The sequence below is a fragment of the Novosphingobium lentum NBRC 107847 genome (genome assembly GCF_001590965.1).
Lineage (GTDB): Bacteria > Pseudomonadota > Alphaproteobacteria > Sphingomonadales > Sphingomonadaceae > Novosphingobium > Novosphingobium lentum.
The window spans coordinates 57,230-114,276 of record NZ_BCTW01000015.1 but is presented as its reverse complement, the minus strand read 5'-3'; the positions used below and the strand labels follow the sequence as shown (position 1 = coordinate 114,276).

Annotated in this window: 54 protein-coding genes (2 of these 54 running past the window's edge); 22 read left to right on the top strand and 32 right to left on the bottom strand. The window is 66.5% G+C overall.

All coding sequences use genetic code 11. The annotated features are described in order from the left end of the window. Positions 1-343, top strand: the 3' portion of a protein-coding gene (locus tag NL2_RS14345) for an MBL fold metallo-hydrolase (protein WP_169799517.1). Its footprint begins 611 nt before the window's first position; the window shows 343 of its 954 coding nt (coding positions 612-954); its start codon lies off the left edge, out of view; the stop codon is at positions 341-343. A gap of 152 nt (positions 344-495) precedes the next feature. Further along, positions 496-1,716 carry a 5-aminolevulinate synthase gene (gene hemA, locus NL2_RS14340; protein ID WP_068076375.1) on the top strand — a complete coding sequence of 407 codons (1,221 nt, stop codon included), beginning with the start codon at positions 496-498 and terminating at the stop codon, positions 1,714-1,716. A 93-nt stretch (positions 1,717-1,809) separates the two neighbouring features. Here the strand turns inward: hemA and NL2_RS14335 are convergent, their stop codons facing one another. From NL2_RS14335 to NL2_RS14320, 4 genes are all read right to left on the bottom strand, one after another. Continuing rightward, positions 1,810-3,027, bottom strand: a complete 1,218-nt coding sequence (locus NL2_RS14335) for a type III PLP-dependent enzyme (RefSeq protein ID WP_068076374.1) — start codon at positions 3,025-3,027, stop codon at positions 1,810-1,812. Between the two features lie 175 nt (positions 3,028-3,202). Beyond that, the gene (locus NL2_RS14330; RefSeq protein WP_068076397.1) at positions 3,203-4,435 is read right to left on the bottom strand and encodes a serine hydrolase domain-containing protein; all 1,233 of its coding nucleotides are present in this window, start codon (positions 4,433-4,435) and stop codon (positions 3,203-3,205) included. A gap of 36 nt (positions 4,436-4,471) precedes the next feature. After that, a complete protein-coding gene (locus NL2_RS14325; protein ID WP_068076373.1) occupies positions 4,472-5,674 on the bottom strand; it encodes a carboxynorspermidine decarboxylase in 1,203 nt (400 codons plus the stop codon). Positions 5,675-5,801: 127 nt separating this feature from the next. Beyond that, on the bottom strand, positions 5,802-7,007 hold the full coding sequence (locus NL2_RS14320) for a saccharopine dehydrogenase family protein (protein WP_068076372.1): 1,206 nt from the start codon (positions 7,005-7,007) through the stop codon (positions 5,802-5,804). Positions 7,008-7,188: 181 nt separating this feature from the next. On the opposite strand from NL2_RS14320, the gene NL2_RS14315 reads away from it, so the two are divergent. The 5 genes from NL2_RS14315 to NL2_RS14295 all read left to right on the top strand — a co-directional run bounded on the left by NL2_RS14315 (position 7,189) and on the right by NL2_RS14295 (position 11,109). Further along, entirely contained in the window at positions 7,189-8,112 is a 924-nt protein-coding gene (locus NL2_RS14315; RefSeq protein WP_245647698.1) for a threonine ammonia-lyase, read from the top strand. A 125-nt stretch (positions 8,113-8,237) separates the two neighbouring features. Next, entirely contained in the window at positions 8,238-9,467 is a 1,230-nt protein-coding gene (locus NL2_RS14310; protein WP_068076370.1) for a BtaA family protein, read from the top strand. Then, complete coding sequence (locus NL2_RS14305) at positions 9,464-10,117, top strand: class I SAM-dependent methyltransferase (RefSeq protein ID WP_068076369.1); 654 nt, start codon at positions 9,464-9,466, stop codon at positions 10,115-10,117. The genes NL2_RS14310 and NL2_RS14305 overlap by 4 nt, the downstream gene beginning before the upstream one ends. 97 nt (positions 10,118-10,214) lie before the next feature. Then, positions 10,215-10,667 (top strand): MAPEG family protein, encoded by a 453-nt coding sequence (locus NL2_RS14300; RefSeq protein ID WP_068076368.1) that lies wholly within the window; start codon positions 10,215-10,217, stop codon positions 10,665-10,667. Between the two features lie 13 nt (positions 10,668-10,680). Then, on the top strand, positions 10,681-11,109 hold the full coding sequence (locus NL2_RS14295; RefSeq protein WP_068076367.1) for an MAPEG family protein: 429 nt from the start codon (positions 10,681-10,683) through the stop codon (positions 11,107-11,109). A 144-nt stretch (positions 11,110-11,253) separates the two neighbouring features. Here NL2_RS14295 and NL2_RS14290 read toward each other — a convergent pair whose 3' ends face one another. The 7 genes from NL2_RS14290 to NL2_RS14260 form a co-directional block, all read right to left on the bottom strand. Next, positions 11,254-12,471: a class I SAM-dependent RNA methyltransferase gene (locus NL2_RS14290; protein WP_068076366.1), complete on the bottom strand. Its 1,218-nt coding sequence runs from the start codon at positions 12,469-12,471 to the stop codon at positions 11,254-11,256. Further along, the gene (locus NL2_RS14285; RefSeq protein ID WP_068076365.1) at positions 12,468-13,898 is read right to left on the bottom strand and encodes a bifunctional ADP-dependent NAD(P)H-hydrate dehydratase/NAD(P)H-hydrate epimerase; all 1,431 of its coding nucleotides are present in this window, start codon (positions 13,896-13,898) and stop codon (positions 12,468-12,470) included. The genes NL2_RS14290 and NL2_RS14285 overlap by 4 nt, the downstream gene beginning before the upstream one ends. Next, on the bottom strand, positions 13,882-14,250 hold the full coding sequence (locus tag NL2_RS14280) for a hypothetical protein (protein ID WP_245647696.1): 369 nt from the start codon (positions 14,248-14,250) through the stop codon (positions 13,882-13,884). The genes NL2_RS14285 and NL2_RS14280 overlap by 17 nt, the downstream gene beginning before the upstream one ends. 7 nt (positions 14,251-14,257) lie before the next feature. Continuing rightward, the gene (gene ilvD / locus NL2_RS14275) at positions 14,258-16,111 is read right to left on the bottom strand and encodes a dihydroxy-acid dehydratase (RefSeq protein ID WP_068076364.1); all 1,854 of its coding nucleotides are present in this window, start codon (positions 16,109-16,111) and stop codon (positions 14,258-14,260) included. 158 nt (positions 16,112-16,269) lie between these two features. Further along, a complete protein-coding gene (locus NL2_RS14270) occupies positions 16,270-17,001 on the bottom strand; it encodes an N-formylglutamate amidohydrolase (protein ID WP_068076363.1) in 732 nt (243 codons plus the stop codon). A gap of 28 nt (positions 17,002-17,029) precedes the next feature. Next, positions 17,030-17,839, bottom strand: coding sequence for a 4-(cytidine 5'-diphospho)-2-C-methyl-D-erythritol kinase (locus NL2_RS14265; RefSeq protein WP_068076362.1), 810 nt, complete (start codon positions 17,837-17,839; stop codon positions 17,030-17,032). 28 nt (positions 17,840-17,867) lie between these two features. Continuing rightward, positions 17,868-19,514, bottom strand: a complete 1,647-nt coding sequence (locus tag NL2_RS14260; protein WP_068076361.1) for an electron transfer flavoprotein-ubiquinone oxidoreductase — start codon at positions 19,512-19,514, stop codon at positions 17,868-17,870. Positions 19,515-19,632: 118 nt separating this feature from the next. Here NL2_RS14260 and NL2_RS14255 point away from each other — a divergent pair, with 118 nt between their 5' ends. The 4 genes from NL2_RS14255 (at position 19,633) to NL2_RS14240 (ending at position 23,915) form a co-directional block, all read left to right on the top strand. Next, positions 19,633-20,439: a uracil-DNA glycosylase family protein gene (locus NL2_RS14255; protein WP_169799516.1), complete on the top strand. Its 807-nt coding sequence runs from the start codon at positions 19,633-19,635 to the stop codon at positions 20,437-20,439. Next, a complete protein-coding gene (locus NL2_RS14250; RefSeq protein ID WP_068076359.1) occupies positions 20,436-22,205 on the top strand; it encodes a lytic transglycosylase domain-containing protein in 1,770 nt (589 codons plus the stop codon). The genes NL2_RS14255 and NL2_RS14250 overlap by 4 nt, the downstream gene beginning before the upstream one ends. Further along, positions 22,195-22,722, top strand: coding sequence for a molybdenum cofactor biosynthesis protein B (gene moaB, locus NL2_RS14245; protein ID WP_068076358.1), 528 nt, complete (start codon positions 22,195-22,197; stop codon positions 22,720-22,722). The genes NL2_RS14250 and moaB overlap by 11 nt, the downstream gene beginning before the upstream one ends. A 107-nt stretch (positions 22,723-22,829) precedes the next feature. After that, a complete protein-coding gene (locus tag NL2_RS14240; RefSeq protein ID WP_068076357.1) occupies positions 22,830-23,915 on the top strand; it encodes a PA0069 family radical SAM protein in 1,086 nt (361 codons plus the stop codon). Between the two features lie 15 nt (positions 23,916-23,930). Here the strand turns inward: NL2_RS14240 and NL2_RS14235 are convergent, their stop codons facing one another. The 9 genes from NL2_RS14235 to NL2_RS14195 form a co-directional block, all read right to left on the bottom strand. After that, positions 23,931-24,359, bottom strand: a complete 429-nt coding sequence (locus NL2_RS14235; protein WP_174522619.1) for a DUF1330 domain-containing protein — start codon at positions 24,357-24,359, stop codon at positions 23,931-23,933. Positions 24,360-24,363: 4 nt separating this feature from the next. Beyond that, positions 24,364-25,974 carry a long-chain fatty acid--CoA ligase gene (locus tag NL2_RS14230; protein WP_068076356.1) on the bottom strand — a complete coding sequence of 537 codons (1,611 nt, stop codon included), beginning with the start codon at positions 25,972-25,974 and terminating at the stop codon, positions 24,364-24,366. A gap of 18 nt (positions 25,975-25,992) precedes the next feature. Continuing rightward, positions 25,993-29,514, bottom strand: coding sequence for a DNA polymerase III subunit alpha (gene dnaE, locus NL2_RS14225; protein WP_068076355.1), 3,522 nt, complete (start codon positions 29,512-29,514; stop codon positions 25,993-25,995). A gap of 218 nt (positions 29,515-29,732) precedes the next feature. Beyond that, complete coding sequence (locus tag NL2_RS14220) at positions 29,733-30,221, bottom strand: glutathione peroxidase (protein ID WP_084356099.1); 489 nt, start codon at positions 30,219-30,221, stop codon at positions 29,733-29,735. Then, positions 30,218-30,463, bottom strand: a complete 246-nt coding sequence (locus NL2_RS14215) for a hypothetical protein (protein WP_245647695.1) — start codon at positions 30,461-30,463, stop codon at positions 30,218-30,220. Before NL2_RS14215 ends, NL2_RS14220 begins: the two co-directional genes overlap by 4 nt. Before the next feature lie 73 nt (positions 30,464-30,536). Further along, positions 30,537-30,821 (bottom strand): hypothetical protein, encoded by a 285-nt coding sequence (locus NL2_RS14210; protein WP_068076353.1) that lies wholly within the window; start codon positions 30,819-30,821, stop codon positions 30,537-30,539. Between the two features lie 66 nt (positions 30,822-30,887). Next, the gene (locus NL2_RS14205; RefSeq protein WP_068076352.1) at positions 30,888-31,583 is read right to left on the bottom strand and encodes an ABC transporter ATP-binding protein; all 696 of its coding nucleotides are present in this window, start codon (positions 31,581-31,583) and stop codon (positions 30,888-30,890) included. Beyond that, complete coding sequence (locus tag NL2_RS14200) at positions 31,576-32,817, bottom strand: lipoprotein-releasing ABC transporter permease subunit (protein WP_068076351.1); 1,242 nt, start codon at positions 32,815-32,817, stop codon at positions 31,576-31,578. Before NL2_RS14200 ends, NL2_RS14205 begins: the two co-directional genes overlap by 8 nt. A 138-nt stretch (positions 32,818-32,955) precedes the next feature. Beyond that, entirely contained in the window at positions 32,956-33,720 is a 765-nt protein-coding gene (locus NL2_RS14195; RefSeq protein ID WP_068076350.1) for a hypothetical protein, read from the bottom strand. 332 nt (positions 33,721-34,052) lie between these two features. Between NL2_RS14195 and purF the strand changes: the two genes are divergently transcribed. From purF to NL2_RS14180, 3 genes are all read left to right on the top strand, one after another. Next, complete coding sequence (gene purF, locus NL2_RS14190; RefSeq protein ID WP_068076349.1) at positions 34,053-35,534, top strand: amidophosphoribosyltransferase; 1,482 nt, start codon at positions 34,053-34,055, stop codon at positions 35,532-35,534. Continuing rightward, positions 35,534-36,262, top strand: coding sequence for an SDR family NAD(P)-dependent oxidoreductase (locus tag NL2_RS14185; protein WP_068076348.1), 729 nt, complete (start codon positions 35,534-35,536; stop codon positions 36,260-36,262). Before purF ends, NL2_RS14185 begins: the two co-directional genes overlap by 1 nt. An 87-nt stretch (positions 36,263-36,349) precedes the next feature. Continuing rightward, positions 36,350-36,700 carry a pilus assembly protein PilZ gene (locus tag NL2_RS14180; RefSeq protein WP_068076347.1) on the top strand — a complete coding sequence of 117 codons (351 nt, stop codon included), beginning with the start codon at positions 36,350-36,352 and terminating at the stop codon, positions 36,698-36,700. A gap of 4 nt (positions 36,701-36,704) precedes the next feature. On the opposite strand, the gene NL2_RS14175 is transcribed toward NL2_RS14180, so the two are convergent. Continuing rightward, positions 36,705-37,976 (bottom strand): SAM-dependent methyltransferase, encoded by a 1,272-nt coding sequence (locus tag NL2_RS14175; RefSeq protein WP_068076346.1) that lies wholly within the window; start codon positions 37,974-37,976, stop codon positions 36,705-36,707. A gap of 61 nt (positions 37,977-38,037) precedes the next feature. Beyond that, a complete protein-coding gene (locus tag NL2_RS14170; RefSeq protein ID WP_068076345.1) occupies positions 38,038-39,426 on the bottom strand; it encodes a cryptochrome/photolyase family protein in 1,389 nt (462 codons plus the stop codon). A 75-nt stretch (positions 39,427-39,501) separates the two neighbouring features. On the opposite strand from NL2_RS14170, the gene NL2_RS14165 reads away from it, so the two are divergent. Then, complete coding sequence (locus NL2_RS14165; protein ID WP_068076344.1) at positions 39,502-40,218, top strand: phosphatase PAP2 family protein; 717 nt, start codon at positions 39,502-39,504, stop codon at positions 40,216-40,218. A gap of 69 nt (positions 40,219-40,287) precedes the next feature. On the opposite strand, the gene NL2_RS14160 is transcribed toward NL2_RS14165, so the two are convergent. Together NL2_RS14160 and NL2_RS14155 are read right to left on the bottom strand one after the other, a co-directional pair. Further along, positions 40,288-41,328 carry a 2-oxoacid:ferredoxin oxidoreductase subunit beta gene (locus tag NL2_RS14160; RefSeq protein ID WP_068076343.1) on the bottom strand — a complete coding sequence of 347 codons (1,041 nt, stop codon included), beginning with the start codon at positions 41,326-41,328 and terminating at the stop codon, positions 40,288-40,290. Beyond that, complete coding sequence (locus NL2_RS14155; RefSeq protein ID WP_068076342.1) at positions 41,325-43,283, bottom strand: 2-oxoacid:acceptor oxidoreductase subunit alpha; 1,959 nt, start codon at positions 43,281-43,283, stop codon at positions 41,325-41,327. The genes NL2_RS14160 and NL2_RS14155 overlap by 4 nt, the downstream gene beginning before the upstream one ends. A gap of 249 nt (positions 43,284-43,532) precedes the next feature. Here NL2_RS14155 and NL2_RS14150 point away from each other — a divergent pair, with 249 nt between their 5' ends. After that, a complete protein-coding gene (locus NL2_RS14150; protein WP_068076341.1) occupies positions 43,533-44,492 on the top strand; it encodes an alpha/beta hydrolase in 960 nt (319 codons plus the stop codon). After that, a complete protein-coding gene (locus tag NL2_RS14145) occupies positions 44,489-44,974 on the top strand; it encodes an RNA pyrophosphohydrolase (RefSeq protein WP_068076340.1) in 486 nt (161 codons plus the stop codon). The genes NL2_RS14150 and NL2_RS14145 overlap by 4 nt, the downstream gene beginning before the upstream one ends. A 160-nt stretch (positions 44,975-45,134) precedes the next feature. Here NL2_RS14145 and NL2_RS14140 read toward each other — a convergent pair whose 3' ends face one another. From NL2_RS14140 to NL2_RS14120, 5 genes are all read right to left on the bottom strand, one after another. Then, positions 45,135-45,641: a tetratricopeptide repeat protein gene (locus NL2_RS14140; protein ID WP_245647694.1), complete on the bottom strand. Its 507-nt coding sequence runs from the start codon at positions 45,639-45,641 to the stop codon at positions 45,135-45,137. Between the two features lie 62 nt (positions 45,642-45,703). Next, on the bottom strand, positions 45,704-46,885 hold the full coding sequence (locus NL2_RS14135; RefSeq protein WP_068076338.1) for an RsmB/NOP family class I SAM-dependent RNA methyltransferase: 1,182 nt from the start codon (positions 46,883-46,885) through the stop codon (positions 45,704-45,706). A 3-nt stretch (positions 46,886-46,888) separates the two neighbouring features. Continuing rightward, positions 46,889-48,391, bottom strand: coding sequence for an IMP dehydrogenase (gene guaB / locus NL2_RS14130; RefSeq protein ID WP_068076337.1), 1,503 nt, complete (start codon positions 48,389-48,391; stop codon positions 46,889-46,891). Between the two features lie 88 nt (positions 48,392-48,479). After that, a complete protein-coding gene (locus tag NL2_RS14125) occupies positions 48,480-50,003 on the bottom strand; it encodes a M28 family metallopeptidase (protein WP_068076336.1) in 1,524 nt (507 codons plus the stop codon). Positions 50,004-50,159: 156 nt separating this feature from the next. Next, entirely contained in the window at positions 50,160-50,945 is a 786-nt protein-coding gene (locus NL2_RS14120; RefSeq protein WP_068076335.1) for a 3-hydroxybutyrate dehydrogenase, read from the bottom strand. An 88-nt stretch (positions 50,946-51,033) separates the two neighbouring features. On the opposite strand from NL2_RS14120, the gene ypfJ reads away from it, so the two are divergent. The 5 genes from ypfJ to NL2_RS14095 all read left to right on the top strand — a co-directional run bounded on the left by ypfJ (position 51,034) and on the right by NL2_RS14095 (position 55,453). After that, positions 51,034-51,894, top strand: coding sequence for a KPN_02809 family neutral zinc metallopeptidase (ypfJ, locus tag NL2_RS14115; protein ID WP_068076393.1), 861 nt, complete (start codon positions 51,034-51,036; stop codon positions 51,892-51,894). Positions 51,895-51,980: 86 nt separating this feature from the next. Next, positions 51,981-52,595 (top strand): hypothetical protein, encoded by a 615-nt coding sequence (locus NL2_RS14110; protein WP_157083178.1) that lies wholly within the window; start codon positions 51,981-51,983, stop codon positions 52,593-52,595. 156 nt (positions 52,596-52,751) lie between these two features. Beyond that, positions 52,752-53,900 carry an alpha-hydroxy acid oxidase gene (locus NL2_RS14105; protein ID WP_068076333.1) on the top strand — a complete coding sequence of 383 codons (1,149 nt, stop codon included), beginning with the start codon at positions 52,752-52,754 and terminating at the stop codon, positions 53,898-53,900. A gap of 47 nt (positions 53,901-53,947) precedes the next feature. After that, on the top strand, positions 53,948-54,415 hold the full coding sequence (locus tag NL2_RS14100; RefSeq protein WP_068076332.1) for a hypothetical protein: 468 nt from the start codon (positions 53,948-53,950) through the stop codon (positions 54,413-54,415). 66 nt (positions 54,416-54,481) lie between these two features. After that, positions 54,482-55,453, top strand: coding sequence for a transporter (locus tag NL2_RS14095; RefSeq protein ID WP_068076331.1), 972 nt, complete (start codon positions 54,482-54,484; stop codon positions 55,451-55,453). Between the two features lie 4 nt (positions 55,454-55,457). On the opposite strand, the gene NL2_RS14090 is transcribed toward NL2_RS14095, so the two are convergent. The 3 genes from NL2_RS14090 to sdhA all read right to left on the bottom strand — a co-directional run. Further along, on the bottom strand, positions 55,458-55,970 hold the full coding sequence (locus tag NL2_RS14090; protein ID WP_068076330.1) for a TlpA family protein disulfide reductase: 513 nt from the start codon (positions 55,968-55,970) through the stop codon (positions 55,458-55,460). Between the two features lie 274 nt (positions 55,971-56,244). Next, on the bottom strand, positions 56,245-56,766 hold the full coding sequence (locus NL2_RS20840; RefSeq protein ID WP_084356098.1) for a hypothetical protein: 522 nt from the start codon (positions 56,764-56,766) through the stop codon (positions 56,245-56,247). Continuing rightward, a protein-coding gene (sdhA, locus tag NL2_RS14085; protein ID WP_068076329.1) for a succinate dehydrogenase flavoprotein subunit crosses the window boundary here: on the bottom strand, positions 56,767-57,047 show its 3' end. It continues 1,543 nt past the right edge of the window; the window shows 281 of its 1,824 coding nt (coding positions 1,544-1,824); its start codon lies off the right edge, out of view; its stop codon occupies positions 56,767-56,769.

The following is a 57,047-nucleotide window of genomic DNA, read 5'->3' as shown; positions in this document are numbered from 1 at the left end:
GGCGGTGGCGCCGGGCATCGTCCTGATCCGATCGCCCAGCCACACCCCGGGATCGCAGATGATCTTCGTGCAACTGCAGAACGGCCACGAGTTCGTGTTTCCCGGCGATATCGCGGCGATGCAGCGCAACGTCACCTGGCTGCGCCCCCGGTCGCGGCTGCTGGCCGACTGGCTGGCGCCAGAAGACCGCGGGCAGGCGATCGCGTGGCTCCACGCGCTGGCCGAACTGAAGCAGCAGCAGCCCGATCTCACCATCGTCTACGCGCGCGATTTCACGTGGCTGAACGGCCCCCGCGCCCGCGCATTGCTGCACGAGGGCTTCACCCCGGACGCGGCCCCCTAACCGCGCCTATTTCGGCAAAACCAAAACAGCATCTTATCCACCAAATGGCGCTGGCCAAGCCCGCTTGCGGACGGTAAAAGCCTGCCCATTCGCCGGATGTCCGCGGGGTCGGGCTTGGTGACAGGGAATCGGCCGGGCCAGAGGAGCGGGGCTTGAACTACGAACAGATTTTCGACCAGGCGATCGAACGGCTGCATTCCGAAGGCCGCTATCGCGTGTTCATCGATATCCTGCGCAACAAGGGCGCCTATCCCAACGCGCGCTGCTTTGCCGGGCACAACGGGCCCAAGCCGATCACCGTGTGGTGTTCGAACGATTACCTCGCCATGGGCCAGCACCCCAAGGTCATCGCCGCGATGGAAGAAGCGCTGCACGATGTCGGCGCCGGTTCGGGCGGCACGCGCAACATCGGCGGCAACACGCATTACCATGTTCAGCTGGAAAGCGAGCTGGCCGACCTGCACGGCAAGGACGGCGCGCTGCTGTTCACTTCGGGCTATGTCTCGAACGATGCCACGCTGTCCACGCTGGCCAAGATCCTGCCCGGCTGCATCATCTTTTCGGATGAGCTGAACCACGCCAGCATGATCGCCGGCATCCGCAATTCGGGCGCGGAAAAGAAGGTGTTTCGCCACAACGATGTCGAGCATCTCGAACAGCTGCTGGCCGAAACCGATCCGGCGGTGCCCAAGCTGATCGCGTTCGAATCGGTTTATTCGATGGACGGCGATGTCGCCCCGATCCACGCGATCTGCGACCTGGCCGACAAGTACAACGCGCTGACCTATATCGACGAAGTGCACGCGGTGGGCATGTACGGCCCACGCGGCGGCGGCATTTCCGAGCGTGAGGACGCCGCCAGCCGCATCACCATCATCGAAGGCACGCTGGGCAAGGCGTTCGGCGTGATGGGCGGCTACATCGCGGCCGACACGCGGATCATCGACGTGATCCGCAGCTACGCCCCCGGGTTCATCTTCACGACCTCGCTGTCGCCGGTGCTGGTCGCGGGCGTGCTTGCCTCGGTACGCCACCTCAAGTCATCGAGCGCGGAACGCGAAGGCCAGCAGGAAGCCGCAGCCTCGCTCAAGCAGATGTTCCGCGATGCCGGGCTGCCGGTGATGGATTCGACCACGCACATCGTGCCGCTGATGGTGGGCGATCCGGTGCGGACCAAGAAGATCGCCGACATCCTGCTCGCCGAATACGGCGTCTATGTGCAGCCGATCAACTATCCCACCGTGCCGCGCGGCACCGAGCGTCTGCGCTTCACCCCCGGCCCGGCGCACACCGCAGACATGCGCCGCGAACTGACCAGCGCGCTGATCGAGATCTGGCAGCGCATGGAACTGGACTTGCGCAAGGCGGCGTAAGTTTCCCGTCGCCGATCCAGGCCAAATTTCTCCACCAACAAAAAAGCCCCCGCTCGCGCAGGGGCTTTTTCGTTTCAGTCCTCTCCGAAAGTCTTAGCGCAGGCTGACCACGTTGTCCGACACGCGCGGGTCGCGCCGGTCGCCGCGATACTGGCTGGCCATCGGCTCATCGTTGGCGACGTGCACGTCGGTCGAGCCGAAGCCGTTGAACGCGGTCTTCATCGCCGCGCCATAGGCACCGAGCATGCCGATCTCGATGTAGTCGCCCGCCTTGATGACGGCCGGCAGTTCGAACGGCCCGTCCATGTGGTCCATGTCGTCGCACGTCGGCCCATAGAAGCTGAACGGTTCGAGCGCGCCGGTGATGTCCACCATCGTATCGTCACGCAGCAGCTTGACCGGGAAACGCCAGCCGACATGCGCCGCATCGAACAACGCGCCATAGGCACCGTCGTTGATGAACAGTTCGGTGCCGCGCCGCTTGTCCACGCGCACGATCATCGAATTGTATTCGGCACACAGCGCACGGCCCGGCTCGCACCACAGTTCGGCCGAGTACGAGACCGGCAGCGATTCGTAGGTGCGGTCGATGATGGCGAAGTAATCCTCGAGCGGCGGCGGCTCCATCCCCGGATAGATCGACGGGAAGCCCCCACCGACGTCGATGATGTCGACCAGCACCGATGCATCGACGATCGCCGCGCGCACGCGGTCCATCGCCTGGACATAGGCGTGCGGGCTCATCGACTGGCTGCCGACGTGGAAACAGATGCCCAGCGAATCGGCGGCCTGCCGCGTGGCCTGCAGCAGGTCGCGCGCTTCGGTCAGGTCGCAGCCGAACTTCGACGCCAGGCTCAACTCCGAATATTCCGACGAAACGCGCAGGCGCACGCACAGCGTCAGGTCCTCGGCCGCCTTGCCGTCGTCGCCGGTGGTGGCCGTGACGATCTTTTCCAGCTCCTCGAGCGAATCGAGGCTGAACACGCGCACGCCATGCGCGGCATAAGCCTCACGGATGGCGCTGGGCGTCTTGACCGGGTGCATGAAGCACAGCGTGGCCTGCGGCAGCGTTTCGCGCACCAGGCGCACCTCGGCAATCGAGGCGACATCGAAGTGCGTCACGCCTTCATTCCACAGCACGCGCAGCAGGTCGGGCGAAGGATTCGCCTTCACCGCATAAAGCGAGCGGCCGGGGAATTTATCGACAAAGAAACGCGCGGCCCGCGCCGCGGCATGCGGGCGGTTGAGGATGACAGGTTGCTCAGGCGATGATGCGCGAACTACAGCCAGTGCGTCAGGATAATGGTGCAACTCAAGGGACCCCCAAACGGTTTGTTTCAACAAGGCTGCCTTGCGGTTAGGAAGTCCCCATGGGGCAGCGGGGGGTCGCTATAGAAGCACAGTCCTGAACTGCAAGTGAAAATCCGGCAGGTTCAAGCCACGGTCACAAAAATGAAACAAAGACGGCGGAATGACGGGCGGGTGGTCAGCCGCGCTGGAGGTGCTCGGCCAGCGCCGCCCACGCGGGCAGCGACAGCACGTCGTTGGCGCCGTTGGCTGCAATCGGGTGCGACGCGAACCGTGCGACCACCATCTCCGCCGCTGGATCGACATGCAGCGTCTGGCCGTGAATGCCGCGCGCGCTGAAGGTCTCGTGCGCGTCGTGGCTGATCCACCACTGGCTGCGGTAGCTCCAGCCGGGCAGCTGCGGATAATCGGCTTGCGCGAAATGTGCGCGGTCGCCGCCCGCCCGGATGCGCGCGACGGCTGCCGGGGGGATCACCCCGGCCCCATCCAGCCGCAGCGCTTCGCCGAATCGCGCAAGATCATGCAGCGTCGGGTTCAGCCCGCCGCCGGCGAACGGCGTTCCGGCCGAATCGACCAGCATGTCGGCATCGTCGGCCAGCCCCAGCGGCCCCCACAGCCGGTCGGACAGCACCCGGTGCAGCCGCTGTCCCTCGATCCGCGCGACGATCCAGCCCAGCACTTCGGTGTTGCAGGTGCGGTAGGTGAACCGCTCGCCATGCGTCCCCGCCTTCGCCACGGTCGGCAGGTAGGCATAAAGGTCTTGCGGCCCGGCATAGCCCGGCGGGCGCGGGGTGAGGCCCAGCGCGGCGCTGAACGCGCCAATGCCCGAGGTCGGGTCGGTGTAGTCCTCCGAAAAATCGAGCGCGGTGGTCATGTCCATCACCTGGCGCACCGTGGCATCGCCAAAGCCGCTGCGGGCCAGTTCGGGCACAAAGTCCACGACGGGCGCGGAAGGATCGAGGAGGCCCTGCTCGATCAGCATTTCGGCAACGGTGCCGACAAAGCTCTTGGTCACCGAAAACACGATGTGGCGCGATTGAGGCCCGGTCACGCCGAACCAGCGGTCGTACACCACCGCGCCGCGATGCAGCACGACGATGCCGTCGGTGTAGTTGCCGATCAGGCCGTCATCCCAGCGCACCGGCGCGCCGTCGCCCAACGGCGTGAACACGATCGCGTCGATATCGTCACGCAGCGCGACCGGCAGCGCCCGTGCCGCGCCCTGCCCGCGCGCAACATTCAGCGTCGGCAGGAACTCGCGCATGTTGGAATAGGCATAACGGTTGGTCGGGAACCGCATGTGGTCGGCGTGTGCCGCGACGATGCGGCGTTCCAGCGGCGGGGGCATTCCCTGCATCCAGCCCATCGCGACAGGATCGCTCGTCACGCCATCGAGCACGCGGTCCGTCATCCTGCCTTCTCCCGATTTATCGGGCTGCAGCATGCCTTACGAAAGGCGGTCGCGGAAGTCCTCGTAGGAAAAGCTGCGCACGCGCTCCAGCGCGTCGCTCTCGCTGTCCCACAGCCAGATCGAGGGCAGCGGCACGCCATTGAACGTCGTGGTCTTGACCATCGAGTAATGCGCCTGATCAAGGAACGCGAACCGCGCGCCGGGTTCGCACGGCACCGGCAGGCGGTAATCGCCGATCACGTCGCCGGCGAGGCAGGATGGCCCGCCCAGCCGCACGCGATCGCCCTCACCCACGTCGCCGCCGCTTTCGTCCGGCGCATCGCGTTCGCCCAGCATCGCCGGGCGATAGGGCGCCTCGATCACGTCGGGCATGTGGCAGGTCGCGGAAATGTCGGTGATGGCGAGGCGCATGCCGTTCCACTGCGTATCGAGCACGGTGCCGACGAGGATACCGGCGTCGAGCGCGACGGCCTCGCCCGGCTCGAGGAATATCTCGCAACCCGTCTCGGCCTTCACGCCTTTCAGGAACGCGACCAGATCGTCGCGCTGGTAGTCGGCGCGGGTGATGTGGTGGCCTCCGCCGAAGTTGAGCCACTTCAGCTGCGGGAAATACCGCGCGATGCGCGGCCTGAGTGCGTCCCACGTGCGGTTCAGTGGCGCGAAGTCCTGCTCGCACAATGTGTGGAAATGGAGGCCGTCGACGCCTTCCATATGCTCATCGGTCAGTTGGTCGACCGGGAAGCCCAGCCGTGAATGCGGGGCGCACGGATCGTAACGCGGCACTTCACCCTCGGCATGGAGCGGGTTGATGCGCAGACCGACATCGAATGCATCGCCGCGCGACCGCGCCAGCGCGATCTCGGGCACGAACCGCGCTAGCTGGCCGGGCGAATTGAAGATGACGTGATCGGAAAGCTGGCAGATCGTGGGCAGGTCCTGCGCCTTGTACGCCGCGCAATACGTCGCGATCTCGCCGGAATAATGCTCGGCGGCCAGCTTCGCTTCCCACAGGCCCGATGTGCAAACCCCGTCGAGATATTCACCCACCAGCGGCGCCACGCGCCACATCGAAAACGCCTTGAGCGCGGCCAGCACCTTGATGCCTGCGCGGTCGCGGACGTCAGCGAGGATCGCGAGGTTGGCGCGCAACCGCGCGGCATCGACCACGAATGCCGGGCTATCGACCCGCGACAGGTCGAAATGGGCGAAGGCCCCGGGGTCTCCTGCTCTGGTTTCCATTACCTGGGCCCGATGTTGCGCACGTGCTTCGACAAGCTCAGCATGAGCGGCGTTGGTTCAATACAGATACAATTCCCGCTCATCCTGAACCTGTCGAAGGATCATGGCGAGCCTGGCAATGGCGCGCTCAAAACTCCAGCGGCCCCGCCAGTTCCTTGACCTGCCACGGCAAGCCATGGGCGTTGAGCATGTCCATGTACGGATCGGGGTCCATCTGCTCGATGTTGAACACGCCCGCCCCGCTCCATACGCCCTGCACCATCAGCGCAGCGCCGATCATCGCCGGCACGCCGGTGGTGTAGCTGACTGCCTGGTTGCCGGTTTCGGCATAAGCCTCCTCGTGGTCGCAGATGTTGTAGATGTAGAACGTGCGCTCCTCGCCGTCCTTGTAGCCGGTGGCGATGTCGCCGATGTTGGTCTTGCCCTTGGTCGTGGCGCCGAGCGACGCCGGTTCGGGCAGCACGGCCTTGAGGAACTGCAGCGGCACCACTTCCTGCCCGTTGTACATCACCGGGTCGATCCGGGTCATGCCCACGTTCTGCAGCACGGTGAGGTGCGTGATATAGGCATCGCCGAAGGTCATCCAGAAACGGATGCGCTCGATCTCGGGCAGATGCTTGGCGAGGCTCTCCAGTTCCTCATGGTACATCAGGTACATGTTCTTGGGGCCGACGCCCTCGAACGAGAACGTCTGCTTCGTGCTCAGCGCGGGCGTCTCGATCCACTGGCCGTTGAGGTAATGGCGCGCGGGCGCGGTCACTTCGCGGATGTTGATTTCCGGGTTGAAGTTGGTGGCAAAGTGCTGGCCATGATCGCCGCCGTTGCAATCGAGGATGTCCAGCGTGCGGATCGTGTCGAGCTTGTGTTTCTTCAGCCACGTCGCGAACACGCTGGTGACGCCGGGATCGAAGCCCGAACCCAGCAGCGCCATCAGGCCCTTGGCCTTGAACCGTTCCTGATAGGCCCACTGCCAGCTGTATTCGAACCTGGCCTCGTCGATCGGTTCGTAGTTGGCGGTGTCCATGTAGTTGACGCCCGCTTCCAGGCAGGCGTCCATGATGTGCAGATCCTGGTACGGCAGCGCAAGGTTGACCACGAGCACCGGCTGCACCTGCCGGATCAGGGCGGTGGTCGCGATCACGTCGTCGGCGTCGATCTGGAACGTGTCGATCACGATGCCGGTGCGCTGCTTCACGCTTTCGGCAATCGCGTCGCACTTGGTCTTGGTGCGGCTTGCGAGCGCGATGCCGGTGAAGATGTCGGCATTGAACGCCATCTTGTGAACCGCAACCGAGCTTACGCCGCCTGCGCCGATTACCAGTACTTTCGCCATGCTCGCTCCAACTGTAGTGCGTCTGTTGCGTTCCCGCGCGGGCAACGCGTCCTCCGTCGCGCCTTAGGGGATCGTCATGACAAACCCAAGTCCCACTGGCCCAAGTCCCACTGGCCCAAGTCCTCCAACTCCCCCCGACATCGTGAGCCGAACCCCGACTGCCGCCGGCGTCGCCCGCGCGATGCAGAAGATCGCCGCGCTGTTGCCGCCCACGCCGCTGCTGCCGCTCGATGTCGATGGCCTGACGATCTGGTGCAAGGCCGAATGCCTGCAACCGGTCGGTGCGTTCAAGATTCGCGGCGCATGGCACCGCATGACCGACTTGTCGGATGAAGAACGCGCGCGTGGCGTGGTCGCGGTGTCGAGCGGCAACCATGCGCAAGGCGTGGCCTGGGCCGCGCAAAGGCTGGGCGTGGCCGCCACCATCGTGATGCCGTCCGATGCGCCGCAGGTGAAGCTGGATGCCACACATGCGCTGGGCGCGCAGATCGTGCTGTACGAACGGATGCGCGAATCGCGTGACGCCATCGCCGCCGCGCTGTGTTCGGGAATTGGGGCAACGCTGGTCCATGCCTATGGCGATCCGTGGGTGATCGAGGGACAGGGCACGGCCGGGCTGGAACTTGCCGCACAGATGGAACGATGGGCGGGCGGCGCACCGACCCGCATCGTCTGCCCGTGCGGGGGTGGCGGGCTGACCGCCGGGTTGGCATTGGCCTGCCCCGAAGCGGAGATCCGCCCGGTCGAGCCCGCCGGCTGGGACGACGTGACGCGCAGCCTTGCCGCCGGAACGATCCTGCCGATCGACGCCGATCCGCCACCCACCGCGTGCGACGCCCTGCAGACGACGGCGACGTATCCGATCAACTTCGCCGTCATGCAGGCGCGCGGCATCGCGGGGACGACCGTGACCGAGCGCGAGGTGCGCGATGCGCAGCGATTGGCGTTCGCGCGGTTGCGGCTGGTGGTCGAGCCGGGCGGCGCGGCCGCTCTGGCAGCCGTGCTGGCAGGCAAAGTCCCCGCCGACGGACGCACGGCGGTGATCCTGTCGGGCGGCAACGTTGATCCGGCCGCGTTCGCCCAGATGATTCCTACCGAAAAGTGATTTCGACCGAGACATGATTTCGACCGAAACATGATGGCTGGGGGCAACTGAAAGAAAACCGTCGCGAAACGGTCACCACGTCGCAACGGACGCCACCTAACGCGGACTCGAAAAGGATCGAGTCCATGAACAGCCCCGCGTCCCGAACTGCTTCTTCCGCGATCGATCGCGCCGTCATCCGCCACGATGCGGAACCCGGCGCACGTCTGCTCGACAAGGCATTCGCCTTCGCCTTTCGCGGCCTGGTCTATGCGCAGATCTGGGAAGACCCGGTGATCGACATGGAAGCGCTGGCGATCACGCCCAAAAGCCGCGTCGTCACGATCGCCAGCGGCGGCTGCAACGCCCTGTCCTATCTGGCGGCGAACCCGGCTTCGGTCACCGCGCTGGATCTCAACACCGCGCACGTCGCGCTCAACAAGCTGAAGATCGCGGCGGTGCGCCACTTGCCCGATCACGCCCACCTCCACCGGTTCTTTGCGCAAGCCGACCGGTCCGAGAACGTCGCGGCTTATCACAGCCTGCTCGCGCCCCATCTGGACGATGTCACGCGCCGATACTGGGAAGGTCGCGATCTCGTCGGCCGCCGGCGCATTGGCGGCTTTTCCAAGGGCATCTACAAGCGCGGGCTGCTCGGCAACTTCATCGGTGTCGCGCATCTGCTGGCGCGGGCCTATGGCATCGATCCGCGCGCGATCCTGGCCGCCACCACGCTGGAGGAACAGCGACAGGTGTTCGAGGAGACGTTCTCGCCGCTGTTCGACCGCCGGCTGATCAAGTGGATCACCAGCCAGCCCGCCTCGCTGTTCGGGCTCGGCATTCCGCCCGCGCAATACGATGCGCTGGCCGGCGATGAGCAGATGGCGGTGGTGCTCAAGCGCCGGCTGGAAAAGCTGGCCTGCGATTTTCCGTTGAACGACAACTATTTCGCCTGGCAGGCGTTCTCGCGCGGCTATGGTCGCGGGCCCGGTGCGCCGGTGCCGCCGTACCTCGAAAAGCGCAACTACGAGGCGGTGCGCGACCGGATCGGACGGATCGAGGTGTTGCACGCGAACTTTGCCGAGCATGTCGCCGCGCAGCCCGATGCCAGCCTCGATCGCTATGTCCTGCTCGATGCGCAGGACTGGATGGACGATGCGCAGTTGACCAGCCTGTGGCGCGACATCACCCGCACCGCCCGCCCCGGCGCGCGCGTGCTGTTCCGCACCGCTGCCGAACCCAGCCTGCTGCCGGGCCGCGTGCCCGACGATATTCTGGCCAAATGGGACTATTCGCCCGACGACGCGCAGCGGCTGGTCAAGGCCGATCGCTCGTCGATCTACGGCGGCCTGCATCTCTATCGGCTCAAGCCATGAGCACCGCGCCGGTGTTGACGCCCGATCACGGCGCGCTGATGGATTCGGTCTATCGCAAGCAGCGCCACGTCTATGATGCCACGCGCAAGTTCTACCTGTTCGGTCGCGACCAGCTGATCGACGGGCTCGCGCTGCCTCATGGCGGCAACGTGCTGGAAATCGGGTGCGGCACCGGTCGCAACCTCGCGCGGATCGCCAAGCGGTGGCCGGGCACCACGCTCTACGGTCTGGATATTTCGGCGGAGATGCTCAAATCGGCGAGCGAGCGGACCAGCGGCATGGCCCGGCTGGCGCAAGGCGATGCCACGCAGTTCGATCCCGAAGCGCTGTTCGGCGCCGCCACGTTCGATCGCGTGGTCATCTCGTTCGCGCTGTCGATGATCCCCGACTGGGAACAGGCGCTGCTCCATGCGGCAAGCCTGCTGGCGCCGGGTGGATCGCTGCACGTGGTCGATTTCGGCGATATGAAGCGGATGCCGGCGATCATCCGCGCCCCGCTGCGCCGCTGGCTGACATGGTTTCACGTCGCGCCCCGCAACGACCTGGTACGCCTTGCCCTGGCCCAGGCGGCGCGACGCGGGTTAGGCTGCCGCAGCCGCATCGGACTGGGCGGCTATTACCAGATGGTGATACTGGGCCGGGTCCGCTGAGGCGGAGAACCGGTTGCATTTGACAATCGAATGTCGCTCGCGCAGTCTTTCCCGCGAAAACGGCCTCGGCCGCGATAACAATAACGGGGGAAGCCTGATGCAGGCCCAAATGCTCGCGCCGGCCGCTGTGCTGGTGCTGTGGTCGCTGGTTATGCTGCTATGGATGGTGCACACGCGCTTCGCCGCGTTCGGCAAGGCGGGCATCGACCTCAAGGTGTCGCCGCCCGGCGGGCGTGGCCAGGCGCTCGAAGGCGTGCTGCCCGATCAGGTCAACTGGAAAGCGCACAACTTCTCCCACCTGATGGAGCAGCCGACGATCTTCTATCCCACGGTGGTGATCCTGGCGATCATGGGGGCGGGCGCGATCGACGTGGCGCTCGCGTGGGCCTATGTCGCGCTGCGCATCGTCCATTCGGTGTGGCAGGCCACGGTCAACCGTATCCCGGTGCGGTTCGTGCTGTTTGGGCTGTCGACGGTGTGCCTGCTGGTGCTCGCCATCCGCGCGGTGATCGCCACGTTGTTCCACGATCCGTCGATCGTTTCAGCCTGAGGGGAATCGCATCATGATCGGCATGGAAATCCTCAAACCCGTGGTCGTACTGGCCGGCTGGACCATGGTCATGTGGCTGTGGATGTATGCCACGCGCATCCCCGCGATGGGCAAGGCCGGGATCGATACGGGCAAGCTGGTCGGCGGAACGGGCAAGTCGCTCGACGACGTGCTGCCCGCTGATGTCCAGTGGAAAGCACACAACTACAATCACCTGCACGAAGCACCTACGGTGTTTTATGCGGTGGCGATCGTGCTGGCGATCGTCGGTTCCGGCGATGGGATCAATGCCAAGCTCGGCTGGGCCTATGTCGTGCTGCGGATCGTCCACAGCCTGATCCAGGCGACGGTCAACCGCGTGGTCGTGCGCTTCATCGTGTTCGCGCTGTCGAGCCTGGTGCTGATCGCGCTGTGCCTGCACGCCGCGATGGTGGTGTTTTAGATTTCTCCACTGACGTGGAAGCGGCACCGGCCCGCTCCCCCGGCCCGACCACCCGACAGGTTATCTTATGGGTGGTCGGGCCGGGGGAGCGGGCCGGTGCCGCCCTGTTTCAGCCTCGCTGAAACAGATAAATTGCCCCCCAATTCAGCCCTTGGTGAACAGGCTGGCCAGCTCGACGTGGGTTGACCAGCGGAACTGGCCGACCGGGCGCAGTTCGGCCAGCGTGTAGCCGCCGGCGATCAGCGTCGCTGCATCGCGGGCCCAGCTGGCGGGGTTGCAGCTGACATAGACCACGCGCGGCACGCGGCTCGCCGCGATCTGTTCGATCTGTTCGCGCGCGCCGGCGCGGGGCGGATCGAGCAGCACCGCGTCGAACCGGTCGAGCTCCTCGGTGCGCAACGGGTTGCGGAACAAGTCGCGATGCAGCGCATGGACTGGGCGGCCCTGGCTGCGCGCGGCGGACTGGCAGGCGAGGTGCGCGTCGCGCGCGGCTTCCACCGCCAGCACTTTGGGCTTGTCCGCGTTGGTCGCGCCCGCCAGCGCAAACGCGAACGTGCCCAGCCCGGCGAACAGGTCGGCGACCGTGACGGCTCCGGCCAGCCACGCGCGCGCGGCAGCTACCAGCGCGGCCTCGCCATCCAGCGTCGCCTGCAGGAACGCGCCGGCCGGAAATGCGACGGCGCTGGTGCCCAGCGTGATCGTCGCCGGTTCGGGCTCCCACACCGTTTCGGGGCCATAGCCGCCATCGAGCATCAGCCGCGCCAGCGCATGGTCACGCGCGAAATCGAGCAGCGCCTCGGTCTTGGTCAGGCCCTCGGCGGCCAGCCCGGTCAGCGACACCGACACGCCCTGGTCGAGCAGCGTCAGTTCGGCATCGACCGCCAGCTTGCGGCCGCCCCAGCCTTCCAGCAGGCGCCGCAACGGATCGACCAGCGCGAACAGTTCGGGCACCAGCACATGGCATTCGCGCATGTCGACGATGCGGTGCGAGCCCTGTTCGCGAAAGCCGATCACCACGCGCTTGCCCATGGCAGCGGCATGCAGCACCGCGCGGCGGCGCGTGTACGGTGGGGAGACATGCGGCGCGGCCACGGCCGGGGCGTCCAGCCCTTGCCCCGTCGCTCCGCCGATGACGCGCGCCGCAACGAAATCGGCCAGTGCTGCTTCGTCGAGATGCTGGAGCTGGCACCCGCCGCACTTGGGGAAATGGCGGCAGGCGGGATCGGCGTGATGCGGCCCGCGCTGCACGGTGCCATCGGCCAGCAGCAGATCACCCGGCGCGGCGAGCGCGGCATAGCGGCCATCGGCGGTGACCCCGTCACCCTTGGCCGCGATGCGCACGATGGTATCGATCGAGGTCATGCCAGTCCCGCCGTCAGCGCCCGTTGCATTGCGTGGGCGAGGTCTCCGGCGGTGAACGCCGCCCCGCACAACCGCGCGGCTTCGCCATGGAGCCACAGGCCCTCGCGCGCCGCGCGCAAGGCGTCGCCATGCGTGGCGAGGCAACTGGCGATGGTTCCGGCGAGCACATCGCCGCTGCCCGCGACCGACAGCCAGCTCGACGCACGCGGTGCCAGCACCAGCGCGCCGTCGGGCGCGGCGATCAGGCTGTCTGGACCCTTCAGGAGCACGACCGCGCCGCTGACTTTGGCCAGCGCCAGCGCCCGTTCACGCCGGGAGCCGTCGCCCGGCAGGCCGAACGCGCGCTCGAGCGCCGCCATCTCGCCTTCGTGCGGCGTCATCACCGTCGCGGCAAGGCATCCTTGCAGCATGGCCGGTTCGAGCAGCATCAGCGCATCGGCGTCGAGCACCAGCGGACCGTTACGCGCCAGCACCGGCCTGAGTCGTGCGACCGCCGCAGCGTCGCGGCCCAGCCCGGGGCCGATGAGAACGGCGGCGATGCGCTTGTCTTCCAGCGCGGCAGCAAGGGCGCCGGCATCGGTGCCTTGGGTGCAGACCAGATCGTGTGGCACGCCATCGGGGCGTTGCGCGGCCAGCAGCTTCACGTAGCCGGCGCCGCCGCGCAGGGCCGCATCGGCTGCCAGCAACGCCGCCCCCGGCATCGCGCCGCCCACGATCGCCAGCAGTCCGCGACGATACTTGTGCGAATCGGGCAAAGGCGGTGCGATGCGCGCCGGTTGCAGCACATGGGCCGCGCCACCAACCGCCGCCACGCCGATGTCGACCAGCCGCAACGCGCCCATCGCCACGCTGGCCGGCATCGTCCAGTGCGCGAATTTCCACGCGCCGAGCGCGATCGTCAGCTGCCAGTCGGGCAGGCCTTCGTTCAGCGCCGCGCCGCTGTCGCTTGCGATACCGCTGGGCAGGTCGATGGCGATGCGGTGCGGATGGCGGTTGGCCAGCCCGCGCAGCAATGCCAGCAGATCGTCGGGCAAACCGCGCGTCAGACCGCTGCCGAACAGACAGTCGACCAGCACGTCGCCATGAACGGAAGCACCGGGGCCGCGCACGTCGCCGCCGAACAGCGTCCGCGCCGTGCGCGCGGCAGGCGTCGCGGGATCGCGCGCGGCGATCACCGTCACCGGGTTGCCGTGTTCGCGCAAGTGTTCGGCGATGACATAGCCGTCGCCGCCATTGTTTCCCGGCCCGCACAGCACCGTCACCGCACGACCGGCGGCGATCCGGCGGACATATTCGCCCGCGCCGCGCCCGGCGCGCTGCATCAGTTGATCGACATCGGTTCCGCCCGCGATCAGCGCCGCTTCTGCGGCGCGCATTTGCGCCACCGACAGGACTTGCGCGAGCGTGGAGTCAGGGCGTCGCGGCATCGGTCGGCTTCTGCGTGGCGGGAAACAGGTAGCGGTCGGTGCCGACGGTGACTTGCAGCCGGCCATCGGCGGTCCATTGCGCGGACGAATCCTCGGCCCCATCGGCCGGGATCACGCCGCGCCCATCGGTCACGGCCTGAAACCGGCGAAATCCGCCGTTGGCATGACGCACCACCAGCAGGTGCCGCCCGCCCTGCACCGCTTTTTCAACATGGCACGTGCGACTGAATTTTGCCGCCGCGCCGATGGCGCAGTCGATCGCCTGGCCCTGCGGCTGATCGGCACCGCGCGAACACGCCGCCAGCGAGACCGTGGCCGTGGCCACGATCATCAGGGCGGCACGGCCCGTCACGTGCCGCTCAGACCTTCTTCGCGTTCAGCTGCGAGATGTCACGCACGGCCCCGCGCGCGGCGCTGGTGGTCATCGCGGCATAGGCCTGCAGCGCGATCGACACCTTGCGCGGGCGCGGCTTGGCGGGGTGCCAGCCATGGGCCTCGGCTTCCGCGCGCCGCTCGGCCAATTCGGCATCGGGCACCGCCAGCGTGATCGAACGCTTGGGGATGTCGATCTCGATCCGGTCGCCGTTGCGCACCAGCCCGATCGCGCCACCTTCGGCCGCTTCGGGCGAGACATGGCCGATCGACAGGCCCGACGTGCCGCCGGAAAACCGCCCGTCGGTGATCAGTGCGCACGCCGCACCCAGCCCCTTGGATTTGATGTAGCTGGTGGGATAGAGCATTTCCTGCATGCCCGGCCCGCCCTTGGGGCCTTCGTAGCGGATCACCACCACGTCGCCCGCCACGACCTGCCCGGTCAGGATCCCGGCGACCGCCGCATCCTGGCTTTCAAACACTTTGGCGGGGCCTGCGAACACCAGGATCGATTCGTCCACGCCCGCCGTCTTCACGATGCAGCCGTCGATCGCGAGATTGCCGCTGAGCACCGCGATGCCGCCGTCGGTGCTGAACGCGTGATCGGCGGAACGGATCACGCCGTCCTTGCGATCGAGATCGAGTTCGGCCCAGCGCCGGTCCTGGCTGAACGCGACCTGGGTGGGCACGCCGCCCGGCGCCGCGCGGAAGAACTTCTGCACCTCGGGATCGTTGGTACGGCTGATGTCCCAGGCATCCAGCGCATGCGCCAGCGTCGGGCTATGCACGGTCGGCAGGTCGGAATGGATCAGGCCGGCCCGGTCGAGCTGGCCCAGGATCGCCATGATCCCGCCCGCGCGGTGGACGTCTTCCATATGCACGTCGGCCTTGGCCGGCGCGACCTTGGACAGCACCGGCACGCGGCGCGACAGGCGGTCGATATCGGCCATGGTGAAATCGACCTCCGCCTCGTGCGCGGCGGCGAGCAGGTGCAGCACCGTGTTGGTCGAACCGCCCATCGCGATGTCGAGCGACATGGCATTCTCGAACGCCTCGAAGCAGGCGATGTTGCGCGGCAGGACGTTGGCGTCATCCTGCTCGTAATAGCGGTGGCACAAGTCCACCACGGTGCGCCCGGCGCGCAGGAACAGCTGCTTGCGATCGGCGTGGGTGGCCAGCGTCGAGCCGTTGCCAGGCAGCGACAGGCCCAGCGCTTCGGTCAGGCAGTTCATCGAATTGGCGGTGAACATGCCCGAACACGATCCGCAGGTCGGGCAGGCCGAGCGTTCGATCACATCGACTTCGGCGTCGGTCATGCGATCGTCGGCGGCGGCAACCATCGCGTCGACCAGGTCGAGCGCGACTTCCTTGCCGTCGAGCACGACCTTGCCGGCCTCCATCGGGCCGCCCGACACGAACACCACCGGGATGTTGATGCGCAGCGCGGCCATCAGCATGCCCGGCGTGATCTTGTCGCAGTTGGAGATGCACACCATCGCATCGGCGCAGTGCGCGTTGACCATGTATTCCACGCTGTCGGCAATCAGGTCGCGCGACGGCAGGCTGTAGAGCATGCCGTCGTGGCCCATGGCGATGCCATCGTCGACCGCGATGGTGTTGAATTCCTTGGCGACACCGCCCGCCGCCTCGATCTCGCGCGCGACCAGCTGGCCCAGGTCCTTCAGGTGGACATGGCCGGGCACGAACTGGGTGAAGCTGTTGACCACGGCGATGATCGGCTTGCCGAAATCGCTGTCCTTCATCCCGGTGGCCCGCCACAGGCCCCGCGCCCCGGCCATGTTGCGGCCATGGGTGGTCGTGCGCGAACGATAGGCAGGCATGGGACGAACTCCGGTATGGCGATCTTGTCCCGTCCGTTCCGAGCTTGTCGAAGGACTGCACTCGTTCTTGAAAATGCCCGCACCGGCATGAAGAAAAAGGACGGTCCTTCGACAAGCTCAGGACGAACGGGATATGGGGTTGGGCGCGCCCTACACCTCTAATCCACCAGCATCAACGCCACTTTGTTCGCTATCCGTGCGAGCCGTTCCGCCCACACGGCCTGGCCCGCCGCATCGCCGATCTGGTCCTGCCGGATCTCGATGCCCAGATAGGGCCGCCCCTCGGCCTCGGCATGGCGGTTCATCGTCGCGTTGAGCAGCTTGCCCGAATACGGCTGCTGGTCGCCCACCACCAGCCCCTCGGCCGCCAGCAGCGGGATCGCGATACGGGCGGCGCGATCGTCCTCGTTGTACAGCACGCCGACCTGCCACGGCCGCTGCTCGTCCGGATGGCTGGCGAGATGCGGGGTAAAGCTGTGCAGCGACACGATCAGCGACTGCGGCGTGGCGTCGAGCAGCGCGGCCAACCCGTCATGATAGGGCCGAAAGAACCGCGCCAGCCGCGTCTCGTGTCCGGCATGATCGAGCGCGTTGCCGGGGATGGCGTGCCCGTCGCTGGCGATCGGGAACACGGTGGGCAGATGCTCGTCGCGGTTGAAATCGCACACCAGTCGGCTGACGTGGCCAAGGTAGGCGGCGATGCCGGGACGTGCCGCCATGAGCGCCGCAACTTGCGCCACGCCGATGTCGACGGCGACGTGCTGGTCGAGCAGCGCGGCCTCGATGCCGAGGTTGATGTCATCGGGCACGCGGTTGGAGGCATGGTCCGACACGACGAGGATGCCGCCGAAACGGGGTGTGCCAACAAGCTGGCAAGCCTCGGACATCATCCCCGACGCGAACGGAAACTGGGGTCAATCACCGAAGTTTGCCCTGCAATTGCCACCAGTCGGGATGCGCGGCGCGCAGCCGGTGCGCCGCCGCTGCCATGACGTCAGCGTTTTCGTACAGCGCGAAGCAAGTGGCGCCCGATCCGGACATGCGCGCCAGCAGCGGCGCGGTGCCGCGCAATGCCGCCAGCACATCGCCGATCGCCGGCACCAGCGCGAGCGCGCTCGGCTCCAGATCGTTGCGTCCAGTGAGCGCAATCGCCCGCGCATCGCCATCGGGCAGCGGCCCGCGGTCGATCCCGTTCCAGCCCGCGAACACCGGCCCGGTGGCGAGCGGAATGCGCGGGTTGACCAGCAGCACGGCAGTGCCGGTCAGGTCGCTGTCGAGCGGTTCCAGGTCGGTACCGGTGCCGCGCCCGATGCAGGTCACGCTGGCGACGCAGGCGGGTACATCCGCGCCCAGCTTTGCCGCGCGTTGCGGCCAGTCGTCGGGCAGCTTGTGCGCGCGATCGACCAGCCGGAACACCGCCCCGGCGTCGGCCGAACCGCCGCCCAGCCCGGCCGCGACCGGCAGCCGCTTGTCCAGCGTCACCCGCCAGCCGCCCGGTCCGTGCGGCAGATGCGACAGCGCGCGCGCCACGATGTTGCCGAACGGATCGGTCAGCCCCGCGGCAAATTCGCCCACGACGCGCAATTCGTCGCGCGGCGCGGGTTGTACGCTCAGCTCGTCGCCCGCATCGACGAACGCGAACACCGTCTCCAGCTCGTGATAGCCATCCTCGCGCCGGGCACGGACGTGCAGCGCAAGGTTGATCTTGGCGTAAGCGGTTTCACGCATCTAGCTCCTCCACCTATCAGGGAGGAATTCACATGTTCGGATAGTTCGGCCCACCGCCGCCCTCCGGCGTGACCCATTCGATGTTCTGGGTCGCGTCCTTGATGTCGCAGGTCTTGCAGTGGACGCAGTTCTGCGCGTTGATCTGCAGGCGCGGGGTGCCTTCCTCGACGCCGATGAACTCGTACACCCCCGCCGGGCAGAACCGCGCCTCGGGCCCGGCATACAGCGGCAGGTTGATCCGCACCGGTACGGACGGGTCCTTGAGCACGAGGTGACTCGGCTGGTCTTCCTCGTGGTTGGTGTTCGACATGAACACCGACGAGAGACGGTCGAACGTGATCACGCCGTCGGGCTTGGGATAGACGATCGGCTTGAACAAGTCGGAGCGCTGCGTCGCCTCGCTGTCACGGTGGTGCTTCATTGCCGGGATCACGCCGATCTTGAGCGTGCGCATCCACATGTCGGCGCCTGCCAGCACGGTGCCCAGCTCGCCACCGAACTTGGCGACCAGCGGCTGCGCGTTCTGCACCTTCTTCAGTTCGGTCGCGATCCAGCTGTCGCGCACCGCTGCATCGTATTCGTCCAGCGCGTCATGCTCGCGCCCGCCCTTGATCGCGGCGGCGGCAGCTTCGGCGGCGAGCATCCCGCTCTTGATCGCGGTGTGGCTGCCCTTGATCCGCGGCACGTTTACGAACCCGGCCGAGCACCCGATCAGCGTCCCGCCGGGGAACGCCAGCCTGGGCACCGATTGCCAGCCGCCCTCATTGATCGCACGCGCGCCGTAGGACACGCGGCGCCCGCTCTCCAGGATCGCGCGAATTTCGGGGTGCAGCTTCCAGCGCTGGAATTCCTCGAACGGATAGACCCACGGGTTGGCGTAATCGAGCGCGGTGACGAAGCCCAGCGCCACCTGGTTGTTGGCTTGGTGGTAGAGGAACCCGCCGCCCCAGCTGTCGCTTTCCGATAAAGGCCAGCCCTGCGTGTGGATCACCCGGCCGGGCATGTGCTTGTCTGGATCGATGTCCCACAGTTCCTTGATGCCGATGCCATAGACTTGCGGCTGGCAGTCGCGCTCAAGGTCGTAGTGCTGCTTCAGGCGCTTGGTCAGGTGTCCACGCGCACCCTCTGCAAACATTGTATATTTTGCATGGAGCTCCATGCCCGGCTGATAATCGGCCTTTTTCGTGCCGTCCTTGGCGATGCCCATGTCGCCGGTGGCCACGCCCATCACCGCGCCGCTCGCATCGAACAGCACTTCGGCGGCGGCAAAGCCGGGGAAGATCTCGACGCCCAGTTCCTCGGCCTTTGCGCCCAGCCAGCGGCACAGGCTACCGAGCGAGCCGGTGTAGTTGCCCTCGTTCGACATGAACGGCGGCATCGGCCAGTGCGGGATCGCCAACTTCTTGTTGCGCGTGAGCAGCCAGTGCCAGTTGTCGGTCACCGGCACTTCGGCCATCGGGCAATCGTCATCGCGCCAGTCGGGCAGCAGTTCGTCTAGCGCACGCGGATCGACCACTGCGCCCGACAGGATATGCGCGCCGATCTCGGAGCCTTTTTCGAGCACGCACACGGTAAGGTCCGGATCGACCTGTTTCAGCCGGATGGCCGCACCCAGTCCGGCCGGTCCGCCGCCGACGATAACCACATCATACGGCATCGATTCGCGTTCGCTCATGCCCCAGCTCCGTTCTACCGCGCGATTGTCTTCGCATAACGCCTTGAAAGCTGGCATCGGCAAGGTCAAGACCGGAACGAGCGCGCGGGTTGCGCGAACCTCAAGGGAACGCAACGGATTGCTCGAACAACGCGAACACGATGCCAAGGCGTTGCTGGCAGCAACGCTGGACTGGTGGCGCGATGCGGGCGTCGATAGCGCATTCATCGATAATCCGGCGGACTGGCTGGAATCCGCACGGTCGAGCGATGCCGATGATTCGGGCGCCGCTGCTGCTGCACAGCCCGCCCCCGATCGCCGTGCCCGCGCCGCCGCCAAGCCTCCCCTCCCCGGCACGAACGACGCTCCCGCCCGACCGGCAGAAGTCAACCGCGCGGCATGGCCGACATCGCTGGCCGATTTTGCGGCGTGGTGGCTGACCGACCCCGCCATCGACGACGCCCCGGCCGCCTACCGCGTCGCGCCATCGGGGCCGGCCAATGCGCCGCTGATGGTGCTGCTTGTTATGCCCGAACAGGGTGACGACGCCGCGCTGGCGGCTGGTCCGACGGGCAAGTTGCTCGACGCGATGCTGGCCGCGATGGGGTTGTCACGTGCCGAAATCTACCTCGCCAGCGCGCTGCCGAGCCGAATCGCGGTGCCCGAATGGCCGGTGCTGGCCGCGCGCGGCCTGGCCGACGTGCTGCGCCACCATGTCGCGCTGGCCGCGCCGCAACGGCTGCTCGTTTTCGGTCGGGCCGGCATTTCAACGCTGCTGGGCCACGATCTGGCGAATAAAGCTGCCGATTCACCCTTTTTTAACCATGAGGGGGTGAGTTTGCCGTTCGTAGCGGCCTATGACCTTGAGACGCTGCTGGCCAAGCCGGCACTCAAGGCGGGGTTGTGGAACCGCTGGCTCGAAACGACGGGGACCGACAAGACATGAAATTCCGGCGCATTGCCCGCGCTGCCGCATTGAGCCTCGCATGCACTGCGGGCCTTTCTGCCGTGCCCGCGTCGGCCAACAGCGCAGCGGTCGATTATTTCCGCAACCGCGCCGATCGCACCGCCGTGCCGACGCTGCTGACCAAGGACGATCGCAGCTACTACACCTCGCTGTTCGGCGCGATCGACAAGGGCGACTGGACGATGGTGCAGGCGCTGTTCGCGCAGCGCCCCGATGGTCCGCTGCATGCCGTGGCCCGCGCTCAATATTATCTCGCCGCGTCCTCGCCCAAGGCGGAGCTGCCCGCGCTGACCCAGTTGCTCAGCCAGGCGCCCGACATGCCCTGGGCCGACCAGATCGCCCGGCTGGCGATGAAGCGCGGCGCCACCGGCATGCCGATCCTGCCCGATACGCAGGCGCTGTACACATTGCCTTCCGCCAGCAAGCGCATCCGCCCGCAGTCCACCGGCGACGGCACGATGCCCGGCTCGATCGCCGCCGCGATCCAGGAACGGATCAAGGGCGACGATCCCACCGGCGCCAAGATCCTGCTCGACGGGATCGACGCCGCGCTGTCGTCCTCGGCCCGCGCCGAATGGCGGCAGAAGGTCGGCTGGGCGTTCTATATCGAGAACGACGATGCCTCGGCCCGCGCCGTTTCGCTCAGCGCCAACGAGGGTGACGGCCCCTGGGTGTCGGAAGCGCTGTGGACGGCGGGGCTCGCCAGCTGGCGCACGGACGATTGCCTGTCCGCTGCCGACAGCTTCGAAAAAAGCGCCATGGCCGCGCGTAATGAGGAACTGTCCGCCGCCGCCAATTACTGGGCCGGTCGCGCCTGGCTGCGCTGCCGCAAGCCCGAGAAGGTATCGGCCGCGCTGCGCGCCGCCGCGCGCAACACCGATACGATGTACGGCATGCTCGCCGCCGAAACGCTGGGCATGCGCGAGGCGCAGGCTTCCATCGCACCCGATTTCTCCAACGATGACTGGCAGCAGCTGCGCGAAGTCGGCAACGTGCGGCTCGCCGTGCAGCTGGCCGACATCGGCGAAGACGGGCTGGCGGACGAAGTGCTGCGCTACCAGGCGCGCATCGGTGCGCCGGGCCAGTATGCCCCGCTTTCGCGCCTCGCGCGCGATCTGGGCCTGCCCTCGACCCAACTGTGGATGGCCTACAACGCGCCGTCGGGCGCGCGTCCCGATGCCGCCGCACGTTTCCCCGCGCCCAAGTGGACGCCCGCCAACGGCTGGCAGGTCGATCCCGCGCTGGTGTTCGCGCACAGCCTGCAGGAATCGAACTTCCGCACCGCGGTGACCAGCCCGGCGGGTGCCAAGGGCCTGATGCAGATCATGCCCGCCGCCGCACGCGATCATGCGCGCGACCTCGGTGTAGCCGGCAACGCCTCAGACCTCTCGCGCCCCGAAGTGAACCTTGCGTTCGGCCAGCTTCATCTCGAAGCGCTGCGAGACAACGGGGTAACGCAAGGCCTGCTGCCGAAAGTCATGGCGGCCTACAACGCCGGACCGGCGCCGATCGGCCGCTGGAACACCGAGATCCACGATCACGGCGATCCGCTGCTGTGGATGGAATCGATCCCGTACTGGGAAACGCGCGGCTATGTCGCGATCGTGATGCGCAACTACTGGATGTATGAAAAGCAGGCGGGCGGCGCGTCCGACAGCCGGCTGGGCCTGGCGCAAGGCATGTGGCCGAAGTTCCCCGGGCTGGCCGGCGCCGAATCGGTCAGGATCGCCTCGCGTGGCAATTGATCCGACGCGCACGTTCAAGCCCATCGCCATCGCCTTGCTGACCGTTTCGGACACGCGCGGGCCGGACGATGATACCTCGGGCGATATTCTCGCCCAACGCATCCGCGACGCCGGGCACCAGTTGCCGGTGCGCGCCATGGAAAGGGACGACGCGGCCCGCATCGCCGATCGCCTCAGCACGTGGATCGACGATCGCAGCATCGATGCGGTGATCATCACCGGCGGCACCGGCCTGACCGGCCGCGACGTCACGCCCGAAGCGCTCGACAAGGTCAAGACGCGTGACATTCCGGGGTTCGGCGAACTGTTCCGCTGGCTCAGCTACCAGACGATCGGCACCTCCACCATGCAGTCGCGCGCCTGTGCGGTGGTCGCGCGCGGCACCTACATTTTCGCGCTGCCCGGATCGAACGGCGCAGTGAAGGACGGCTGGGACGGTATCCTTGCCGAACAGCTCGACAGCCGCAACCGCCCCTGCAACTTCGTCGAACTGATGCCGAGGCTGCTGGAAGCGTAAGACGCCGTTGCCCCGATTATAGTCGTCCCGGACTTGATCCGGGACCGCAGGCGAGATGGCGCAAACCCTTCTTGCCCAATGTTCCGCATTTGTTCTAATATCGTCGGATGGAACGGCGCGACTCTCCCCTTGTCTCCGGTCGTGGCGCGCAATCGGCCACGGTATCGACGCGATTCGGCTTGGCCACGCGTGAGGCGGACGGCGACTGGCTCGACGCCCGCAGCGACATAGACGGTCAGGCGCCCCGCCTGCGCACCACCGTGATCGACGAATTTCCCAAAACCATCCTCAGCTTCAACCAGTCGCCCGACATTCCGTTCGACCGTTCGGTCAACGCCTATCGCGGCTGCGAGCACGGCTGCATCTACTGCTTCGCCCGGCCGACCCATGCCTATCACGACCTGTCGCCAGGGCTGGATTTCGAGACGAAGCTGTTCGCCAAGCCGGGCGCGGCCGACCTGCTGCGGCGCACATTCGCCAGGCGCGGGTACCGGCCGCGCCCGCTGGCGATGGGCACCAACACCGATCCCTACCAGCCGATCGAGGGACGCTATCGCATCACCCGCGACTTGCTCGAAGTGTGCCTCGAAGCGCGCCACCCGGTGACGATCACGACCAAGTCCGACCGCCTGCTGCGCGACCTCGATCTGCTCACAGAACTGGCGAAGCTCGGGCTCGTCGCGGTCGGCATCTCGGTCACCAGCCTTGATCCGCATCTGTCCATCCTGCTCGAACCCCGTGCAGCATCACCCGGCAAGCGGCTATCAGCATTGGGAAAACTGGTGAATTCCGGCGTCCCCGCGCACGTCTCGATCGCACCGGTGATCCCCTCGATCACCGACGAGTTCATCGAAAGCATCCTCGCCCGGGCCGGCGCTCTCGGCGTGCGGTCGGCCAGCTGGATCATGTTGCGCCTGCCGCACGAAGTCGCCCCGCTGTTCCGTGAATGGCTCGCCGCGCATTATCCCGATCGCGGTGACAAGGTCATGGCCATCGTCCAGTCGGTACGCAACGGACGCGACAACGATCCCGGGTTCTTCAGCCGGATGAAACCGCAAGGCGTGTGGGCCGACCTGTTCCGCACCCGCTTCCGCCTCGCCTGCAAGCGCTCGGGGATCGACCAGGCCAAACTGGATCTCGATTGCTCGCGCTTCCGCGCGCCGGATGTGGACGGGCAGATGCGGCTGCTGTGATGCGGCGCGCTGATCCTAACCCACCTGAACCCCGAACCGCACGAGCCGGCTATCCTCGACCGCAGCCTGCCGGTGGACCACCGCCCGCTTGTATTCCGCGTCGGTGACCATCGCGAGAAACGCAGCGGCATCGGGGTAGCCCATCACGAACGTGGCATCCCACGGCCAGTCCGCCGGGCCGGTCACCACGCATTCGAACGCGCCGGACCACGCCATTTCCGCGCCGACCCGCGCCAGAATGGGGGCGATCGCATCGTGATACGCCGCATACGCCTCGCGCCCCGACCACCCGCTGATCGCGCAGTCATGCCCCTTGGGGTAGGCTGCCACTTCGCGGAACTTGATCAGGTTGAGCATGCGGATCGGCGTGTCGCGCGGCAGCGCCTTGAACACGGAGAAGGTTTCGCGGCTGGGATCGATGTAGTTCAGCACGTCGGGCTCCATCGCCTCAGGCCTCCAGCGTCACGTCGCGGTACTGCTCGCGCAAGTCCTTCTTGCTGATCTTGCCGGTGCCGGTGTGCGGCAGCGCGTCGCTGAACAGGATCGCGTCGGGCAGCCACCACTTGGCGACATGCTCAGCGAGATGCGCGCGAATCTCCTCGGCGGAAACAGTGCTGCCGGGCTTGCGCACCACCACCAGCACCGGTCGCTCGTCCCATCGGGGATGCGGCAACCCGATCGCCGCCGCCTCGGCCACGCCCGCGCAGCCGACGGCGGCGTTTTCCAGATCGACCGAGCTGATCCACTCGCCGCCCGACTTGATCACATCCTTGGCACGGTCGGTCAGCCGCAGGATCCCGTCGGGACGGATCGTGCCGACATCGCCGGTGTCGAACCACTGGTCCGCATCGGCGGCATCGGCATCGGCCTTGAAATAGCGCTTCACCACCCACGGCCCGCGTACGTGCAGCGCGCCAGCGGTTTCCCCGTCGCGCGGCTGCTCGTGGCCGTCATCGTCCACCGTGCGCAGCTCCACGCCGAACAGCACGCGGCCCTGCATCGCCACCACATCGACCTGCTGGTCGAAGCTCAGCTCGTCCCAATCGTCGGTCGTGCCCCCCAGCGTGCCCACCGGCGAGGTTTCGGTCATGCCCCAGGCGTGTGCCACGCGAACACCCGCGCGCATCAGCCGTTCGATCATCGTGCGCGGCGCGGCCGATCCGCCGATAATCGTCTGGCGCAAGTGTGGCAGGCCTTGCTCGATCGTTTCGCCAGACTTCTCAAGCTGCTGGAACATTGCCAGCCAAACCGTTGGGACTCCAGCTGAATGAGTCACACCCTCATTCTTCATCAGGTCGCACAACACCGCCGCATCGTTGTTCGCGCAATAGACGAACTTGGCGCCCACTGCTGCGCCTGCCCACGGCAGGCCCCAGCTCGCGGCATGGAACATCGGCACGATCGGCAGCATCACGCTGCGCGGTTCGAGCGCGAAGGCGGCGGGCTGGAGGATCGACATGGCGTGGAGCATGGTAGAGCGGTGTTCGTACAGCACGCCCTTGGGGTTGCCGGTGGTGCCGCTGGTGTAGCACAACATGCACGGGTCGCGCTCGTCGCCATCGGCCCAAGCGGCGTTGCCGTCGTGCGCGCCGATCCAGTCCTCGAACGCCGGCGCGGAATCGCTCGAATCGAAGCAGATGTAGTGCTCGATCGTGGTCCAGCGCGGCTTCATCCGCTCAACCAGCGGCGCGAACATCGCATCGTACAGCAGCACGCGATCTTCGGCGTGGTTGGCGATGTATTCCAGTTGGTCTTCGAACAGGCGCGGATTGATCGTGTGCAGCACCCCGCCCACGCCCGCCGCGCCGTACCAGCTGACGAGGTGGCGGTGGTGGTTCATCGCCAGCGTGGCGACGCGGTCGCCCTGGCCCACGCCCAGCGCGCGCAACGCCTGCGTCATCTTCAGCGCATCGCGGCGAATGCCCGCCCAGTTGGTGCGCGTCTCGCCGCCATCGGCCCAGCGCGTTACGATTTCGCGCTGTCCATATTCGCGCGCGGCGTGATCGATCAGGTGCGTAACCCGCAGCTTCCAGTCCTGCATGGCGCCAAGCTGCATCATACCCCCCAATATCCGGCCTTATTCGACCAGGCGCAAATGCCGTTCCGCCCGCGCCGTCAGCGCGACATTGGCAAGTCCTTCGATGGGGATCAAGCGTTCGACCAGATCGCTGTCCAGCCGGAAGTCGCTGCCTAGCCGCACCAGCGGTTCGCGCCCCCCGGCGGTGTGGAGCCTGGCACGCACTTCGCCTTTGCCGTCGGCACCACGCGGCAACAGCAGCGCCAGCTCCGCCAGCGCATCGGGGCGATGCACTTCGAGTTCGAGCACCATGCGCGCGGCGCTCGACACCGAATCGAGCGGGCGCCCGTTGCGGATGGTGACGCGCGGCGGTTCGTCGGGATTGGGCCGGTCGAGTTCGACATTGAGCAGGATGCAGGTGCCCTCGGCCGCCCACTTCAGGAACGGATCGACCAGCGATTCCTCGAAGCACGAGGCGGAGAACTGCCCACTCGAATCGGAAAATTCGGCCAGGATGAACTCCTTGCCGCGCTTTGTTCGACGCCGCTGCACGTTCTCGACCATCGCGGCCATCACCGCGCCGCTGCGTTGCGGCCCGCTTTCGGTGGACTCGGAGGCTGCCGGGCCGGTGCCCATCAGGCTGGAATAGGTCCGCGCGCCGTTGGCCGAGGCGACCGCGCGATATTCCTCGACCGGATGCGCGGCGAAGTAGAACCCGAAGTTCTCGCGCTCTGCCGCCATCTGTTCAGCGCGCGACCAGGCTTTGGTATCGGCCAGCCGCAGTGCGGGCACGGCATGCTCCTCGCCGCCGAACAGTCCGCCCTGCCCGCTGGTGCGCGACCGCGCCGCCTCATCGGCCACCGCCATCAGCAGTTCGGCGTTGGCCGCGACCATCGCGCGGTTGGGTTCAAGCGTGTCGAGCGCGCCGCCGGCCGCGAGCGCTTCCAGCCCGCGCCGGTTCATCGCGCCTGCGGGCAGGCGACGGAACAGGTCTTCCAGGCTTTCGTACCAGCCATGCGCCTCTCGCTCGGCGACGATGCCCTCCATCGCCTTTTCGCCGACGTTGCGCAGGCCTGCCAGCGCATAGCGCACGGCATAGCCTTCGTCGGTGCGCTCGACGATGAATTCGGCCTCCGACCGGTTGATGTCCGGCCCCGCCAGCGTCAGCCCGGCGCGGCGCATGTCATCGACGAAAATTGCCAGCTTTTCAGACTGATGCATATCGAAACACATCGATGCGGCATAGAATTCGTGCGGGTAGTGCGTCTTGAGCCAGGCCGTCTGGTACGCAAGCAGCGCATACGCCGCAGCATGGCTCTTGTTGAAACCGTAGCCTGCAAACTTGTCAATCAAGTCAAAAAGTTCGTTGGCCTTCCTGGCATCGATTCCCGAAATCTCGCGGCATCCGTCAACGAACCGCTGGCGCTGCGCGTCCATCTCCGCCTGGACTTTCTTGCCCATCGCGCGGCGCAGCAAGTCGGCATCGCCCAGCGAATATCCTGCCAGGATCTGCGCGGCCTGCATCACCTGTTCCTGGTAGACGAAGATGCCGTACGTTTCGGACAGGATGCCCGCGAGCTTTTCATGAGGATATTCAATCCGTTCCAGCCCGTTCTTGCGGCGACCGAACAGCGGAATGTTGTCCATCGGACCCGGCCGGTACAGCGAGACAAGCGCGATGATGTCGCCAAAGCTGGTCGGCTTCACCGCCGCCAGCGTGCGGCGCATGCCTTCGGATTCGAGCTGGAACACGCCGACCGTGTCGCCCGATTGCAGCAGGCGGTAGACCGCCGCATCGTCCCACGGCAGCGCGTCGAGGTCGATCTCGATCTCGCGGCGCTTCATCAGGTCGGTCGCCTTGCGCAGCACCGACAGCGTCTTGAGACCGAGGAAGTCGAACTTGACCAGCCCGGCATCCTCGACGTGCTTCATGTCGAACTGCGTGACCGGCATGTCCGATCGCGGATCGCGGTACAGCGGCACCAGTTGTGCCAGCGGCCTGTCGCCGATCACCACACCGGCGGCGTGGGTGGAACTGTTGCGCGGCAGGCCTTCCAGCTGCATCGCCAGATCGATCAGCCGCTTCACGTCCTCGTCGCGATCGTACTCGCGCTTGAATTCGACCACGCCGTTGAGCGTGCGCGGCAGCGTCCACGGGTCGGTCGGGTGGTTGGGCACCAGCTTGCACAGCCGGTCCACCTGGCCGTAGCTCATCTGCAGGATGCGGCCGGTATCGCGCAGCACCGCGCGCGCCTTCAGCTTGCCGAAGGTGATGATCTGCGCGACGTGATCGTGGCCATACTTGGCCTGGACATAGCGGATCACCTCGCCGCGCCGGGTTTCGCAGAAGTCGATGTCGAAATCGGGCATCGACACGCGTTCGGGATTGAGAAAGCGTTCGAACAGCAGCCCCAGCTTGAGCGGGTCGAGATCGGTGATGGTCAGCGCCCAGGCGACCACGCTGCCCGCACCCGATCCGCGCCCTGGCCCCACCGGAATACCGTTGTCCTTGGCCCACTTGATGAAGTCGGCCACGATCAGGAAATAGCCGCCAAAGCCCATGCGGTTGATGACGTCGATCTCGAACTCCAGCCGGTCGAGATAGACGGTGCGCTCCTCCGCACTCATCTCGCCATACGGCACCAGCCGCCGTTCCAGCCCGGCGCGCGCGTCCTGCGCCATCATCAGCGCCTCGCCCTGCTGGTCACCGGCGAGGCTGGGCAGGATCGGCTTGCGCTTGGGCGGGGCGAATGCGGTGCGCTGCGCCACCACCAGCGTGTTGGCCAACGCCTCGGGCAGGTCGAAGAACGCCTCCTCCATCATCGCCGCCGATTTCACGTACCATTCGCGGCTCGATCGCGGGCGGTCGTGGTTGTCGACATGGGTGGAACTGGCGATGCACAGCAAGGCGTCGTGCGCGGCGTAAAAGCCGGGATCGGCAAAGCAGGCGGGGTTGGTCGCCACCAGCGGCAGGTCGCGTGCGTAGGCCAGCGCGACCAGCGCATCCTCGGCGGCATCCTCGATCGCATCGCCGCGCCGCGCCAGCTCGATGTAGAGCCGGTCGGGGAACAGTTCCTGCAGCCGATCGGCATAGGCCAGCGCGGCGCTGTCCTGCCCTTCGGCAAGAAGCCGCGTCAGCGCGCCTTCGTTGGCCGCCGTCAGCGCGATCATGCCGTCGCTGTGTCCGACCAGATCGGCCAGCACGACATGCGGTGCGTGTTCGAGCGGGCGTTCAAGGTGCGCGCGGCTGACCAGATGGCACAAGTTGTCGTAACCCGTGGCGTCCTGCACATACAGCGCGATCCAGTCGATCGTCGGCGCGGCGGGTCCGAAACCGGTGGCCGCGCCGCCGTTCTCCGGCCGGGCGACCGCGAGCATGCAGCCGATCACCGGCTGCACCCCCACCCCGCGCGCGGCGGCAGCGAACGGCACCGCGCCGTACAGCCCGTTGCGATCGGTGATGGCGGCGGCGGGAAACCCCCGGTCGGCCGCCGTCTTGGCGATCGCCTTGGGATCGATCGCGCCATCCAGCATCGTGTATGACGAATAAATGCGAAGCGGGACGAATGGGGCGTGGGGCATGGCCCCAAGTTAGTCACTCCTGCCGCGATTTGGGAGGGGGCGATGCCGCCTTATCCCCATCGCGGAACGGGCCGGCATCAGAGCGGTTGAAGCGTTAAATCCATCACCCCGTCACCGCGCGTGTCGAGCGCAGTCGAGACATGTACAGCGACGGCGAACGCAGCGCGGGATGCCTCGGCTTCGCGCGGGATGAGCGAACCAAGGCATGGCATTACTTGCTAAAGCAATTTCGCGATGTCTCGGGCGATGCTTTCGGGCTTGTCGGTGGGGGCATAGCGCCGCACCACGTGGCCTTCGCGGTCGATCAGGAACTTGGTGAAGTTCCACTTGATCGCCTTGCTGCCCAACAGCCCCGGCGCGCGCGCTTTCAGCCAGTCCCACAGCGCGGGCGCGGCTTTGCCGTTGACGTCGATCTTGCCCATCATCGGGAACGTCACGTCGTACGTCAGCGAGCAGAAGCTGGCGATTTCGGCGGCGTCACCCGGTTCCTGCGCGCCGAACTGGTTGCAAGGGAAGGCAATCACTTCCAGCCCGGCGTCGCGATACTGGCGCCACAGCGCTTCAAGGCCGGTGTATTGCGGGGTGAACCCGCAGCGGCTGGCGGTGTTGACCACCAGCACGACCTTGCCCAGCCGGTCCGCCAGCGACACATCGCTGCCATCGGGAAGCAGAGCGGTGAAGTCCGCAATCGTGCGGGGATCCTTCAAGGCAGATCGTCGCGCGTGGACAGCGCCATGATGTCGCCCACGTTCAACGTGCGTCCGCCGGCGACATCGATGACCATGCGCGCGCGATCACCGGCCGGCATCGCCGCGACATCGCGCACCAGCTGGCCCAGCGGTGCCTTGCGCAAGGTGCGGAAATTGTAGTGCATCTCCGAACCGCCATCGTCGCGTTCGTGCAGCGTGGCATCCGCGTTCCAGTCCATCGCGTCCATCGAAAATCCCATGCCGTCGGGCCGCCCCGGCTCAGGCGCAGCGTTTGCACGGGAGCGGACCGCAATCAAGCTGATCCGCGTGGTGTCAGCCGGGGAAATCCGGCCGCCGGGCCAGTGCGGCCACTTCGGCGGCATCGAAGCGCCGGTCTCCCGCCTTTTCGACGACCAGTCCGGCCCGTTCGATCGCCGGAAGGTGCGCGACATAGGCCACCATTTCCGCAAACGTGCCCTGGTTCAGGATCGCGAAATCGCCCAGCACACCCTCGGATTCGCGGCGGCGGACCGATGCGTGGTCCTGCCAGTCGATCGTGTCCGTCGCAGCGTTAGAGGCGTCGGCGGTGGGGTTGGCCGTTTCGGGCGCGTCGGTCATGGTCGGGGAACTCCTTTCCCCCACAACGCGCTACGCCGCCCCAGTATCCCGGACGGGCGGGTATGATTATGGCGCAGCCGGTTCCAGCAGCCCTTCGTGCAGCCGCAGCACGCGGTCCATCCTGGCAGCGAGCCGTTCGTTATGCGTGGCGACCAGCGCTGCGCTGCCTTCTTCGCGCACCAGCTTGAGAAATTCGGCGAACACGCGATCCGCCGTTGCCTCGTCGAGGTTGCCGGTGGGCTCGTCGGCCAGCACCAGTTGCGGCCGGTTGGCGAGCGCGCGGGCCACCGCCACGCGCTGCTGCTCGCCGCCCGAAAGCTGGCTGGGCCGGTGTTCGAGCCGCGCGGCAAGGCCCAACGCGGAGAGCAATTCCTCGGCCCGGGCGCGAGCATCGATCTGGCTGGTGCCCGCCACCAGTTGCGGCAGGATCACGTTTTCGGCGGCGTTGAAATCGGGCAGCAGGTGGTGGAACTGGTAGACGAAACCCAAGTGATCGCGGCGCAAGGTGGTGCGATCGTCGCCCGACAGCGACGAGGCATCGGTGCCGGCAATGTCGATCCGGCCCTCGAACCCGCCCTCGAGCAGACCGATCGCCTGCAGCATGGTCGACTTGCCTGATCCCGATGGCCCGAGCAGCGCCACGATCTCGCCCTTGCGCACGTCGAGATCGATGCCGCGCAGCACTTCTATGGTCACGCCGCCTTGCGAAAAGCTGCGCTTGAGCCCGGTCAGGCGGACAACCGGCATTTCACCATCACTCATAGCGCAACACCTGTACCGGATCGGTGCCCGCCGCCTTCATCGCCGGATACAGCGTGGCCAGGAAGCTCAGCACCAGCGCCATGATGCAGATCGTGGTGATCTCCACCGGATCGCTGCGGCTGGGCAGTTCGGTGAGGAAGCGGATCGACGGGTCCCACAGGTTCTGCCCGGTCACGATCTCCACCGCGTGGACGATCGGCTGGCGGAAGAACAGGAACACAAAGCCGAGCAACAGCCCCACCAGCGTGCCCAGCGCGCCGATCACGAAGCCGATCGTCACGAAAATCTTAAGCAGCGAGCGCCGCGTCGCCCCCATCGTGCGCAGGATCGCGATGTCGCGGGTCTTGGCGCGGACCAGCATGATCAGCGACGACAGGATGTTGAACACCGCCACCAGCACGATGATCGACAGCACCACGAACATCGCCACGCGCTCCACCGCCAGCGCCTCGAACAGCGAGGCGTTGATGGTCTTCCAGTCGGTCACCACCGCGCGGCCCGCCAGCTGTTCGCGCAAGGGGGCAAGCGTTTCGCTGACCGAATCGGGATCGGTGGTGGTCACCTCGATCATACCGATGGAATCGCCGGTCAGCAGCAGCGTCTGCGCATCGGGGATCGGCATCACCACGTAAGCCTGGTCGTAGTCGTAAACCCCGATCTCGAAGATCGCGCCGATCTTGTAGCCGATCTCGCGCGGGACCGTGCCGAACGGGGTGGAGCGGCCCTGCGGGTTGATCACGGTGATCGTGTCGCCGATCCGCGCGCCAAGGTTTTCGGCCAGCCGCGATCCGATCGCGACCGTGCCGGTGCCCGGCTGCAGCGTGGCGAACGATCCGGCCGTGCGCTTGGCTTCCAGCCGCTTGAGATCGTCGGGTGTGTTGCCGCGCACCAGAATCGCTTCGACCCGGCCGTTGAAGTTGGCGAGCAGCGGCTGTTCGATCAGCGGCGAGGCGCGGGTGACGCCCGGCGTCGCGCGCACGCGCTTCAGGATGTCCTGCCAGTCATCGAGCCGCCCGCCATAGGCCTGGATGATCGCGTGGCCATTGAGCCCCACGATCTTGTCGAGCAGTTCGGCGCGAAAGCCGTTCATCACGCTCATCACGATGACCAGCGCGGCTACGCCGAGCATGACGGCGGCCAGGCTGATGCCGGCGACCAGCGCGATGAACGCCTCGCCCCGGCCGGGCAGCATGTACCGCTTGGCGATCGTCCATTCGAAGGGTGACAGGATCACTGGTGCTCGCAGGCGGGAGGGCGATGGGAGGGTGCGGGCGATTTAGGGGCAGAACCGGACGAGGGCAATGGGGCTGTCGCGAGGCATGATGCGTTGCGGCATGACGTCACCCCGCTGCGCAAGGCAGCAGCACGTGGCCTATTCTCCCGCCGAGGGCGCAGCCTCGCGGCGGAAATTGAAACGGATGCTCACCCATTCGCCGATCAGCGGTTTGCCATCGACGCGCGGCGGGCGCACCAGGAACTGCCATGCCGCCAGCCGCAGCGCCCGCGCCAGTCCCGAGCCCGGCGGCGATTCGTCGAGCGACTGGCAGTTCTCGACATGGTAGTGATCCATCGTCTTGCACGCGATCGTCGCCCAGTCGCCGGGCGCGCCCATGTTGCGCATGTACGGCTGGAGTTCGGCATCGGTCGGTTCGCGATACCATTCCGCAGCATACAGGTGCGCGCCGCCCGGCCCCTGACCCGGCCCATAAGCCTTGGCGCCGCTGCCCGCGCTGCTCGATGACGACCCCGCGCCGTGGTTGCCCAGCTTGGAAATGTCCGACGCGGCGAATTCGTCGTGCGACAGCGCGATGACGTCGGGGATGGTGTTCTTCGACGGCAGCTTGATCGCCGGCGGCCGCGCTGGGGGGGGGTGGACCACGGCGACCTTGATGGCGGCAGCCGGAGCCGCGGCAGACTTCATCTGCTTTTCCTGCGCGTGCTTGGGCGAATCGGGCGTCAGCGTGATCGCGACCAGCGCACCGCCCGGGCGATCGATCAACGGATTGAACGCGCCAAGCTGAAGCATCGTCAGCGCGATCACCACGATGACCGCGAGCGACAGCACGATCGCCACGGGCCGGCTGCGAGTCGAGGCGCGGTAGCGCGACGGCGACGAAAGGAGATCCACGGCAGGCATGGGCTTGGCGCCTAGCCGTTGCCGACGCGACCGACAATCTCGACCTGACGCAAAGATGCGCCAGGTTCGCCGGTGCCGGTCCGCACGGCGGGCTCAGAAATGCCGGGCATCGTCATCGCGGGCCACGTTTCTGCGCTCATCATGACACGCACCTTACAGCATTGGCGCGATCGGGGCATGCGCGCACCGGACCGGGCCGTCCGTGCGGCCGGTCGCAGGACCGGGGTCGATGCGACCGCGACAGTTTCGTGACGCTTGCCTTTAGCGGCAAACGTCGCCACATGCGCGGATCAGTGGCCGGCGCCTGACGCCCTCGCGAGTCCATGGGACGCATGAACATCACAGACCTTCGCGACGCTGCCCCGTGGGACGCCGATGACGACAAGCTGCGTGAGGAATGCGGCATTTTCGGCATTCTCGGCGCGCGCGACGCTGCGGCGATCACCGCGCTCGGCCTCCATGCCCTCCAGCATCGCGGGCAGGAAGCCGTCGGCATCACCAGTTTCGACGGGCAGGAGTTCTATTCGCGGCGCGGCATCGGCCATGTCGCCGCCAACTTCTCGTCCGGGTCCGCGCTGGCGGAACTGCCGGGAATGATGGCGGCGGGCCATGTCCGCTATTCGACCACCGGTGGTTCGGGCTTGCGCAACGTCCAGCCGCTGTTCGCCGATCTGGCGTCGGGCGGGTTCGCCATCGCGCACAACGGCAACATCTCCAACGCAATGCATCTGAAGCGCGATCTGGTGCGCAAGGGCGCGATCTTCCAGTCGACGTCCGATACCGAGGTGATCATCCACCTTGTCGCCACCAGCCGCTATCCCACGCTGCTCGACCGCTTCGTCGATGCGCTGCGGCTGGTCGAGGGCGCCTATTCGCTGATCTGCATGACCAACCACGGCATGATCGCCTGCCGTGATCCGCTGGGCATCCGCCCGCTGGTGATGGGCAAGATCGGCGATACCGTGATCTTCGCCAGCGAAACGGTCGCACTCGACGTCGTCGGCGCCGCGTATCTGCGCGAAGTCGAGCCGGGCGAACTGGTGCAGGTCGATCTCGACGGCAACGTGCGCAGCCACCGTCCGTTCGGCGAAACGCCCGCGCGCCCCTGCATTTTCGAGCATGTCTATTTCAGCCGCCCCGATTCGGTGCTGAACGGCCATTCGGTATACGGGGTGCGCAAGGCGATCGGCGCGCAGCTGGCGATCGAAAGCCCTGCCGATGCAGACCTGGTGATCCCCGTGCCCGACAGCGGGGTGCCCGCTGCGATCGGCTACGCCCAGCAATCGGGCATCCCGTTCGAACTTGGCATCATCCGTTCGCACTATGTCGGCCGCACGTTCATCACGCCGTCGGATGGCGCGCGCAATGCCGATGTGAAGCGCAAGCACAACGCCAACCGCGCGCTGGTCGCGGGCAAGAAGATCGTGCTGATCGACGATTCGATCGTGCGCGGCACCACCAGCTTGCAGATCGTGCAGATGATGCGCGATGCCGGCGCGTCCGAAGTGCACATGCGCATTGCCAGCCCGCCGACCGAGCACAGCTGTTTCTACGGTGTCGACACGCCCGAGCGGTCCAAGCTGCTCGCCGCGCAGATGGACGTGGCGGCGATGGCCGATTTCATCCAGGCCGACAGCCTCGCGTTCGTCTCGATCGACGGCCTGTACCGCGCCGTGGGCGAGCAACAGCGCAACAAGGCGTGCCCGCAATACTGCGACGCGTGCTTCAGCGGAGAATATCCCACCCGGCTGACCGACCTGGGTGAGCGCGAGAGTCCCGCGCAGCTATCGTTCCCCGTCGAAAAGGTCGCGTAATGGCCAGCACCGCAGCCGCCCGGCCGTTTGACGGCCAGCTGGCGCTTGTCACCGGCGCCAGTCGCGGAATCGGCGCGGCGACCGCGCGTGCGCTGGCGGCGGCGGGCGCGCATGTCGTGCTCACCGCGCGCACGGTCAAGGAACTGGAAGCCGTCGAGGAAGCGATCTTCGCGGCCGGCGGCCATGCCACGATCGCCCCTGTCGACCTGACCGAGCCCGAAGGCATCGCCCGGCTGGCGGCGGCGATCTCGGGGCGCTGGCAGGCGCTCGACATCATGGTGATCGGTGCGGCGGCGTTTCCGCAACTGGGCCCGGTGTGGCAGATCGATTCGCGCGATTTCAACAAGACCGTCACGCTCAACCTGCTGTCCACCCAGGCGCTGATCGCCAACTTCGACGCGATGCTGAAGCGTAGCGCCGATGCGCGCGTGATCGGGCTGACGTCCACCGCGGCAACCGCGCCGCGCGCCTACTGGGGCGCCTATGCCGCGTCGAAAGCGGCATTCGAGGTGCTGCTCGATACGTATGCGCAGGAAGTGCAGAACGTGTCGAAGATCCGCGTTGCCATCGTCAACCCCGGCGCGACGCGCACCGCGATGCGCGCTCGCGCCTATCCCGGTGAGCCACCCGAAAGCGTGAAGCCGCCCGAAGTGGTGGCCGACCGGCTTGTCGCCCTGCTTGGTGAACGGTTCGCCACCCCACACCGCGAAACGGTTAACCAGGCTTAGCAAACCGCCGGTAACGGCGTTCGCTTATACTTTGCGAAAGGGGCGCAACCCGGGACGTACCATGTCCCCAACGGCAGGACCGTGCCCATGGAAGACATAACCAAAACCTTTCGCCGCGACACGACGGTGCTGGATGATCGCTGTTCGCTGCGCAACACGGTCCATATTCCCGCTGCGCTGCGCCCCACCGGATCGCGCGGCTTTCCCACGATCGTGCAGGATCTGTCGCTGGCCGGATTTGCCGCAACGGCGGTGGTGCGCCAGCATCCCGGGACGCTGTGCTGGTTGACGCTGCCCGGGCTGGAGGCGCTGCAGGCCGAAGTGGTGTGGTGGGAAGGCAGCATCGTCGGCTGCGCGTTCGCCAACCTGCTCAGCCCGGTCGTGCACGACAACATCCTGCAGCGGTATCACGGCAACGGTGTGTTCCGGCTGGTGTAAACCCTCAGCCCCGGCGCACCAGCGTCACCTGGCTCACGTCGATTCCGCCGCCGGCGAAACCGCCTTCGCAATACATCAGGTAATACTGCCACAATCGCACGAAGCGCGCGTCGAAGCCCGCCGGCAGTCGCCCCTCGTCCACCGCCGCATCGAACGCGATGCGCCATTGCGCCAGCGTGCGGGCATAATCGGCACCGAAGTCGTGCTGGTCATGCCAGTCCAGCCCGCAGTCGGCGGCCAGCTTGCGCAATTCGCTGTCGCGCACCAGCATCCCGCCGGGAAACACGAATGTCTGGATGAAGTCCGCCGACGCGGCATAGGCATCGAACAGATCGTCGCGGATCGAGATGAACTGCAGCGCCGCGCGTCCGCCGGGCTTCAACCGCTGCGCCACGCAATCGACGAACGCCGGCCAGTATTCGCGCCCGACCGCCTCGACCATCTCAACGCTGGCGATCGCATCGAATGTCCCGACCACGTCGCGATAATCCTGGTGCCGGAAGTCTATCACCGGACCGCCGTCGGCCGACTGCATCCGCCGCGCCCAGTCCAGCTGCTCGTCCGACAGGCTGATCGCGGTGACCTGCGCGCCGTAGTCCTGCGCCAAGCGCGTCGCCAGGTAACCCCAGCCGCAGCCGATTTCGAGCACGCGGGCTTCGGGTTGCAGTTGCAGCCTTGCGGCCAGCCGACCAACCTTGTTGGCCTGCGCCTCCGCCAGCGGCGCGTCGGGCGCGATGCCCGCCCACAACGCGCTGGAATAGCTCATCGTCGGGTCGAGCCACGCCGCATAGAAATCGTTGCCGAGATCGTAATGCGCCGAAATGTTGAGTGCGGCGCGGCGGCGGCTGTTGGCGCGTGTACGATGAAGCAGGCGCACCGCCAGCCGCCACGGACCCTTGGCGCGCGCGACATCGCCCAGCGTGCCCGCATTGCGCATGAACAGCGCGAAAATCTGCACCGGATCGGGGCTGGACCACTCGCCCGCCTCCCACGCCTGATACCAGCCGACCGAGCCGCCGGTGGCCAGCCGCACCAGCGCCCGCCAGTCGTGCAGCTCGATGATCGCGGCAGGCCCCTCGCCCCGCCCGCCGAGCATCCGATGCGATCCATCGGGCAACGCGGCCTGCATCGACCCATGTTCGAGCCGCGCGTCGATCCGGTCGACCAGCCGCTGGAACGGGCCTGACAACACGCGCCCGATCCAGCCGGTGCCGGCGGCAATGACTTTGGCGCCCTTCACCAGGTGCCCGCCGCGGACTGGCGTGTGTGCGTTCATCGCGCGGCTATGCCTTCGCGCAGGCCGTTGGGCAATGCGCTTGGTGATGGCGCAAGTGCGATCATGCCTTGATCCGGGCATAGGCCGCCAGCGCCCGCTCGCGCGCCTCGCGATGGCCGATAAGCTTGGCCGGATAACCGGCAACGGGAAACAGCGGATCGTGGATTTCGCCAGCGGGAAGCTGTGCCAGTTCTGGCACCCATTCGCGAATGTACCCCGCTGCATCGAATTTATCCGATTGCGACAGCGGCGCCATGATCCGCGGAAACATGCTGGAATCCACGCCCGTGCCCGAAACCCACTGCCAGTTGGCAGCGTTGTTGCCGTAATCGGCATCGACCAGCGTATCCCAGAACCAGCGCTCGCCGTGACGCCAGTCGATCAGCAGGTGCTTGATCAGAAAGCTGGCCGCGATCATCCGCACGCGGTTGTGCATCCACCCGGTCGTCCACAGCTGGCGCATCCCGGCATCGACGATGGGATAGCCTGTCTGCCCGCGCTGCCAGGCCGTCAGGTCTGCCCGCGCTGCCTTGCTGCTCCGGGGATCGCGCCACGGGAATTCGCGAAACGCCGCGCGATAGCTGTGCGTGGCATAACGCGGTTCGGCCAGGATCAGGTTCTGCGCGAAATCGCGCCACACCAGCTCGCGGCGAAAGCTGTCCGCGCCCTCGCCCCGCCGCCCCGACAGCGCATGCCACACCTGCCGGGGAGACAGCGTACCGAAGTGCAAGAACGGCGAAAGACGCGATGATCCGTCGATCGAGGGAAAATTGCGATCCTTTTCATAAGCCGCGACGTGATCGAGGAAGTGCTCGATCCGGTCGTGCGCAGCCTGTTCTCCCACGGTCCATGCCTTGCCGAAGCCCGCTGCCCAATCGGGCCGTTCGGGCAGGAGGCGCCACGCGTCGAGCGTGTCGGAGGCAGGCCACTTCGCCGGTTCCTGCAGGCTCGGCATGGTCAGCGGATCGGACGGGATCAGCGTATCCATCAGCGCGCGCATGAACGGGGTGTAGATCTTGTAGGCGCTGCCCGAACCGGTGGTCACGCTGCCCGGCGGCGCGAGATAGTTGCCGTCGTGCAGCACCAGCTCGCATCCTTGGGGAAGCACATCGGCCAGTTCGGATTCCGCCGCGCGCCACCACGGCTCGTAATGGCGGATGGCGTGGACCGCTGAGGCGCCAATTTCGCGCGCGATCCGCGCGATCTGCGCCACCGCGTCGCCTTGCCGCAGCACCAGCTGCGATCCGTGCCCGGCCAGCTCTGCGGACAAGTCCGCCAGCGCATGGTGAAGCCACCAGCGCGTGGCGCCGCCCATGCGGTGTCTGCCCGGCCGCGCATCGTCGAGTACGTAAACCGGTATCACCGGCCCTTCACCGGCGGCGGCGTGGAGCGCGGGCTGGTCGCGCAGCCGCAAGTCCCGGCGCAGCCAGACGATGCGGGGGCCGATCATTGGTGAACCGTCATGCTTGAACCTTCATCGCAGTCCTTGCTGGAACAGCCTGACCCGTGCAGGGTTCCGCCTTGCATGACAACCTCTCCGCTTCCCGCCATCCCCCTTCCTGCGCGCACGTTCCGCATCGATCCGCGTCATGCGCTGATCGCCAGCGCGGTATGCTGGATCGGCTTCGCGGCGATCGTGGCGATGGTCCAGACCGGCCGGACCGGCGCGATCGACAGCGCGGGACTGCTGTTCTGGCGATCGGGCAACGATTTGCGCCCCGGCGGGCCACCGTGGCTGCTGGAAGGCGTGCGCGACATGACCGCGCTCGGCGGCGTGCTGCTGCGCAACCTGTTCGCCATCGCCGCGCTGGTCGCGCTGCTGTTCCTGCGCCTGCGCCGCGAGGCGGTGCTGCTGGCGGGTACGATCGGCGGTGGCTGGATCGTCGATTCGCTGATCAAGGCACTGGTCGGCCGCGCGCGTCCGCAGATCGTCCCGCACCTGACCGAGGCGGCGGGGCTCAGCTTTCCCAGCGGGCACAGTTTCAATTCGGCGGTGGTCTATCTCGCCATCGCGCTGGCGTTTGCGGCGATCAGCCCGCGCCAGTCGGTGCGGGTCACGCTGGTGGCCTGCGCCACGGTGCTGGTGGTGCTGATCGGCGTGAGCCGGGTGTGGCTGGGCGTGCACTTCCCCAGCGACGTGGCCGCCGGATGGCTGGGCGGCGCGGGTTGGACGTTCCTGGCATCGGCGGCGCTTCACCGCCCGGCGAAAGTGGTGGCGGAAGTTACGTCGTCCCGGACTTGATCCAGGACCGCTGGCGAGTTGGCGCCTGGCCGCCAGCGGTCCCGGGTCAAGCCCGGGACGACGTAAATATCAGCCCGCGTGGTGCTCGCCGTCCACCGTCCAGGTCTGGCCCTTGGACAGCAGCGCGGCGAGGTCGGGCTTCTTGCCCACGCTGCCCACGCGGTTCTGTTCCATCACCGCCGCCTCGAACGTGGGGCGCGGATCGTCGTAGATCACACCCAGCGCCATCGGGAACGGACCGAACGGCAGTTCCACCAGCATGTGCGCGACCGAACGGTTGGTCACATCGTGGACAATCACGCCCGCCGCCTGCCAATCACCATCGGTCACATCGACAACCGTCAGCGTCAGCTTTTCGGCGTCGAGGGCAATGCCCTTGGTGCCTTTGGCGAACACCATCGGCTCGCCGTTCTGCAACCACAGCTGGCGATCCTCGGCACCCTTGGGCGCGGCGAAATCGTTGAACACGTCCTTGTTGTAAACGATGCAATTCTGGAAAATCTCGATGAACGCCGCGCCTTTGTGCGCGTGCGCCGCTTTCAGCACCGACGGCAGTTCCTTCGACACGTCGAACCCGCGCGCCACGAACCGCGCGCCCGAGCCCAGCGCGAACGCGCAGGGCAGCGCCGGGCGATCGACCGAGCCGCCCGGCGACGTCGGGCTGGTCGTGCCCACCCGGCTGGTCGGCGAATACTGGCCTTTGGTCAGCCCGTAGATCTCGTTGTTGAACAACATGATCTGGCAATCGAGATTGCGGCGCAGCAAGTGCATGGTGTGGTTGCCGCCGATCGACATGCCGTCACCATCGCCGGTCACGATCCACACGTCGAGTTCGGGGTTGGCCAGCTTGATGCCCGTGGCGAACGCCGGGGCGCGGCCGTGGATCGTGTGGAAGCCGTAGCTTTCCATGTAGTACGGGAACCGGCTGGAGCAGCCGATGCCCGATACGAACACGGTCTTGGCCGGATCGGCGCCGATCTCGGGCATGGTGCGCTGCACCGCCTTGAGGATCGCGTAGTCGCCGCAACCCGGGCACCAGCGCACTTCCTGATCGGTTTCCCAGTCCTTCAGCGTCGTCGGGAACTTGGCGATGGGGGTCATGTCGTTCATGGATTTACCGCCTTGATGCTGGGCAGTTGCGTGGTGTCGGCATCGACTTCGCCGCCGAACTCGCCTTCGATCGGCGCGCCAAGCGCTTCGCAGATCGCGGCATGGATTTCCGCGATGGTGAACGGCTGGCCGCTGGTCTTGGTCAGCGGGTGGGCATCGACCAGATACTGGTCGCGCAGCACCGTCTTGAACTGGCCGGTGTTCATCTCGGGTACGAGGATCTTGTCGTAACCCCTAAGAAGGTCGCCCAGATTTGCCGGAAGCGGCCAGACATGGCGGACATGGATCTGGCTGACGTCCAGCCCCCGCCGGCGCGCGCGGCGCACCGCTTGGTGGATCGGACCATAAGTCGATCCCCAGCCCACGATCGCCAGCTTGCCGCTGGTCGTGCCAAGGGTAACCTCCTGCGCGGGGATGCCACTGGCCACGCCATCGACTTTGGCCTTGCGCGCGTCGGTCTGCGTCTGGTGGACGCCGGGCGAGTAATCGATGTGGCCGGTGTCGATCGCCTTTTCGATGCCGCCGATGCGGTGCATCATGTCGGGCGTGCCCGGCTTGATCCACGGCCGCGCACCCTTTTCGTCGCGCTTGAACGGCAGCAGTTCGCCGTCTTCGCCGTTGCGCGTCGTCAGGTAGGTGACGGGGAACGGCGCGAAGGACGCAGGGTCCGGCACCTTCCACGGTTCGGCGGCGTTGGCGATGTAGCCATCGGTCAGCAGCATCACCGGGGTCATGTACTGGGTGGCGATGCGGCACGCCTCGATCGCGCATTCGAACGCATCGGACGGGCTGCGCGCGGCGATCACCGGCAGCGGTGCATCGCCGTTGCGGCCATAGATCGCCTGGTACAGATCCGATTGCTCGGTCTTGGTCGGCAGGCCGGTGGAAGGGCCACCGCGCTGCGAGTTGATGATCACCAGCGGCAGCTCGGTCATGATCGCCAGCCCCATCGCCTCACCCTTGAGCGCGATGCCCGGCCCCGACGACGAGGTGACGCCCAGCTGTCCGGCGTAGGAGGCGCCGATGGCCGAGCAGATCGCGGCGATCTCGTCCTCGGCCTGGAACGTGGTGATGCCGAATTCCTTGTACCGCACCAGGTTGTGCAGGATCGCGGACGCCGGCGTGATCGGATACCCGCCGAAGAACATCGGCAGCCCGGCCAGCTGTGCACCCGCCACCAGCCCGAGGCTGATCGCCTCGGCGCCCGTGACCGTGCGATAAAGCCCCGGCGCGCTGTCAACCGCAGCGACGTGGTGCTGCTTCAGTGGGCCGGACAGCTCTGCCGTTTCGCCATAAGCGTGCCCGGCGTTGAGCGCGGCGATGTTGGCCTGCGCCAGCACCGGGTTCTTGGCGAACTTGCCGTTGAGCCAGTCGGTCAGCGGCTTGCGGTCGCGATCGAACATCCACAACGCCAGCCCCAGCGTCCACATGTTCTTGCAGCGCAGCGCTTCCTTGTTGCCAAGGCCGAACGGCTTGACCGCTTCCAGCGTCAGCGCGCTGATGTCGAAGGCCAGCACCTGCCATTTTTCAAGGCTGCCGTCGTCGATCGGGCTGACCGCGTACTTGGCCTTCTCGAGGTTGCGCTTGGTGAACTCACCGGTGTCGACGATGATCAGGCCGCCGGGCTTGAGCGCATCGACGTTGGTTTTCAGCGCCGCCGGGTTCATCGCCACCAGCACGTCGGGCGCATCGCCTGCCGTGTCGATCTCGGTCGAGCCGAAATTGATCTGGAACGCCGAAACGCCGAACAGCGTGCCCTGCGGCGCGCGGATTTCGGCCGGAAAATCAGGGAACGTCGCCAGGTCGTTGCCCGCCAGCGCGGTCGAAAGGGTGAACTGACCGCCGGTAAGCTGCATGCCATCGCCGCTGTCGCCCGCGAAACGGACGACAACCGCGTCCGTCGCCGAGCGTCCCGCGTCGTGCGGAGCCGGCTGGTCTAGAAGTGCTGTAGCCATGAAAATCCTCTGCTGCGCCCCGTTATGCGCCGAACCCTGCTCTGCGCCAACCTGTCATGCGCCCAAATCGCGTTGGCGGTCTTGCGCTGCCGGTCGCCTATTCTCCGATGGCTTATCGCGCAAAGTAGAAAAACCATCGCTGAACAAACCGGTGCTGGGTCTAGATTCGCTTCGGCACTCCTAGTCAAGTTGCAAAAGCCGACTTAGGCAGGGGTGCAGAACCGATTCCTGTGGTTAGAGGAGATCCGCATGAGCGACACCGAAACGACCGAGCGTCCGTCGCATTTCGTCCGGCCCGACGTGAAGGGCTTCCTCGATCTGCTGAACGGCCTCGCGCGCCCGGAAATGAGCGCGATGTCGCTAAGCGAGGCGCGGGCCTCGTTCAACGCGATGCAGGCCTTTGCCGAAGCCGATCCGCGTCCGCTGGCCGTGATCCGCGACCTGTCCTGCCCCGGCCCGGCCGGCGAAATCCCCCTGCGGCTGTACGATTCGCGCGAAACACGCGATCCCGGCCCGGTGGTGATGTTCTTCCACGGCGGCGGCTTCGTCATCGGCGATCTCGACAGCCACCACAACTTGTGCACCGAAATCGCCGCCGAACTCGATTTGCCCGTGGTGGCGGTCCACTATCGGCTGGCGCCCGAGCATCCGTTCCCCGCCGCGCCCGACGATTGCGAGGCGGCCAGCCGCTGGATCGCCGCCAGCCCGCAGGCTTTGGGCCGCACCATCACCGGCCTGATTCCGATGGGAGACAGCGCGGGCGGCAACCTGACCATCGTGATCACGCAGGCGCTGATGGAACAGCCCGCCGCCGCGCCGGTCGTGCTGCAGGTGCCGATCTATCCCTTGAGCGACGAACGACCTGATCACCAGTCGTTCCAGGATTTTGCCGAAGGCTATCTGCTCAACGCCGATGCGATGGGCTGGTTCGGCCGCAGCTATGGCGCCCAGCGCGGCAGCAAGCGCGCGTTTCCGATCCACGGCGATCATGCGAACATGCCGCCGACGGTGCTGGTGACCGCCGGGCTCGATCCGATCCGTGACAGCGGCCGGGTTTACGGTGCCCAGCTGATGCTGGCCGGGTCCGACGTGGTGTTCCTCGAGATGAAGGGCACGATCCACGGCTTCACCCAGCTGCGCAAGGCGATCCCTTCGGGCCAGCACGACATGCAGCGCATTTTCGCCGCGATCCGGCTGTTGCTGGCATGACCATCGACGCGGCCTCGCTGCCGTACCGGCCCTGCGTCGGCGTGATGCTGGTCAACGACGCCGGGCGGGTGTTCGTGGGCAAGCGGATCGACAACAAGGAAGGCGACGCCTGGCAGATGCCGCAAGGCGGGATCGACGATGGCGAGGAACTGCACGCCGCCGCGATGCGCGAACTGGCGGAGGAAACCGGCGTGGCCTCCTCGCTGGTAACGATCATCGCCGAAACCCGCGAGGAGTTGTTCTACGACTTGCCCGAGGAGTTGCTGGGCCGGCTGTGGAAAGGGCGTTTTCGCGGGCAGCGTCAGCGGTGGCTGCTGCTGCGCTTTGCCGGATCTGACGCCGACATCGTGCTCGACGCGCACGATCCTGCGGAATTCAACGAGTGGCGCTGGGTGGAGCCGCACGAGCTGCCCGACCTGATCGTGCCGTTCAAGCGCCGCGTCTACCGTCAGGTGCTGGAGGAATTCGGCCCGCTGATTTGAGGGCGTGGGGCGTCAGGGCCCTGCCCCCCGCTCACCCTGAGCCTGTCGAAGGGTCCCGGCATGTGAGCGAAAGCTAAGCACAGCGCCCTTCGACAAGCTGAGGACGAGCGGGGTTGGTGGTGGGGTTAGGCCCAGTTTTGGCAAGCCCGCCCTCAACCCGTCAGTTCGCCTCGACCACCGGCTTGGGGGTTACCGCCTGCGCCGAGACCACCTTGGGCAGCGGACCGCGCGCGATGGTCGACGCCAGCACTTGCGTTTCGCTGCAGGTCTTGCCGCATAGCCCTTCGAGCTTGGCCAGATTGCGCCTGGCCTTGTCGAGCGCGCCCTTTTCGACCATCGCCCCGCCTTCGCCCGAAATGGCGGCGAGGTTGTTGGGATCGCGGTCCAGCGCCACGCGGTAATAATGGATCGCCTTGCCCTGCAAGCCGCTATGGCGCGCGGCATCGCCGAGCGCGAGGTACGTGCCGATGTAGCCGGGATCGACCGCCAGCGCGGCCTCGAACGAATCCGTCGCCGCCGCTGTATCGCCCCGCGCCAGCAGCGCCCGCCCATTGTCGAGCAGCGACTGGGCACGCGGATCGACCGGGTCGGCGTTTTTCGTATAGCCGATACTGGACGTGACCGCCGCCAGCAGGGAAAGGGCAAGGGCAGCGGGGGCAAAGCGCATAATGTACTCCTTGAGCCGAAAGCCCAGGGTATGAGGTCCGGCGTCCATGGCAATGGAATTTATCACAGTCGCCGGAGCGTTGCGAAGAAAAACCCGTCCGTTCCATCGTGCAACGGCGTCAGCCGCCAGCCGGTTCCATGCGCCCGGCCCAACGGGCATGAAATCGGGTCGGACCGCCAACCCGGGTGCGCGGAAAGAAACGCGGCGATGCGGTCGGTGCCTTCAGCGTCGAGCAGCGAACAGGTGATGTAGCCGAGCCTGCCGCCGGGGCGGACCAGTTGCGCGCCAATCTCCAGCAACCGGGCCTGCGTGGCGGCATAGCGATCGATCGCCGCCGGGCTCAGCCGCCAGCGCGCGTCGGGATGGCGGCGCCAGGTGCCGGTGCCCGAACACGGTGCGTCGATCAGCACGGCGTCGGCGCGGTCGTGCCAATCGGCCAATGCGGCAAGCTCGCGGTTGGGATCGATCAGCCGCGTTTCGACCATCGCGCCCGCACGCTCTGCCCGTGCGGGCAGCCGTTGCAGTCGCGTGCGATCGGTATCGCAGGCGAGCAGGATGCCGCGATTGTCCATGGCGGCGGCCAGCGCCAGCGTCTTGCCCCCCGCCCCGGCGCATAGGTCGATCACCGCCTCGCCCGGCTGAACATCGAGCGCGGCGCCTGCCAGCTGGCTGCCGGTGTCCTGCACTTCGAACAGGCCCTCGGCAAACGCGGGCCAGCTTTCCGCCGCCGTGCCCGCTGCCAGACGCAAGCCATCGGGCGCAGACGTAAATTCCGCCGGGACGGGAAGAGCGGCCGCCAGTTCCTCGCGGCTGATCTTGAGCCGGTTGGCGCGCAGATCGAGCGGTGCGCGATCGAGCAGCGCCACCTGCTCCTCGGTCGATAGCCCCGACCCAGCCAGCCGTTCGATCAGCCAGCCCGGCGCGACCCCGCCGCTGGCCACGTCCTCGTCCTCGCCGATCGCTGCCGGACCGTAATTCGTTCCGTCGAACAGTGCCGCCAGCGTGTCGTCGGTGGTCGCCAGCCGCAGCATCGCGGCGCGGCCCGTTGCGGGAATATCGCCGCAGGCACGGATCGCCGACCAGGCCAGATCGCGGATCGCGCGGCGGTCTTTCGATCCCACGAAGCGGCGCGTGCGGAACCATTCGCCCGCCACGCGATCGGCGGGGGCGCCGTTGGTCCTTGCAGCTTGCGCCACGGCATCGACGATATCGATCGCCGCTTGGACGCGTGCGGCGGGAGTCACAGCTCAGCGCGAGGGATAGTTGGGCGCCTCGCGCGTGATGGTCACGTCGTGGACATGGCTTTCGCGCAAGCCGGCGTTGGTGATCCGCACGAACTGCGAATTGCTGCGCAGATCGTCGATCGTCGCCGCACCGGTATAGCCCATCGCGGCCTTGATCCCGCCGACAAGCTGGTGGACCACGTCCTTGGCCGGCCCCTTGTACGGCACCTGACCCTCGATGCCTTCGGGCACCAGCTTCATCTGGTCCTTGATGTCGCCCTGGAAATAGCGATCGGCAGAGCCACGCCCCATCGCCCCGACCGAGCCCATGCCGCGATACGACTTGTAGGCGCGGCCCTGGTACAGGAAGGTGTCGCCAGGAGCCTCTTCGGTGCCCGCCAGCATCGATCCGATCATGATGGACGATGCCCCCGCCGCCAGCGCCTTGGCCGCATCACCCGAGGTGCGCAGGCCGCCGTCGCCGATCACCGGGACGCCCGATTTCTCGGCTTCCTCGGCGCTCTCCATGATCGCGGTGAGCTGGGGCACGCCCACGCCCGCGACGATCCGCGTGGTGCAGATCGATCCCGGGCCGATGCCGACCTTGATGCCGTCCGCACCTGCATCGATCAGCGCGCGCGTCGCCTCGGCGGTGGCGACGTTGCCCGCGATCACCTGCACCGAGTTCGACAGCTTCTTGACCGCCTCCACCGCGCGGGCGACGTCACGGTTGTGGCCGTGCGCGGTATCGATGATCACCACGTCGCAATCGGCGTCGATCAGCGCGCGCGTGCGTTCGAGCCCCTTTTCGCCGACCGTGGTCGCTGCGGCCACGCGCAGGCGTCCGGTGGCGTCCTTGGTCGCGTTGGGGAACGTGACCGCCTTTTCGATATCCTTGACCGTGATCAGGCCGACGCAGTGGAACGCATCATCGACCACCAGCAGCTTTTCGATGCGGCGGGCGTGCAGCAGGCGGCGCGCTTCTTCCTGACCGGTGCCCAGCGGCACGACCGCCAGATTGTCGCGAGTCATCAACTCGCTGACCGGCTGCAGGGGATTGGCGGCAAAGCGCACGTCGCGGTTGGTGAGGATGCCCACCAGCTTGCCGTCGCGTTCCACCACCGGAATGCCGCTGATGCGGTTGGCCAGCATCAGCGCCTGCGCCTCGCCCAGCGTGGCGTCGGGCGCGATGGTGATCGGGTTGACCACCATGCCGCTTTCGAAGCGCTTCACCGCGCGGACGGCGGCGCACTGTTCCTCGACCGAAAGGTTGCGGTGGAGCACGCCGATGCCGCCCAGTTGCGCCATGACGATCGCCATGTCGGCTTCGGTCACGGTGTCCATCGCCGACGAGATCACCGGGATGTTGAGCGAGATCGATGCGGTCAGTCGCGTGCGCGTATCGGCCTGCATCGGCACGATGTCCGAGGCCGCCGGACGCAGGAGCACGTCGTCGAAGGTAAGGCCGATCGGAATGTCGAGGTTGCGTGCCACAGGTTGTCCCGCTGAAGAATCGTGGCGGCCCATGTAACCAAGCGGGGGGCAGTCGGCTAGGGGGTAACCACCGGGCTGACGGATTGCTCGCCCGGATGGCGCCGGCGGCGCGACACCGGCGTCAGCGCTTGCCCGGAACGACGCGCACGATTTTGCCCGGATAGCGCTTCACATCGGCGAAATCGCGCACCAGCGCGACCTGCAGCGCCACGTCGTCCGCCGCGCCGCCCAGATCGAGATCGGGGCGCAGTTCGTCGGATGGACGGTGGTAGGTCGTTTCCATGAATCGATCGACGCGCTCCATGTCGGAATAGCTGGTCGACACCATCACCGCTGGAATATCGTGCTGCAGCAGCGCCCAGCTGTCTTGCCGGCGGGCGAACGCATTGGCGGCATCGCCCGACGCCAGCTTCTTGCCCATCTGGCGCACGACCTTCTCGATCTCGGGGTCGAGCCCGGTCATGCCGCGCCCGATGATCGCCACCGGGCGCCCGGCGGGCACCAGCGCATCGCTGTCGACGTTGAACGCCGCGACGATGCTGGCCAGCGGCACCGGCGGGTTTTCGGCAAATGCCTGCGCGCCGAGCAGCCCGAGTTCCTCGCCGGTGGTGGCGAGGAAATAGACGTCGCGATCCAGCGGACGTCCCGAAGACAGCGCGCGCGCCGCCTCGGTGATCACGGCCAATCCGCTGGCATTGTCGATCGCGCCGTTGCAGATCAGGTCCTCGGCCGGCGGCGTCGCGCAGATGCCGAAATGATCCCAGTGTGCCACCACCAGCACCGCGCCCGCCGAAGGATCGCGTCCCTCCAGCTTGCCGATCAGGTTGTGGGTGTGGATCCGCGTTTCCTTGCTCGTCGCCTCGAGCGTGGCCGTCATCCCGATCAGTGCGGGTACGAACACCTTGGCCTCTGCCCGCCCGCGCAATCCCGCCAATGTATCGCCTGCAGCCAGCATCTGTTGCGCCAGCGCCGGGCTGACGAACGCCTCGATGTCACTGCCCAGCCGGTCACCCGCCAGCGCATAGCCCGACCGTTGCCGCCGGGCGACGACGCCATCGATCGTGCGCGTATCGTCGAGCACGGTGATCACCGCCGCCGCGCCGCCATCGAGCAGGCGCCCCTGCCGGTCGGGCGCCTGATCGGCCGTGACCCCCGGCGGCAGACTGTCGAGCATCAATGCGATGCGGCCCGACAGTTCGGGCCGTGCGGGCACCGCGCCCGTGCCGTGGCCCACGAACAGCACCGGAGCGCTTTCGACCAGGCTGCGGATGCCCGAGGTTACGACATAGACCTGTCCCTCGGGCGCGATGACCCGGCGCTTCCCCCGCATGAACACGGCGCGCGAACCGAGCGGCGTGCGCTCGACCAGATCGACCGGCGCGAACCACGCGTGGCCCGGATCGTTGGTGCCCGATTCCAGCCCGATGTCGAACCACTGCCGCGCGAGGTAGCGCAGCGCCTTGGTCTCGCCATCGGTGCCCGGCTCGCGGCCCTGGAAATCGTCGCTCGCCAGCGTCGCGATGTGCGCGCGCAACGTGGCCTCGAGCGGCTTTTCGCGGCGCGGGGAGGCACCAGTCAAAAGCACGACGGCAACCACGGCGACCAGCGCGCCGCAGACCCCCTGCCATCTGCCACAACGACTCATCGCCGTATCCCCACGCCCTATCGCATCACAGAGTCTCAAAACCATCGGGCGGGCGCAAGTTCCCAATGGTCCGCTTTGTTGCACTCGCGCGCGGAAATATCGCTATTTCAGTTTGTTAAAGGCACGGCAATTAATAGCATGCCCACGCTTGCCGGTTCATTCGGCCGTCCAGCCGCCGTCCATGCTCATGTTCGCGCCGGTGATCTGCGAGGCGGCGTCGCTGCACAGGAACACCGCCATCGCCGCCACCTGTTCGGGCAGCACGAACTGGCGCGTCGGCTGGCGCACCAGCAGCACGTCGTTGAGCACCTGTTCGCGCGTCATGTTGCGCGCCTTCATCGTGTCGGGGATCTGGTTTTCGACCAGCGGAGTCCAGACATAGCCCGGGCTGATGCAGTTGGCGGTGATGCCGAACGTCGCCAGTTCCAGCGCCAGCGTCTTGGTCAGCCCGGCCAGGCCGTGCTTGGCCGAAACGTACGCCGCCTTGTAGGGCGACGCGGTGAGCGAATGCGCCGACGCGGTCTGGATGATCCGCCCCCAGCCTTTGGCCTTCATGTGCGGTATCGCCAGCCGCGCCGCATCGAACGCGGCGGTGAGGTTGAGCGCGATGATCGCGTCCCACTTGTCGACCGGAAACTCCTCGACCGGCGCGACGTGCTGCATCCCGGCATTGCTGACCAGCACATCCACCCCGCCGAACGCGGCGACGGCATCGGCCATCATCTGTTCGGTCCCGGCGCGCTTGGTCAGGTCGGCGGCGCTGTGGATCGCCCGCCCGCCGCTGGTTACGGCCAGTTCCTTGCAGATCGTCGCGATCTCGGCGGCATCACCGAAGCCGTTGATGACCAGATTGGCGCCCTCGGCCGCGAACGCCTTGGCATAAGCAAGCCCGATGCCCGACGTCGATCCGGTGATCAGTGCGCACTTGTCCTTGAGGAACATTCGCCAACTCCGGTTATTGTGTGCAAGAAGTGATCACGGCAATCGCGACAGGCGCACGGCTTGTCCAGCGGCAAAACGGGGGATGCGGATGCGACTCGACGATTTCGACAATTCCATCAACGTTGAAGACCAGCGCGGCAGCGGGTTCTCGCTCGGCGGTGCGGGCGGCAAGGTCGGTTGCGGCAGCATCGTGATTGCGCTGATCGCGGCGGTGGTGTTCGGAGTCGATCCCGGCCAGATGCTCGGCCAGATGCAGGGCGCCGACACCGGGCAGGTTCAGACCACCGGCGGCCACACCGCGGCCGAAAGCTGCAACATCGATCCATTGAGCCACGAAAGCTGCAACGCGCTGTCATCGTTGAACAAGACCTGGGGCCCGCTGTTCCAGAAGGCCAACATCGCCTTCACGCCGCCCAAGCTGGTGTTCTATTCGCAGATGGGCCAATCGGGCTGCGGCGCGGCGCAAAGCGCGATGGGCCCGTTCTATTGCCCCAATGACCAGGGCATCTACCTCGACACCGACTTCTACAAGGAAATGGACCAGCGGCTGGGCGCAAGCGGGCAATTCGCGCGCGATTACGTGATCGCGCACGAATATGGCCACCACATCCAGAACATGCTCGGCACGTCGGACCAGATCCGCAGCGCGCAGCAATCCAATCCCGGCGCCGCGAACCAGCTGTCGGTGCGGCTGGAACTGCAGGCCGATTGCTATGCCGGGGTGTGGGCGGCCCGGAACAAGGACCGGCTCGATCCGGGCGACATGGAAAGCGGGCTGAACGCCGCGCACCAGATCGGCGACGATACGCTGATGAAAGGCGCCGGCCAGCGCCCGGTCGAGGCCGCGTTCACCCACGGCAGCAGCGCGCAACGCATGCAGTGGCTGCGCAAGGGGCTGGAGACCGGCGACGAGGATCAGTGCGACACGTTCGCCGACATCAAGCGGTAGGAGGTGCAGGAAAACCGGCGGAACGGAACCTTGCGCCGCCCCGCGCGTAACAGTGCCAAGCAACTTTATCGTTGGGGCACATATTCATGCGTACTGCACTTCTATCGGTGGCCGCTGCCGCTGCGTTTCTGGTCGTTCCGGCCCAAGCCCGCGTCCAGGACAAGGGATCGTCTTCCGAACAGTCGAAAACCGAGGCGCCCAAGCCGATGAACGACGGCAAGGTTTCCGCCGGTGACGTCGCGATGACCCCGGTCACCGATCTCAACCTCAAGAAGGACAACATCCCGCAGCTGCTGCTGACCGCAGAGGACCATCCCTACGATCTGGCAGGGATGAGCAGTTGCGCACGATTGAGCGGCGCGGTGCGGCAGCTGGACGCCGTGCTGGGCGATGACATCGACGTCGCGGCCGCCAAGAACGAGCGCGTCAATCCCGGCCGCGTCGCGCAATCGGTGGTCGGCTCGTTCATCCCGTTCCGTGGCGTGATCCGTGAACTGTCCGGCGCCAACGCGCAGGAACGCAAGGTGCAGGCCGCCGTCTACGCCGGGTCGGTGCGCCGCGCCTTCCTCAAGGGCGTGGGCCAGCAGCGCGGCTGCGGCTACCCGGCGCGATCGGCGCTGGCATCGAATGTCGGTAGCAGCGACAGCGCCGCGACCCCGGTCAAGGCGCACAAGAAGGTCGTTCGCCGCAAGCACCGCTAGGTCCCGATCCACGTCGTCCCGGACCTGATCCGTGACCTCTGGCCTGACAACGCTTGGCCGCTTGAGGTCCCGGGTCAACCCCGGGACGACGCGATCCGGATGGCTGGCCTTTATCGTGGGTTTGCGCGCGCGCCATTCATAGCTATCGCGCTAACCATGCGCCTGACCGATTGCCACAACGTCGCCGATTTTCGCGAGCTAGCCCGCCGCCGCCTGCCGTGGCCCGTGTTCGATTACATCGACGGCGCTGCGGACGACGAGCTGACCCGCGTGCGCAACACCGAAAGCTTCGCGTCGTGGGATCTCGTTCCCGATGTGCTGGCGGGCGTTGAAACGATCGACCTGTCCACCACGATCATGGGCAAGACCACGCCGCTGCCGCTGATGCTGTCGCCCACCGCGCTCCAGCGGATCTTCCACTGGCAGGGCGAAATGGCCGTGGGCAAGGCGGCGGAAAAGTTCGGGCTGTGGTTCGGCATCAGCAGCCTCGCCACGGTCAGCATCGAACAGATCGGCGAGGCGATTTCCACGCCCAAGCTGTTCCAGCTGTACGTCCACAAGGACAAAGGGCTCAACACCTCGCTGATCGAGCGCTGCCAGGCGGCCAAGTTCGACGCGATCGCGCTGACGGTGGACACGATCGTCTCGGGCAAGCGCGAGCGCTGCCTGCGCAGCGGCTTCACCTCGCCCCCCCGCTTCACGGCATCATCGGCGCTGAGCTATGCGATCAAGCCGCGCTGGGCGATGGACTACGTGTTCCGCGAGAAGTTCCGCCTGCCCAACCTCGACAGCTACATCAGCGCGGGCACCGGCGAGCCGATCTCGATCCAGAACTACTTCAACTCGATGCTCGACCAGTCGATGGACTGGAAAGTGGCCGAGGATATCCGCCACCAGTGGGGCGGCAAGTTCTGCCTCAAGGGCTTGATGAGCGTGGCCGACGCGCGCCGCGCGGTTGAGATTGGCGCGGATGCGATCATGGTTTCCAACCACGGCGGCCGCCAATTGGACGGCAGCCGCGCCCCGTTCGACCAGCTGGCCGAGATCGTCGACGCGGTGGGCGGCGAGATCGAGATCATCTGCGACGGCGGCGTGCGGCGCGGTACGCACGTGCTGAAAGCGCTGAGCATGGGTGCCACCGCCGCATCGGGCGGGCGGCTGTACCTTTACGCGCTCGCCGCCGCCGGACAGCCCGGCGTCGAACGCGCGCTGACCATCCTCAGCGACGAAATCGAACGCGGCGCAAAGCTGATGGGGATCACCAGCGTCGCCCAGCTCAACCGCGATCGCCTGCGTCCGCGCTGAACCAATCGTGCGGTGACACGTCGATGGCTGGGCAGTAAGGCACCCGCATGCACCGCGTGCGCCATCTCCTGATCGCCACGCCGATGGCCGCATGGGCTGTGATTGCGCTTGCGCTGATGGTGCGGGTGCTGGTCCCGGCGGGCTACATGCCGGGCTTGGTCGACGGGTCGGTCACGCTCGAACTGTGCTCGGGCTATGGCCCGCAGGCCCCGCTCGCGACGGCGATGCCGACTGCCGGGATGGACCACGCCATGATGGACCATGCCACGATGGATCACGGCGCCATGGGCCACGGCGGCAAAGGTCACCATTCTGCCCACGCCGACACGCCCTGCCCGTTCGCCGCCGCGGCGCTGCCCGTGATCGGTGGCACCGATGCCGTGCTGCTGGCGGTGGCGCTCGCCTACATCATTGCGATGGGCTGGCGCCCCGTCGCGCGCCGCAAACCGCGCACAGCTCCGCGCCTGAGACCGCCGTTGCGCGGCCCTCCCCGTTTGGTTTCCTCGCCAACCTGACCCCTTTTTTGCGCGTTCGCGCACCACCGGCCTGCCCCGATGCGGGCCGGATCGAGGATACGACCGATGACCATGACACACCGCGCAGCCGCGCTTGGCGGCGCGCTGCTGGCTGCGCCCATGCTTGCCGCCAGCCCCGCCCATGCTTGCGCCAGTTGCGGCTGCACCCTGACCTCCGACTGGCTGAGCCAGGGGCTGGTCAGCCAGCCCGGCACCACCGTGGGCCTGCGCTATGACTACATCCCGCAAACGCTGCTCCACACCGATACCCGCGCGGTGACCGACGCGGAAAAGGCGCTGCCCAACGATCGCGAGATCGAGGCCTACACTTACAACCACGTCGTCACCGCCAGCATCGACCACCAGTTCGCCAGCGACTGGGGCGTCAATGTCCAGCTGCCGATCGTCACTCGCCCGCACCGGACCGTGACCGAGGGCGAGACCGACCCCAGCTTCTCGCGCGCACAGGGCGTCGGTGACCTGCGCATCACCGCGCGCTGGCAGGGGCTGAGTTCGCCGGGCCGGATCGTGGGGCTGCAGGCAGGCCTGGTGCTGCCCACCGGGCACTTTCATGAAGCGTTCCGCTCTGGCCCCGAAGCGGGCAACCCGGTCGATCGCGGGTTGCAGCCGGGCACCGGCACGACCCAGGTCGCCGTCGGCGCGTATGCGTTCGGGACGCTGGCGCCGACGGTGGACTACATCGTGCAAGTGCAGGGCCAGGTCGCGCTGAACCGCCGCGAACTCTACAAGCCCGGCGCGTCGGCCGACATTTCGGCCGGGCTGCAGTACACCGGCTGGCGCGGGATCACCCCGCAAGTCGAAGTCAACTTCCGCACCAGCGCGAGGGACAGCGGCGACAATTCGGACCGGCCCAACAGCGGCGGAGACCTGCTGAACGTGTCACCGGGCCTTGTGGCCAGCATCAGCCCGCGCGTGTCGGCTTATGCCTTCATGCAATTGCCGCTCTACCGCCGCGTTAACGGCTTCCAGCTGGTGCCGCGCTTCAGCACATCGGTGGGGCTGCAGCTGCGGCTTTAGGGGATCATCGGTTAGATGGCGCCGCTTCGGCCAGAAGCGGCGCCAGGACCTGCTCCAGTTCCACCTCGGTCATTGCCCGCCCGCCAAGCTCGGCCGAATCGTAGCGCAGCCGCCCATCGCGACCATAGATCCGCGTGACCGGCAACCGCGTCGGGATCGCCCGGCGCGCGATCTTCGTCTCGGCGATCAGCGCCACCGGGAACGCGAACCCACGCGTCGCCGTGGCGAGCTTGGCGGTCGAAGCCCCGGCATCGAGCGACACCGCGACCATCTGCATGCTCTGCCCGCGATGGCGGCGATAGACCGCATCGAGCGCAGGCATCTCCGCCCGGCACGGCGCGCACCACGTCGCCCAGAAGTTCACGACCAGCACCTGCCCGTGCGTTGAGGCGAGCGAGACGGTGGCGCCATCGATCGTTCGCGCGGACAAGGTATCGGGCAGGCGTGCCAAGGCGGACGGCGCGGCGCCGGCGAACAACGCGACGGCAAAAGCAGCGTGGACAAAGCGCGGAATCATCGATTGTGCCTATGGCACAGGAAAGCGCGAGTCGGAATTGTCACACGGTAATTCGTCAGGCGCGACACGGGCGTGCGCTCCGGTCAGGGACACGCAATAGCATGTCCCCGCATTCTCAACCCCGTCGCTCCTGCGCAGGCAGGAGCCCAGCCAACCTCGCGGAGGATAACTGGCAGGCGCGTAATGATGAGAGCGCGGATAGGCCCCTGCCTCCGCAGGGGCGACGGCGGATAGAAATGCTGTCAGCGGCAATTAGTGGATTGCTGCCGAAACTTCAAACCCGCACATTTATAGTATGATGGACTAACAACTTGGTATCTGGATCGCGGTAGTGGTGTGACACGTTAAATGGAGATTTCTTGTGACGACCATGCAGCAAAGAGTGCCATTCGCGAAATTTCTCGATCGCTTGGTCATCAAGTGGGTCATTGGTAAAATCCAACAAAATAAGTACGGCAAGTCCGTCAAATTTCATTAGTTTTTTAATTTCATCCGCGTTCACCGTAGCAGAAAGATTACTGCGAGACCCTCCCCTACATCGAACAGCCAATTCAACAGCAACGCCGCGGACAACAAAGTCGAGACGTCCGTAACCAGTAATTTTACCCGGCAATGCACTCATCACTTCAGGTGCGACTTGTCCTTGACCGAACCAACCGAGAAGGAATGTGCGAACTAACGGCAAAAGTTCGCGTTCAGTCCACTCATTAAGTCGCAGTGATTTAGAGAATTCAGGGTCCCGAAGTGCTTCATAAAAAACGTGAAATGCTTCCGAAATCTCGCGGACGGTTGCCACTCAGTACACCCGCTTCTTCGGCTTGATGTACTCCGCATCGTCCGTCAGCGTATACTCATGCACGGGCCGGTAGTCGATCTTGATTCCGCCGCCCTTGCCGCCCCAGCCGTCGAACCAGGTGGCGGTGTGCTTCATCCATTCGGCGTCGTTGCGATCGGGGAAATCCTCGTGCGCGTGGGCGCCGCGGCTTTCCTTGCGGTTGAATGCCGAATGCATCGTCACCGAGGCCTGGCTGATCAGGTTGTCGAGTTCGAGAGTCTCGATCAGGTCCGAGTTCCAGA

Coding starts and splice junctions, on each gene's coding strand:
- NL2_RS14305 (WP_068076369.1), top strand. CDS start 9,464: ATGAGCACCGCGCCGGTGTTGACGCCCGATCACGGCGCGCTGATGGAT.
- NL2_RS14240 (WP_068076357.1), top strand. CDS start 22,830: ATGGAACGGCGCGACTCTCCCCTTGTCTCCGGTCGTGGCGCGCAATCG.
- NL2_RS14215 (WP_245647695.1), bottom strand. CDS start 30,463: ATGGGATTTTCGATGGACGCGATGGACTGGAACGCGGATGCCACGCTG.
- NL2_RS14180 (WP_068076347.1), top strand. CDS start 36,350: ATGGAAGACATAACCAAAACCTTTCGCCGCGACACGACGGTGCTGGAT.
- NL2_RS14195 (WP_068076350.1), bottom strand. CDS start 33,720: ATGCCTGCCGTGGATCTCCTTTCGTCGCCGTCGCGCTACCGCGCCTCG.
- purF (WP_068076349.1), top strand. CDS start 34,053: ATGAACATCACAGACCTTCGCGACGCTGCCCCGTGGGACGCCGATGAC.
- NL2_RS14160 (WP_068076343.1), bottom strand. CDS start 41,328: ATGAACGACATGACCCCCATCGCCAAGTTCCCGACGACGCTGAAGGAC.
- NL2_RS14325 (WP_068076373.1), bottom strand. CDS start 5,674: ATGGAAACCAGAGCAGGAGACCCCGGGGCCTTCGCCCATTTCGACCTG.
- NL2_RS14090 (WP_068076330.1), bottom strand. CDS start 55,970: ATGATTCCGCGCTTTGTCCACGCTGCTTTTGCCGTCGCGTTGTTCGCC.
- NL2_RS14295 (WP_068076367.1), top strand. CDS start 10,681: ATGATCGGCATGGAAATCCTCAAACCCGTGGTCGTACTGGCCGGCTGG.
- NL2_RS14140 (WP_245647694.1), bottom strand. CDS start 45,641: ATGCGCTTTGCCCCCGCTGCCCTTGCCCTTTCCCTGCTGGCGGCGGTC.
- NL2_RS14125 (WP_068076336.1), bottom strand. CDS start 50,003: ATGAGTCGTTGTGGCAGATGGCAGGGGGTCTGCGGCGCGCTGGTCGCC.
- NL2_RS14205 (WP_068076352.1), bottom strand. CDS start 31,583: ATGAGTGATGGTGAAATGCCGGTTGTCCGCCTGACCGGGCTCAAGCGC.
- NL2_RS14285 (WP_068076365.1), bottom strand. CDS start 13,898: ATGCCGCGACGCCCTGACTCCACGCTCGCGCAAGTCCTGTCGGTGGCG.
- NL2_RS14165 (WP_068076344.1), top strand. CDS start 39,502: ATGACAACCTCTCCGCTTCCCGCCATCCCCCTTCCTGCGCGCACGTTC.
- NL2_RS14290 (WP_068076366.1), bottom strand. CDS start 12,471: ATGACCTCGATCGATACCATCGTGCGCATCGCGGCCAAGGGTGACGGG.
- ypfJ (WP_068076393.1), top strand. CDS start 51,034: ATGCGACTCGACGATTTCGACAATTCCATCAACGTTGAAGACCAGCGC.
- NL2_RS14310 (WP_068076370.1), top strand. CDS start 8,238: ATGAACAGCCCCGCGTCCCGAACTGCTTCTTCCGCGATCGATCGCGCC.
- NL2_RS14170 (WP_068076345.1), bottom strand. CDS start 39,426: ATGATCGGCCCCCGCATCGTCTGGCTGCGCCGGGACTTGCGGCTGCGC.
- NL2_RS14320 (WP_068076372.1), bottom strand. CDS start 7,007: ATGGCGAAAGTACTGGTAATCGGCGCAGGCGGCGTAAGCTCGGTTGCG.
- dnaE (WP_068076355.1), bottom strand. CDS start 29,514: ATGCCCCACGCCCCATTCGTCCCGCTTCGCATTTATTCGTCATACACG.
- NL2_RS14300 (WP_068076368.1), top strand. CDS start 10,215: ATGCAGGCCCAAATGCTCGCGCCGGCCGCTGTGCTGGTGCTGTGGTCG.
- NL2_RS14110 (WP_157083178.1), top strand. CDS start 51,981: ATGCGTACTGCACTTCTATCGGTGGCCGCTGCCGCTGCGTTTCTGGTC.
- ilvD (WP_068076364.1), bottom strand. CDS start 16,111: ATGCCTGCCTATCGTTCGCGCACGACCACCCATGGCCGCAACATGGCC.
- NL2_RS14145 (WP_068076340.1), top strand. CDS start 44,489: ATGACCATCGACGCGGCCTCGCTGCCGTACCGGCCCTGCGTCGGCGTG.
- NL2_RS14270 (WP_068076363.1), bottom strand. CDS start 17,001: ATGATGTCCGAGGCTTGCCAGCTTGTTGGCACACCCCGTTTCGGCGGC.
- NL2_RS14330 (WP_068076397.1), bottom strand. CDS start 4,435: ATGACGGACCGCGTGCTCGATGGCGTGACGAGCGATCCTGTCGCGATG.
- NL2_RS14235 (WP_174522619.1), bottom strand. CDS start 24,359: ATGGAGCCCGACGTGCTGAACTACATCGATCCCAGCCGCGAAACCTTC.
- NL2_RS14095 (WP_068076331.1), top strand. CDS start 54,482: ATGACCATGACACACCGCGCAGCCGCGCTTGGCGGCGCGCTGCTGGCT.
- NL2_RS14250 (WP_068076359.1), top strand. CDS start 20,436: ATGAAATTCCGGCGCATTGCCCGCGCTGCCGCATTGAGCCTCGCATGC.
- NL2_RS14210 (WP_068076353.1), bottom strand. CDS start 30,821: ATGACCGACGCGCCCGAAACGGCCAACCCCACCGCCGACGCCTCTAAC.
- guaB (WP_068076337.1), bottom strand. CDS start 48,391: ATGGGCCGCCACGATTCTTCAGCGGGACAACCTGTGGCACGCAACCTC.
- NL2_RS14230 (WP_068076356.1), bottom strand. CDS start 25,974: ATGATGCAGCTTGGCGCCATGCAGGACTGGAAGCTGCGGGTTACGCAC.
- NL2_RS14315 (WP_245647698.1), top strand. CDS start 7,189: ATGCAGAAGATCGCCGCGCTGTTGCCGCCCACGCCGCTGCTGCCGCTC.
- NL2_RS14265 (WP_068076362.1), bottom strand. CDS start 17,839: ATGCGTGAAACCGCTTACGCCAAGATCAACCTTGCGCTGCACGTCCGT.
- NL2_RS14105 (WP_068076333.1), top strand. CDS start 52,752: ATGCGCCTGACCGATTGCCACAACGTCGCCGATTTTCGCGAGCTAGCC.
- NL2_RS14150 (WP_068076341.1), top strand. CDS start 43,533: ATGAGCGACACCGAAACGACCGAGCGTCCGTCGCATTTCGTCCGGCCC.
- NL2_RS14100 (WP_068076332.1), top strand. CDS start 53,948: ATGCACCGCGTGCGCCATCTCCTGATCGCCACGCCGATGGCCGCATGG.
- NL2_RS14185 (WP_068076348.1), top strand. CDS start 35,534: ATGGCCAGCACCGCAGCCGCCCGGCCGTTTGACGGCCAGCTGGCGCTT.
- NL2_RS14260 (WP_068076361.1), bottom strand. CDS start 19,514: ATGAGCGAACGCGAATCGATGCCGTATGATGTGGTTATCGTCGGCGGC.
- NL2_RS14155 (WP_068076342.1), bottom strand. CDS start 43,283: ATGGCTACAGCACTTCTAGACCAGCCGGCTCCGCACGACGCGGGACGC.
- NL2_RS14120 (WP_068076335.1), bottom strand. CDS start 50,945: ATGTTCCTCAAGGACAAGTGCGCACTGATCACCGGATCGACGTCGGGC.
- NL2_RS14175 (WP_068076346.1), bottom strand. CDS start 37,976: ATGAACGCACACACGCCAGTCCGCGGCGGGCACCTGGTGAAGGGCGCC.